Source organism: Halopseudomonas sp. SMJS2 (assembly GCF_029866945.1).
Taxonomy (GTDB): domain Bacteria; phylum Pseudomonadota; class Gammaproteobacteria; order Pseudomonadales; family Pseudomonadaceae; genus Halopseudomonas; species Halopseudomonas bauzanensis.
This window is the reverse complement of sequence record NZ_CP123446.1, coordinates 57672-115342: the sequence shown is the minus strand read 5'-3', so window position 1 is coordinate 115342 and position 57671 is coordinate 57672. Positions and strand designations below refer to the sequence as shown.

The following is a 57671-nucleotide window of genomic DNA, read 5'->3' as shown; positions in this document are numbered from 1 at the left end:
TCCATCATCTGGTGATGGTTGTCGAGGTCAAGGATGACATCGGGATCTTTGATCTGCTGGTAGCCCGCCATATGGCCTTCGAAGCTATTGCTTTCAGGGTCATATTTCTCGTAGCCGTAGGCACGAGCAATCATGGCGGCAGCCTGTTCCGCAGAAGCGTTTACTGGCCAGAATTCAGTGAGTCGATTGAACTGCTTTTTGTACATGGTTTATGCGTCCCAGATAGCGCTGGCTGGATAGGTTCTGGTGAAGCTCAAGTAGGCCTCGACGTGATAACGATTCGGCGCAACGGCACAGGCTAGATCCGAAAGAACATCGAAAGCTGCCTTGCGAGCAGCGGGCCACCAGGTAGGTGACTCGCACTCAAGCATGAGGCGCTTTCGGGCAGCTACATGTCCGGCCTTCGCCGCCCGGGCGAGCAGCTTCAATCCATAGTCTGCATCCGAATGATCCAATGAGCCCTCAAGATGTCTAGTGGCGAGCCGATAGAGTGCTACTGGAGGGGATGAGTCGTCCATGGCGCTCCGAATGAGCCAGAAGCTTGCTGACTCTGCATTTAGCTCCACTCCTTTCCCCCTTTCCAGGCAATAGGCGACTGTAAACATGGCCAATGCATCGCCGGCCAGGGCGAGTGTGAGAGCATTGCCAAAGGCAACACACTGAAGCTTTTTGTCTGTCGAATTCACCAATTGCAGTTCTTCTACTTTGCGGGAGGAATCACTGGCCATTGCGGTTTTTTCGGTTGTCATGTCATCCACGTTCTATGCCTTCTTTCTCGTGTGCCTTTCTGGCTTATTCTGTTGCTCATCCTTGGCAGTCCAGGCTCGATAGCACGGCAGATAGCGATGGATGTATAGGGACTCCACGTAGGGCTCCGCTTCAATCCGTGCCCGGCTGGATCGAGGCCGTTCAGATGCATGGGGTTCATAGGAGACGAGAGGTGTAATTCTCACGCTGGGGCATTGATGGTTATACACGTAGGGCACCGACGCCTGCGCGATGTAAGGCGAATCGTCACCGTCATGCACCCGCACCCGGACGTGCGGCTTCCCCTCTCGGTAGATGGCTACGGCTTCATGAGAATCTAAAATCCTTAGCATCTCAACCGAAAACGCGGTTTTTCTGTCAACAGAGTCCTCCGGTAGCTCCTCCGTGCGAGGTACATGCCCGTGGATATCGATCAACTGCTGTTCCAGCTTCCCGGCCAAATCCCAGGCTTTTACCCTTTTGATTGATGGTGTGGCGTCCCAATAGAAACGAATAGCTACCGGGTCTCTGAGAATAGGTGTTATACGCATGGTCTGCAGCGCGGAGATACCATTATGCCGGCGCCAAATGTTCACCCGCTGCTGCTGGCTCAAGGGCTTAATGACCTCATAGATCTGGGACCTAAGCAGGTTGGTACGAGCAATAGTGTCGATCCACTGAGGGAGTAGGCCTATCGCACCTGGAGCGCGGATAGTTTCTCGCATGCTTTGACCGATCCGCATCCAGAGACTGGTCAGTATCTCGATGACCAGCAATTCGGCCTCCTCGCGCTCAGGCGCGGAAATCTCAATGGGCGCTTTGGAGTCGACGAGCGGCGCGGACCGAAGCGGTATCTCCCATAACGCATCAATTCGGATTGAGCCAGACCGCGAGCGCATATCCGCTGCCAAATCCTTAAGCTCGGAGTCGAGTTGATCGATCAGCTCCAATGCATGGTGTGAGGGGCTTATGTGCACCATCGGTTTACCTTTCTGCCAGATAGGTCGGAGTGTGGGTCGTGTGTATACCTTAACGCCGGGAGTAGGTTTTCACAGCGCCGAAATTTCGAGGCGGGAGTTAATATGCGTGGCTCCCGTCTATTTATGAACCCTTGGGTTAGATTCTCCACTCCGGTCGTTATGGTCTAGTCATCGTCGACTAAGTTTTTCGCCCTGATCGGGTTGCCTAGGATTTCACATTCGTCAAACTGACCGCAATTAACCGGAGAATCACTGTGAGCTTGAAGGAAGCCTTTAATCGGTCGAAGCATTTAGGTGAGCTTGCTTCTGCCTGGATGAAGCACCTGCGCACGGGGGCCGAAGCTGCCGGCGCCGAGCTGCCGTACAAAATTACTGAGGGCGATGTCGCATCCCTCATTGCACCTGCTGCATTGCTGGCCAACATCATCCTCAAAGAGGGGATGCACCTCACTCACCCCCCCAAACGGGTACTGATCCTAGGGGGCGACCCCATTACACGCCTTGATCGCTCAATCTGGATGGGGTACGCCAACCAGTTCCTCGGCATACCCAAGTCCTTCGAGATCTTCCAGTTGCGCGACGAGGACCCTCGATCAAACTTGTACGAGACGGGTGTAGCCCTCGGACTTCAGCCATCAACAATCGTTGCGGCACAAGACCTGCTGCGCGGAGAAGGGCCGGAGATTGAGATCGCCCTGTGGATTCATCCGGTGGCTGAAACCCCAGAGCATGACGCCAGTGACGCTGATCTGGCAGCGATGCTTCATGCCCAGGGCATACCGGTCTATTCATGCCACTTCAATGAGCTGGACCTTCACGTCCAGAACTACGCATTGAACACATCGGGGATAAGCCTAGCACCACTGGGGCAGGTTCTTTCCAGCGGCTCAATGGCAGTTAACCGGTTTGGTATATCCAGCCAGAGCTTGGGAATCACGGGCGGATGGGGGGCGCTGTTAGCCAAGGCTGAGCCGGCAAAGCAGAAGATCCCAAGGGCTCATATTCAGGCAGTAGTAGCGGCGACCACTCTTCTACGATCACAGGGGTACGAGACATCGGGTTGGACCTTTGGCACCCGGATTAACGGCGTTGCCTTCAATCGCGTGTTGCCCATCGCCCTTCTTGGCAACATGGCGGTCGACGACCGATATGGTTATGTACTCAGCGAACATGAAAAACCCCGAATACTCAATGTCAGCGGGCATGCTTGGTCTGACCTGGTAGCTGAAATGCCCAAGTCCAATTTCAACCTGCTGTATTGGGCCTCGCGGCTAAAGCTTTGCTTCAACACATTCCTCCCCAAGGAGCCCAAGCGAAGAACTGAGGTTATTGACACGCTAACGTCGGCATACCAGCTGGGAGCGCTTGACGCCGGGATTGCATTGGCCCGGGGCTATGAGTCACTTAAAACAGAGAAAGGTACCAGTGATGCCATCGCAATCTACCAGGAGATAGGTGCTCAACATCCGATGAGCTCCTATGTGTTGGCGCATCATGAGATGGGGAACGGCAACTCCGGCGACGCGGAGGGCCTGATGAACGCCGCCGCAGAGTTCGGATATCCCCCGGCAGTTACCGATCTGGGGGTAATGGCGTTTCAAAGCGGGAAAACAGCACAGGGATTGGCATTGCTGAAGAAGGCGATGGCGCTGGGCGACTCTGAGGCGGCATTCAGCTGGGCGGAAATACAGATCCAACAAGGCGCGTACGTGGAAGCCCTCGAAGCGCTTAGGAAGGCATGGGCTACGGGACACGAGGAAGCACTCAAGGTAGCTCAGTGGCTTGCTACGGAGATGCTGCAGAAGGGCCTCGGAAAGCGCTCAGTGGTTAAACGGGAGTTAAAGGACATAGTGGCCTTCGTTGCAAAGCGTAAGCGCCTGGAAGAGCAGGCAGCGGCGAGTGCGTAGAGTACCAGCCGCCTGGCTTGTGTGCCTGATCGTAATGATCGGGCAAGGTGCAGCGTTTGGATCGCCCCAGCCGATTGTCAAGTTCGACATCGTTTACTACCCGGCTGAAGGCAAAACCATACCCGAGATCCATGATTCGATGTTCCGCAACTCCCCCATCCGCTCAGCACGAGGAACGTATGGGGGCCTCACCACGAACACCATCGCAGCCAACTACGATCTGATGCAGACATCGAAGGGGTGCGAGGTGCGCAACCCGGTCGTCAAGCTCAAGTCGATTGTGACGCTGCCTAAGCTCACCGAGGAGGTGCGGAGTGTGGGCACAGCTCGGGAGTGGGAGCGTTTCATCGGCGCATTGCGCGCTCACGAGCTGATGCATGCACGAAATGGGCATGCCATAGCAAAGACCGTGCTATCGCGGCTGTACAACTTCAAGTCAGGGCAATCGTGCGGGGCGATCAAGGCCAACCTTGATCACGCAATTTCGACCCTGATTAACAACATGAACGAGTTTGACCGCCATCTGGACCGCGATACCTCACACGGCGCGACCCAGGGCGCCATGCTCAATCTCCACATCAGGTAAGGACTTTAATGGGACGTTTTTTCAGGACCACTGTTGCAGCTCTCGCAATCATCTTCTGCAGCGGCGCCATAGGGGCCGACCTGACTGTTGGAACCTGGAATATCAAAAGGCTAGGACACGGCAACCAGACCAGCTTCAAGGCGCTGGCGCATGTAGCTAGGCACGCTGACCTGATTGCTGTGCAGGAGGTCATGAACGAGGGCGCAGTGGATCGTCTGGTGCTGGCGCTTGAGAACGCCACCGGTGATGACTGGAGCGCGATCAACTCCCACCTAATTGGTAACTCATACAAGGAAATGTACAGCTTCGTGTACAACGAGCGCACAGTGAGCTACGAAGATGGCGCTGTGGTCTATCTGGACCGTGGGAACAAGTTCATCCGCGAGCCATTCTCGGCGAGGTTCCGCTCAAGACAGACAGGCGATGTCATCGCAGTCGCTACGGTCCATATTCTGTACGGTAAGGGAGTGGGCGATCGTCTCCCGGAGATTATAGAACTTGATGCATATTGGAACTGGTTGGGAGAGGTCTATCCAGGCACCCCCCGGATGCTAATGGGTGACTTCAACCTCGATCCCCATCACCAGGCCTGGTCAACCCTACGCAAGTCGGCGCTGCCCCTGATCACCGAGGGCGCATCAACGCTCTCAAGTATCAACGGCCGCTATGCCAACCTCTATGACAACGTGTATGTCAGTAAAGAAACGGCACTTCCGATCAGGCGCTCTGTCATCGTTGACTTTCCAAAGCTGCTGGGGTGGGACCATGAAAAGAGCCGTGCCCACGTTTCCGACCACGCCCCGATATTCGTAACATTGGGTCAGCCTGCTGGCGCGACTAACTTGCCTGTCGTGACCGACCAGACCACTAAGAATGGGCAGCGCAAAAAGAGTAAAGAGGTTGCCGCCAGCGCTCCAAATAGGGTGGAGACAAGCGCCTCAGCAGCGTACAAAGGTGCTGTCCGGGGCAATCGCAATAGCTCGATCTTCCACCGCCCGGACTGCCCGAGCTATGCCTCGATCAGCCCCCACAATATCGTGTTATTCAATTCTGGGCAGGAAGCGATCGCTGGTGGGTATCGGCTGGCGGGAAACTGCCCCTAAAGCACACAGGGAAGGCGAGGTGACGGCGCGGAAGGCGGTGCCGGCACCCAGTACGGCTCACACAGTTAATATAAGAATCAATGCGGCCACGCCGATGCCTAGAAGCGTGACCAGGACGGATGGAACCCCATCGACTCGGACGTTGGATGCCACCGCATAGGCGTAGTAGGCCAGTGAAGCCCAGAATGCGCTCATGACTACCTTGAACATGGAAAGGTCATCATTATAGCTCAACCAGAAATAGACCAAGGCTCCGAGCACCGCCGTCGCCAATGCCGTCAAATGCTGCTCAGAGTTCAAATCTTCCAATGACAATGTGCTGACTATCATACCCGCCCCTTATCAGACAGACCTGTGCATCTAATAAACCAAACTCTCCCATTCCTCTTACTCATCATCTTGCCTCCCGGACCACAATGGAATGTCCCGCTACGGAAATAATCCCCAGGGCTGCCAGAGACGCTAATACCTTGCCCACGACCTCCCTGGAGCAGCTGACCAACCTGGACAATTCTTTGCGGGAGATCTTCACCAGCATGCCCTCAGGGTGCGTTGCCGCGTCGGTATGTGTCGCCAGCTCGATCAGTTCCTGATGAACCCTGTGGCTTATATCGTTGAAGGTTAATGAGGCTATACGCCCGGTGAAGGCCTGAAGCCTTTTGTCCATCTTGTAGCAGAGTTCCATGATCATCTCCGGGTGCCTGGAGCATAGTTTCATGGCTTTCTCGTGGCTGAGATAGCGAACAGTGGAATCAGTTTTGGCAGTCACTATGATCTCTTGCGAGGCGGTCGGGGTTGCTGAAAAGAGCCCTGATTCACCAAACACATCACCTCGATTCAGGTGGCCAAAATGGGTCACGCCCTTGGGCGCTGAATGCTGGCCGTAACTCAAGGTGCCTTTCTCGACAACATAAAGCGCCGCCCCATGGCAGCTGGGTGGTTTGATAGTCTGGCGTGCGTTGAGGTGGATGAGGGTAGCGTGCCCCACGAAGACGGATAGGGTTTCCAATGGATCATTCTGAATTGGAAGCTTCGGCATTCATTTTCCTCAAGTAACGATTTCAATCTCGCAGAGATTCTGTTGCCGCCAACAATACAAAAATTCTTTGGGCGGCTGTACCGAAGAGGGGTGCACAAACGGATATCCGGGCCCAGGGCATTTCTGCATGCCGGTTCGGTGGCGGGGGCATTTTGATCTGGGCATGATCTTTTGACACCCATCGCCATTGGACATGTCAAAGTGGACGCTACTGACCACAGCACGCCCGGCCCGCAAGCCGACGATACGAAAAAGCCTTACTTGCAGCGGGTATGCATAGACCTACTGAACTCAGGGCTGGACGCGCTAAAGGGGCTTCATGACAGCTCATGGAAGCGGGGGTTTGTAGCCGGCTCACATTTTAGCACAGGCCACCATGCAGCCTCAGCCGCAAGCCCGGCACCTTCAGTCTTGGTCATTGAAGACAAACGGCAACAGGTTCATGGCTCTCCAGCAGTCGACCTGTCTCTGCTGGAAGCTTCAAACCTGAACATTTCCGGCGAGCTAAAGCAGCAATTCCGGGCAGATGCTCTGAACGTTCTATCTGAGGATGAGCAGCCTACGGATGATCAATGGCGGGCTATCCTTTCTGTGCATCGAGCAACCTGTACCTCAGGTATAGCTGGAACCGGCAAAACCCATGTCATGGCCTTACGCTTGGTGCTGCTTCACGTCTATCTCAAAGTGTCACTGGATCGCATCACGCTTCTTTGCCTTACAAGGGACTGTAGGCTGGATGTCACGAGGATCGTGCGAGGCCTACTCGGCCGATGGGGTAGGGAATACAGCGAATGCCAGATACTTGAAGTCGTAAAGACACCCCAGGGTGCAGCCCTTGGCCAGCTTCGGTCTCTTCCAGACCTGCAGAGTGCTTTGCCCTTCGAGCTACTGGCCGAGCCATTGAGTAATGATGAGGACGGCCGACCGTTCGACAGTCGCCTTACCCGCAAGCAACTGTCGGTGCTCAACGACGCCTATTCAAACGCCTATCTTAGGAACCAAAACTTCGCAGCTGATATCAAGGCTGCATTCAAAGCCGGCGCCGTACTCAAACCTCTCTCGGTAGACGATCCTGTAGTGATGAAGGCGGCACCCATCGCATGGAAGCAAGCAGCGGCAGACCTCGATATCAGCGAGACTATGGAGAAGATGTGGACCGATGCTGGCGCCTGGCCGCTCAAGGGCATCAAAGCGGAGGTCACCGCTATAGAGGTTCGAGGGCACACCTTCTATGCCAACGGCTACTCACCAGCTCTCGATGCTTACGTGGTGCTCGGGTTCGACCGAGCAGCCGATCGCAACATCAAGCGAGACCCCAGGCTCAGTGTACCGCTTGCAAAGGAGTGTGCCGTCAAACGCACCATCCTTCAGGCATACGCGCCCAAACCGATTGTCTATCTTGAATCCTATGATGACGCCCAACAGCTGGTAGAGAGCATGGCCTTGCTGAACACCAAGGCCCCCATTTTCGATATCAGTCTCAAAAATCAGTCGCGGCCATTCTCGGTTGTTGAAATGCTGTATCAGCAGGGAAACCTGATCGAAACCCTTGGCGTCCCTGTAGCACAAGCCATTAGCAGCCTCAATTTTCTGCCTGGCGATTCAGAGATTCACTTCTACCGGGCACTGGCACATTTCTGGGTTGAGTTTGAAGCGTACCTTCTCGCGTCAGAACCGAAGATGGTGACCTCAAATCGGATGTTCAATTTGCTTGGCGCATACGGCGAGTCAAATATATCGCACCTGCCAGCAAGGACCATTAAGCGCATGGAGCACGTACTAGTCGACGAGGTGCAGGATCTGACCGTTCCCATAGGAGAGTGGGTCAAGTCTTGTCTGCAGGAAGCACGGCGGCGCCGGCATCAGACCCCAGAGCCGGGCGCAGAGTTGGGCAGCCTGTTTATAACCGGTGATGATTACCAGACAGCACACGGCACCCAGGGCGCCACTTCACGATACTTGCTGAATTTTGAGGCAGAGTTTCGCTGCAGCGCAAATTCCACACGACGTATTCTGGGTGAAAACTTCAGATCACAGCAAGGGATCATCGACGCGGCTCATTCTATGGTCCTCGGTCTGCCGGCAGTCAACGCCATGGCCCCATCAAGCAGACCGAGCAAGCAGACCGGCAGCAGAGCACCTATTCTGATCAGCTACTTGGAGCGCAAGCTGTTTGTAGCAACTCTGAGAGAACACTTCAGCGCCGGCGATGACATCCTGATTCTCGCCGCTAACCAAGACGACTTCAGGATGATTGAGCCGTTGATCAAACCAGTGATCGATGAGGATAAGCGCCTCAACCCTGAGCGCAGGCGCGTGCGTGTCAGGGCCTGTCAGCGAGCAAAAGGCCTAGAAGCCCAAACGGTTCTTATAGTGGGAGACTTCACTGCACGATTCGCGTCCTGGACCAGCAATCAGCTATTCACTATCGCAGCACCGGGGCCGGTGAACAGCCAAACCCCTTTCGATACGCTGCAGGAGAATGAGCTATTCCGGCTGGCGCATATCGGGATTACACGGGCCAAGGAAAACTGCCACTGGTTCGTCCGGCCGGCTGATAAAGGTGAGCCCCAATTGCTGCGCGCATCTTCGCGTATCGCAGCCGAGTCGAACTACATACGGGACTTGAGATAGTCCTGCTCAAGTATATCAGGCGGGGCGGGCGTTCTCGAAAAACAGAGCCGAGTCCCACTGATAGTGATTGGCTGGTCCAAACTGCCCAGATTGGAAACGGATGATTTTGCCATCGAGCTGGATCTCACCGTCCGAGGCCATTTTCTGTATTAACCTGATGGTATGGGCTACGGACAACCCGGCTAACTGAGATATCTCCGCGCGACCAGGCTTGATCGCAACTTGTGACTGCTCAAAGGCGCAACCAGCTCCCGCCGCGTACACATGCAGAGCGCTCCGGATGCGGCCAACACCGCGACCATTGCACCATTCGCTGTAGATGATCTGCGACAACTGATGCCACTTTGCAAGCTGCTCGAAGTATCCAACTGCGAAGCTCGGGTTTGAGCGCAGAACTCCGTCGAACTGTGATTGCGATATAGCAAGAAGGGTTGAGCCAGTGAGGCCTTGGAGCATAACGTCACCCTGATCCGGCTGATTACCGGGTGGCTGGATAGGCGCTGTGAGAACATCTCCCGGCCGCGCAATCCTCGCGGTGATGATACGGCCGTCGTGCGCTTTGATGATGATCTTGACCAGTCCATCCCCCACTAGGTAGACAAGCCGATCCTCAGCTGCAATAACCGCTATTCGCATCACTTCGCTTTTAGAAAGGAATAGGTGCTGCCCCAGGGGGAGTAGGGAGTGGAAGAGACTGATACCCCGCTGGTGAAATGTCATACATGCCCGCCTTCAGAATGAGCAAACATCCTAGCGCTTCACGGAGCCTGCAAAAACCGAATGGGGGTGCAAAAACGGGTGAATGACACGGGGATCTGAATGGCAAGCTGTCTATTACCCGTGGTGCCGGACAAACCGGTACACAAGCATTCCAGGAATCATCATGCCAGCACATATCCAGTTCAAACGTAACGAGAAAGGGCTAGTGGTGTTTAAGCAGGGCAGGAGAGTGGCGACAATTCAAAGGAGCACGCCTGCAGATGTTGGCCATCGAAGTGAAGATCCGTGGATGCTCGTGCATGTGTCAGGCCGCATTGATCGACATCCACGCCAGTATGACGCTCGCAATGACGCTATGAAGCTTTAGCCTGAAAGCTCATATCAGCGAATCCGAGCAGGTTAGAATTGCGATCACCCAATACATAGGGATACCGTTAAATGGCGACCGGCCCACAGGACCATAGAAAAGTTATCTCTCGCTAAGCATCCTTGAAGGCATCAAACGGCTTAGGTAGTCATGATACGCGCTCTGAGAGCACGGATACCTCAATGTATCCCAGCTAGATGAATCATATGAGCCACGAATGATCCAGGCAGCCCTTAAGCGTCGGTGGGCGCACAAAACGTACACAAAGCCATCAAAGATATGAAACGCTACGTTGCTCAGCTTGAAAAGCAGTCCCAGGTTTCCGTACAGCTTCGGCTTTCAAGCGCTGGCCGTTAGGTTACAGCTAGGTGAGGGGTATGACACGCGATAGCGGGAGGCAATCTAAAGCTTCTCAAACGCGGAGACCGTCATGTCACAGATCAAGACCCTGAACCAGTACTTCACCCCGTCATGGGCAGCAGCCGCGCTGGTACGCCAGCATTTCAGTGACCTGTCGGAAAATGATTATGTTGTTGAGCCCATGTGTGGGCCGGGACGCTTTCTTGAGCCTATCCCTCCCCACGTCCCTGCCATGGGCATAGAGATAGACCCAGATCAGGCAGAGCTGGCCAGGGCTCGTACCGGGCGAAATATCATGACCGCGGATTTTCGGGATGTATCGTTTTCTGAGCAACCAACCGTATTCCTTGGCAACCCTCCCTTCAAGACCAGGCTATTCGACGAGTTTCTTTCCATTGCAGAACAGGTAATGCCGAGGGAAGGACGCATAGGTATGATCCTCCCGGCGTTCTTTTTCCAAACGTCTGGCAGGGTAGTGAGATACAACGAAGCGTGGGGGATTGCCACAGAGCTGCTGCCCAGGGACTTGTTCCCAGGCCTTGAGAAACCTCTGATCTTTGCACTTTTCAGGAAGGATGCTGAGCGCAAGCTCATCGGTTTCAACCTCTATCACGAGCAGGCGTTCGTTAAAACCCTTCCCAAGGACGTTGGGGAGTCACTTCGTCACGGCCTTCGCACTTGGAAGGAGGTGGTATCGGATGCCATTGATGCTGCAGGCGGGGTCGCGACCCTCCAGCAGATATATGACTATGTCGCTGACCGCCGCCCCACGTCGAATCCCCACTGGAAGGAGCAGGTGCGGAAGATTTGTCAGGTTCGAGCGACCCGTGTGGATAGGGCTCAATACAGTATGGATTTTGCTGCTTGATCGGCACGCGGAAATCGCGCTAAAACCACAACCAGGGGGCATCTGACACGCAGCAAATGCCTTCAATCTGGTCCCATCTTCACAAGGGACCAAACGATCATGTTCGATTTCAATCTACCTGTCGCTGCCATACCAGCCGATTACCGCGAATTCCTTCCGACCATGACAACCCCGGCCGTCGACGAGCTACTGCAAGAGTACGCGCACGGGGAAGCTGAGATGCGTCGAATGCACGATTACCTGATGCAAGTTGAGAACCAAGGGACGCTTTCAAGCTTCGCGTATGGCGCCCAGGCTTACTACCAGTCGTCCTCGCGCAGTCAGCTTTGGGTTATGGACCTGATTGATATGTTTGATCTGAAAAGGGCTATGAACGCTAGGCAGGAGCACTTCTGGTTCCGGCTCTTTGACCTCTGTAGCTTGACCACAGTTTTGCCAACAGAGATATGGACAAAATGGCAGGAATCCTTCACAGCTTGGCGTACACGCCACGCGGACATAGTCATTCCTCAGTTTGATCACACATCTGTCTATTCCTGCCTATCGCTAATTGAGTCACATCGTGCGAACTTCCTTTCAATGCGAGTGGACGCGGTCTGGAAGGCGCTTTCTGGATGGCATAAAACGAACTGGGGCGGAGCCTTCCATGACCGCTTCATTATCGATTGGATGTTCAATGAGAGTGGGACCACAACCAGCAAGGATCGTAGCTTTATTGACCTGGTCAATGTCTGCTCAACCGTCATGACGGGCGCAGAAAACCCATTTTTCAATGCCTATGGTGAGCTTCGGCATGCGCGGGATCAACACGGCGAATGGCATGAACTGCTCGACGGTGCACTGAGGATCAAGGCGTTCAAGAGGGGCACCCTACATTGTGAAATCCATCCGGAGATATCAAACCGCCTCAATATCGCGCTCGCATATCTCCATCCCAATGCATTGCCGGACGAGGCTACTTTGAAGCGGCCGCGCCGGCGCAAAGGATTTGGCTCTGCTGAACTCCTCAATCTGGCTGTACCTCATCAGGTACGTGGCTATCTGGCTGAATGCTATGAGCAACAAGGCGCAAACGGCCTATGGCAGCTCAAGTCGAGCAGCATGATCAAGGAGGAGCGCATAGGAAATGCCGTCAGAATGATGATTGACAACGTGCTTGTGCAGATTGGCGGTGTGCGTTGTGAGGGGGCCCACTTATTTGATTACGCACCTATGGATGTCATCAAGAACATCGTACGTTTTGGCGAGGTCCCAGAGAAGATCAGCCATCAGTACTATTCGACACCCCAGGATTTGGCCATGGAGTTCGTTGCATGGTCGGGTGTCCATGATTCGGATATTTGCTACGAGACATCAGCCGGCACCGGAGGCATTGCCAAACACATGCCGCTTCAGACGAGCTGCGTCGAGGTCGACCGGCTTCGGTGCATGTCACTCGACAAGATGGGATTTGAGGTAAAGCAGGGTGACTTCCTGATGCTATCTCCGACGGATCTGGAGGGTGAGGCGGATGCCGTATTGATGAACCCACCGTTCGCAGGGAGAGCCTGGCAGGACCATTTCGAGCACGCTGCACATTTCGTACGAGAAGGCGGCTTGGTTGCTGCGATTCTTCCATCGGGTGCTCCAGGAAAGATGCCAATGCTATCGGATGTCGCTGTGGAGTACTCGGAGAACATGGATAGCCGGTTTCCTGATACCTCAATATCAGTGGTTTTCGCTAGGTGGCGTAAGCCATCAACAAGCATTAGGCCAACAACGCAGGTACAGAACGGCCTGTTTGATGCTGCCTGTGCAGGAAGTGACATTGAGTGACGGCCGCGCTTAGGAAGCGGATCGTTCCTGGGCCGGGGCACCGACGCTTTCAAGCGACCCATGAATCTTAGACTGAGCTGCAACCGCAGGATTCGCGTCATGGATGCCCCCCTTTTTTGATTGTCGTTCTGGTTTTATAACCCCCCTTTCGGTTGCATCTCGTAAATAACGACATAGGATCGAATCATAGCGGACTGGCATGGCGACCATTGCGGCGGCGGGCACATGCACCCGAAAGGGTAGGGTCTGATTCCAGCCGATCTGACCAAGGTTACAACATGAGAATTCTTGTATCTGCTTTAGCGCTGTGTGGCTCACTGATTGCTTCACCGGTATCAAGCCAAACCTGGGAGGAGGTCTATACGGAAGGCGGATCAAACGGGCAGTGGGCAGAGGTTGTTTGCCAGGAGGGGGCTGGATGGCGGAAATGTGAGAAATCTGAGCCTACCTGGTCCTGTAAGTATCAGGCGAATTATAACCAGGTTACCCAGGGCAAAGGTTCTTGCAGGGGTAGCCCAAGTTTTACAAATAAGAAGTACGTATTGAACGGAACGTACCCAAGTATGCACTACGATTCCGCTACCATTAAATCTGGTGCGATTGTTGGAACAATCTTACAAGAATGTAGAGGGATAAAGTTGCGGGTCGACATCATGCAGATCTGCGTATTGGAGTAGGTTTATCAGCGGCGCCATGCGGGGCCTGGTGGTGATGGAAATGAATCGGCTAGGCCACCTTGTTTTTCCTATTACTTCTAAAATAGGAAATTTAGAAGTAATGGGCTGGGATAATATTTTTGGCCAGGAGCGACAAATGAACAGTACTAATCATGCATCCATGGCAGAGATTACGGTTGTGCTCGCAAAGAACACTAATGAGGGCCGGATTAATCTGCGCTTACAGGTGCTCACTTGCGCACTTGTAGTGTGTCTGCTGGTTGTATTCGGCGAACTTGGCCGCCGAGTGTGGGATCTCCCGGGGATGGTGGCGGGTCTATTGTTCACCGTGTCGCTATGCGTGGCGATGACTGGTTCGGTCATGGCCATGTGTATGCAAATCATCATCAACAAACGCGAGAGCGATGGAACCGGGGTGCAACGCCTGCAAAAAGCTCAGAATCGTCTTGCCACGTTGATGTTGGGGCTGTCCGTCTGCTTTGCGTTTGCTAGCGTCGGTGCGGCTAAAACCCTGGGTTTCTTTCCTTCAGTTATTACAATCGAACTCCCATACCTCTATAACTATGCGCTCATGATGAGCTTTGCGGCGCTGCTTGTTTACCTAGCGCTGCTCTCCAGCACCGCCACGCTTATGGTGATGCGTTACGCATCGAAAGATGGACATACTCATGAGTGAAGACTTCCAGGTGTCTACATCTGGGAACAAGACTACCAACCATAGTAGCCCGCTCACGCGGGCTTTCTTTTACCGTCTTAGTTGGGCCCAGTTTCTTCGCCCCTATTCGGTTGCAGCAGGATTGTCAGAGGATATGCTCGATTTGGGACACACACCTGCACATCAATTTCATTGAGGCTGCACCACATGATCGCTTTAATCGTCGATGATTCGAAAACTGATACCTATGTTCTCGCCAACATACTCTCCAAGTTCTTCACCGAGGTGGTGTGCGTCGGCACCCCGGCCGAGCTGACAGCAACCCTCAAGACATGTCTGCCAGACATGATCTTCATGGACGTGTTCATTGGCTCAAACCACAACGGGATTCATATCATCGACGATCTACGTCAGCTCTCCAACGAGATTAGTATCGTGCCGATGGTCATCACAAGCTCAGCGGCCTCTCCTGAAACCGTAACCTTTGCGCTCGAGCATGGCGCTTCCGACTTCCTCAGCAAGCCAGTAACGGAAGAAAAGGTCGGTGAGATCATCCGTAAAAACCTGATCGGCTATGTCGCCATCCCCGAGCAAAAGGGAATCATCACTACCACTATGTTCTGAGACAGGGTCTCGCCCTCCCTCCCCCGCTAATCCATGTACAGCCGCGCCCGGTACCGTAGAATTCACCAACACTGTGTTGTGACGCTTTGTAGTGGCTTTGTGTCGTCGCGAGAAGATGAAATAGAACTCCAACAGCGACTGTGCCTCCCTACCCTTCTCGATCATCGTTTTTGAGGGCTGTTACACCTGATCCATTGCCGATTTGCGGTTATGCTGACTGCATAGACTGCCATCGGAGATTGAATGATGTCCCGGCCCAGAGCCAATGCCGCCCTCCCCCCACAGCCGCTCTTCGACACTTATGAGACCTTCATCGAATCGACCGTTGCTGAGTACGCTGCAGATCATCCAGAGATTGCCCGCTACATCCAATCATTTGAACCAGGCATTGCAGCGGGCGAGGATTACAAGCACGTTCGGGCGTTCCTCAATTCCTACAACAGCGTCAAAACCACCTTCAACGGCTACCGTACTCATGTAGAGAGGCTTCTGCTTTGGTCGTGGATCTTCGCCGGCAAATCAGTCCTAACGCTCAGGCGATCGGATATTGAATCATTCATGGCATTCTCTGCTGCCCCTCATCCAACGTGGGTCGCAAACAAGATATCGAAACGCTTTGTCGTTAGTGGCGGTACCCTGGCCGCGAACCCAGAATGGCGTCCCTTTACGGTCAAGGTTTCCAAGTCATCCCGTAAGCTAGGAAGCGAGGAAGGTTCGATGACTTCAAGTCTTCCCTATTCCATGTCTCAGGGAAGTGTCCGTCAGGTCTTTGCGGTTTGCTCATCATTTTACGATTTTCTCATTCATGAAGGCCTCAGTATGGAGGCCAACCCCTGCCGGGCGATCAAACAGAAAGGCAAGTTCATCAAGCGCAACATGAAGGTGGACTCCAGCAAGTCCCTCACGCGCCTGCAGTGGGATTATGTTGTGGATGTCGCTGAGAATATGGCTAACGAAGATCCGGATAAATACGAAAGATCACTGTTCATCCTGGTAACGCTGCAGTCGATGTACCTGAGAGTTTCGGATCTGGTAGGAAATGTACATTGGACCCCAACGATGGGGTCATTCGTAAAAAAGGGAGAATTTTGGTGGTACCAGGTCATTGGCAAGGGCAACGTCGAGGCCGAGATAACGGTCAAGCCTGACTACCTGCAATACCTTACTCGCTACCGCCGCTCACGAGGTTTAAGCGACCTTCCCAGCGCAAGGGAGCAATCGCCGCTGATCACTTCCCGGTGGGGCCGTGGGGGGCTTACAGACAGGCAGGTTCGGAATCTGATCCAAGAGGTTTTCGATAAGGCTGTGAAGCAGATGCAGGATGAAGGGAGGACAGAAGACGAACTGGTGAATCTGAGAGAGGCCTCGCTGCACTGGCTACGCCACACCGGCGCCACTTTCGATGCCCCTTTCCGCGATCCCAAGCACCTGCAGGCGGATCTGCGGCATAAAGCATTGGCGACCACCCAGAACGTCTACTACAACGCCATAGACGACGAAAGAGCTGCAGGGGTCGCGAACCTGAAAGTACGAGACTGAGGAGGCTGTACAGCCTCTCATTATTCAGAATAAAGGGAGAGTCTTCTGACGGGAGTCCCTTTGACTGCGCAGCAGCCCCAGAGCCCGTTCCGAGACGGTTAAGCGTTTTGAGCCAGCTTTCACGTGGCGCACAAGATCGCTACCAGGATATATGGTTACCTCAGCATCCACCGGCGCTGGCCGGCCAGGTGCCGAACGCTTTGGAAAGATAGGTGCGATGTCGAACTGATTAACAAAACCAGCATCTTCCATTTTACCCAGTTCCCGTTTGAGAGCGTTGATGCTCGCGCGTATTGTTTTGTGATCAAGGCCCGGGGTGCGGTTCCGTAACTCGGTCAACCTGATCGTCAGGGGATGTTCAGAAGAAATGTTCGGCGCGAGGAAATGCATCTGGCGCTGAAGATAGCTCGCAAAGGGTGCCAGATCCGCGCCCATATCGTATTGGAACTGTCTGTAGCCCACATTCCTAATGGCGTGGGTTACCAACGGGTGCAGTTGAATCTTCCAGTTGTCCTTTCCTGATATCGTTTCATCGTGGCTAGTAGTGCGTGTAAACGACGGAACAATGGGGTTTCGGTTAGAGGTTTCAGAGGTGCCCTCTTTTTTAATCGTCATCACAGATGACGACAATACCTCAAGTGCTTCCCGGATCTGGCCATGGCTATGTGTCCGGCCCATTGCCTTGAGGACCATAGCCATTTCGCGAATAGAGAACGTGATGAAGTAGGAAATTTCGCCGTTCACTTCTTCAGCCTGTGCTTGCTGGCAGGCTAGATAGATCAGGGCTTGCTCTACGACCTGCTCTCGGACCCCAGGAAATCGGCGTTTGGGCTTATTCGACTTTTTATTCGGGTAATAGGTGCCCGGGAACAGCGTAAGCTTGAATTTGCCGCCATAGATCTGAAATTCCTTTTGGTAATCGTTGGGGATTTCGTCAAGATAGTTCAGGTTGTCCGCAGTGTATTTCGGTATCAGCTCCCACAGGGTAATGACGTTACTGAGGCCGATCGCTTCAGCTTCCGAATTACAGAGAAAGGATTGGAACAGAGCAAGAGCTGCAGCTTCGCGCTGAGGCGGTGGGAAAACTGTAGGGGAAAACGAACCTTGCGGGCCCCAAAATACTACTTTTTCTTCTGTTTCCGGTGCCTCAGTATTTTCGTTTCGCATCTCATCACCAATTGGCCAGCAATCCCTGGAGCCGAAAGTAGTCTTCGTGCTTCATATCCGCAATAGGGCTGGGAGAACAGACCTCGATAATGCGGGAGATCAGACCCCTTGAATTACCTTCTATGGGTTGCGGGGTGCCACTTTAGCATCTCCACAGCTTGTGTGTTCCCGCGATTCTGGGTTGTCGGACGATCGATGCACCGTGTGCACTGAACCGGGAGATCAGACCTCGTTAATTACATCTCATATGGGAGGTTGAAGGCCGATAATAGCTGGAGGCCTTGTTTTAACTGGCTTTCGGCTTGCTTGTGCCTCCCCCTTTGTGGCAATGGAACGGGAGGATGAACGCAGATATCAGCATCCAGGGCGGGAGAGTAGACGCCGTTAATTGCCCAATACGCTGATTTGTTACGGCCAAGCCCGTACGTCATAGTCTGCACGAGGCAGGGAGATTGAGCCTCGATAATTGCCGATCCTTAACGGGAGATTTGAGGACCATATTACCCTCAGGCCCCGTAACTGCTAGGCTCCAGCCTGTTACATCAAATCCTGGACGCCTATAGTGCCGGGAGATTCAGCGTCGATAATTGCTTTCAGTGCGGCAAAACAGACCTTAAATTTTGCGATCCCAGGGTACATACGTCTCTCAGCTGGCACTCTGAGCGCCATGACAGAATAATCATCACCCGGGAGATAGAACCCCTGTAATTCCCATCAGCAGTGGGAGATTTGATAGCGATAATTGCTGTAGCCCGCGTTATTAGAGGGCTGGGGAGCTAGACGTCAGCGATGGTGGGGGGAGATTACTCATCGTTAATTCTGAATTCACTGGGAGATTGCCCCCCCATAATACCTCCTTTCCAGCTTTTGCCTTCTAAACTGGCCGTCACGCGAAGTGGATTTGAGCCGGGAGAACAGAGCCTCATAAATACGATTATGGGTTGGGAGAACAAAGGACCGTAATTACTGAAACCCGCATAATCCGTGTTGTTCAGAGGTGTCGACGATGTAGATACGCCCCTCGGAGTATTTCCGATCACCCGGGAGATTGAGGGCTCATAATTCCAGATGCCTGTTTTCAGCTGACAATGTGTTATCCGCTGGGTGATGGTTGACCGGGAGATTACACCTCAATAATCATTCGCGGGTTACGGGAGATTAGCCCCCCATAATGCTTCTGTTGGGATGGGAGTTTCGAGGCTCATAATTGCTCTAGACCCCGTGGTTAGTGGGGTTGAGATGTTGTCCTGCCACGACATGATTAGATTGATGGGAGAATGAAGGCTCATTATTAGGCGGATTGATGGGAGATAGGTGCGAGACCATTATCCATCGGTGCGGGAGAACAGGCTTGCTAATTGCTTGATAGCCAGGTTTTTAGGGGGTTCTAGGGGTTATTCCCATGGCGGTCCATCGCGAACAGGTAGATTCAAGAGCCGCTAATGGATTGGTGTGGGAGAATAGAGGGCCCTAATTAACATGGACCAGTTAATCGAAGCTGCGATCAATGGGGGGTTGCCGGCATGCCAGGCACACCGGTGGCTAGGTCTGTAGCACTGACGTGCGAGTAACCTATTAGTGATCAACCCGGGTTTAAAAAAAGGAATTAGGATCTAGGAAGGAAAAAAAGAACAAAAGGAGCTAAGTCTATGTCACTGTTTTATAAGCGGTTATTCTGCGTTTACTGGGGCTGATCTCCCGGATTATCGCTTCAGCTTCTCCCGCTTTTCAGTAGTCTTGTCTTTTATGCCTGATATTTAAGGGCCTTCATTCTCCCGCTCGGCGATCACTGGTGCCCCTGATCTGCGGGTCCGATGTTCAATTATGGGCCTCTAACCTCCCACGATTGACCAATTATCGCGCTTGATTCTCCCGCTATTGGGTTTGACCTTGTCCTTCTGCTGAGCATTATTTGAACAATTACGAATAGTGGGGCTGTATTCTCCCAGGTTAATTGACTCTAGTCTCCCGGGTTTTGCCTTGCTGGTCTTTTGTCCCTATCTGCCGGCCCAGGAAGCTTCGCGGCAAGTGCCTTATTTGCGTCGGAGAGCGCGCGCTTCAAGGCATCAGAATCTTCCCTTGATTTCTTTATTTCCTGTTCAAGGGATTCACAACGGGACTGTAGCTCAGTTCTGATTTCTTTGCATGCGGCTAGCTCAGTCTGTGCCTGAGTCAGCTTAGCCTCAGCGGAACCGTTGATCTTGTATGCCTCATTAATTTCACTTTCCAGGGTTTTGATCCGATCATTGAGTTGATCAATCGTTCTAAGGTTATCGGAAATTACCTTCCGCCCTGCGGCTACATCGGCTTCCAGGGACCCCATGTACCGATTTGCTTCAGTCAATTTTTCTGAGCTCTGAGTCAGAGCGGCCTGGTACTCGTTGCGCTCGCGCTGGGCCTGCTTAATGACATCCTCTTGGATGGCTTTCGCCTCCTTCATCTGTTCTCTCGTACGCGATTCAAAATGATCCTGCTGAGCTTTGGCCGCTCTGGCCATGGCCTCGGCTTTCTCGACAGCACTTTTCATCTCTGTAATGGTCGATTTTAATGACGCAACTTCGATATCCAACTGGTGCTTCGATTCGGCCAGTGCTGCAGATTTAATGGACTCGGAATCGAGCAATGACCTGACAACCTGCAAATCCTCATCGGCTTTGTTCCTCTCGCCTACAACTTTATCAAGGGTCTGAGTGACCTGATCCAGTTTTTCTTGAACGATGGAAAGAGCCTTCCCGCCCTCGGCCTTGGCTTGGGCAACCTTGCCCTCGTAAATTTGCTCTAATTCCTTCTCAACGGTTGCCAGGGCGTCTCTCAGGGAGCTGTTGACCAACCCGCCATTACCGAAGACGCCTTGCATGCGCGCAACGATCATTCTGCGGTGCTTTATGATTGTGGTCATGCTTCCGGTGCCGATGTACTCGAGCAGGGCTCGATCCGTAGGTTTCTCGCCGGCAGCCATCAGCGCCTGGTAGGCATTAAAAACCTCTGAGTAAGTCACGCCGCCCTTAGCCATGTTCTTCATCCTCAATGATGCGTTCCAAAATGGCGTCATCTTCACAGTGCTGGCACAGCTTCTGGTAATGGACTACTTTGTAGTCAGATCGCGTATTGATTAGTGGGTGACGGCCGCAGTCTGGACATATTGTTCCTGTGTAGTAGGCCGTAGCATAGCTCTGCACCAATGCTACGAGATCTCTGGCCTTCTGGGTCTCCCGAAACGGCAGCAAGCTTATAACTGATCCACAAAAGGTCCCATCGGGATTCAGCGCCCAGTACCGCTCCACGATCTCGATTTCTCCTGGATCGTCTGTCAGAAACTTCAGTTCGATTCCCATCTGCCCCGCCCCTCTTCGTGTCTGTCCGCTGCCGGCCGTACCCGTGCGTGTCGCGCATCAACCAGCTGCTGGATGCTTGTCAGTATGTATTTATGATAACGTGTTATGTTACGCATAACCGTAGTGTAACAGGGATACTGAATTTAGCATAATTGAACAAAAACACAGAATACCTAATAACTATTATGGGCCCTCATCAGGTTTTCACCTTGATCATCAGTAAAACGAAAACTGGATTCATGATTAAAATTCTCAAATTCCACACATAGCGATTGATACGGCGTACCCGGGTGAAGCCGCTTCAGGCAAATAAGCGGCAGTGGTCTGGATCTCGCCTTTCTGGTCGGCACCGAGCCGACGGCCATGGGATTTACACCCCTATTCTTTCTTGGCGCGCCTGAGGTTGCTTTATGCTTTAGGTTCGGCAGGACAGTGGACGGCCTACAAAGCGAAGGAGATGGGATGAACATTGGATTGAGATATGCGGATCGCCTTGTGGATCGTTGCGCTCCGGTACGGATTCTTGCCTTTAGCTACAAAAAGGATGGTGTGAAGTACATGCTCCCTGTGCTATGGGAGAAAGCGATGATGGTGGATAAGCCGATCGGCTTGGATCTTGAGATGCTTCGACTGCGCGCTTTCAACGACACACGTTTTGGCGGTTCGGATTTCGCTCCTTCAGAGAACTGCATCCATGTCGTCATCTGCCATGTGGAGAAGAAGGTTTGTTTTGGACCGCGAGGGCATATTGGCATGCGGCCGAAGGGCGTAGGCTTGGGGGGCTCGCTGATGTCATGGCTAATCCATGAAATGAAAGAGGGAGGTTTGGGTGACTACACTATTGAGCCTGGACAGCTTGGTGGGGTGGATGCAAAGACAGATGAGGATCGGCTCCGGCGCAATTCCTTTTACATGGGCTTGGGCTTCAGTCTGAGTAGTTGTTCCGCTACGACCGGCATTGATGTCGTAGGTGGGATGTTCACTGCGCCAAACATAGGTGCACTGATAGACTCCCCGCAGCGTTTGGCCAGGCTGGTTAGGTGGAGAGATTTCGAGGCGGAACAACGGAGAGCATTCAATCCGCCGACTGCAAACAAACATAATCTAAATTGTCGGAGGCCCGCGCAACTGGGTCCACTCCGACGCATAGCAGTCCGGCTACTCGGCATTCACTAACCCTAATAGGCAGAGTGTGGCGGCGGCGTGATAGGAACCCGCCACTACGAGCCGCCCTTCGTAAATCGTTTGACGTGCTACCGCTATTGACCTTGGAACGACGGTCAAATGAGCATTCCATTCCTGCAGTCATATTTACTAGGCTTCCATCTCTTGCTCGGTGAGTCCCACGTGCGGCAGTCAAATGGTCTTCTTGTAAGATCGTCGGTGCAGAATGCTTACAACCCCCATTTGTATAAATAGATGTGAACACAACGAATGGAGGTTCAAAAATGTATATTTCAATCCAGAAAACAGAACTGATCTTTGAAGGTCAGAGCATTACGGTATGGACTGAGCGCGATATAAGAGGGCAGGAAACCGGATGGATCATCGAGCACGGCGGTTGGATCTATGAAAAGATGAATGTGACGGGTTCGGTCTACGAGGCTACCAAGGCTGGAGTGGAGGCTGTCTTGCGAATTGCAGGCAAACCGGCAATAGGCATCAGATCGGAGGTCAGTTGCGAAATGTTATCCACCCAAGAGGTCGAGCGGGTTGTAGCTAAGGTCTTTGGTCGGTGTTCAATTGAGGAGTTCTAGAATGGGCATTTATCAATATATCAGAATAATCAATAGTAAATTTATACCCATTCTGATTTGTATGAATCGCAGGATTAGAAGTTAAAATGATAGTAGTATTGCGAGAGATACCGTCACTACTTACAATCGAGGGGTCTCGATGAGACTAGCTTGTCTGCGGTTGTCCCAATATGCAGCCAGGCCAGCAACGCTGAATAGGTCGAGCGAGATCGTATTCCGCACACATTATTATGTAAGAGGTTTTCATGTCTCAACAACTAGCAGCATATCGTGCACTACAGCGTGAAATCGCGGATCTTGCAGAGAAGCAGCACCGCATGGAACAGAATCAGGAGCTGGCGCGGGAAATAGAATTCGAACAAAAGCTAAAGGCGCTGGTTGCTGAGTCTGGTTTGAGCAAAGCGCAGGTCATTAGTATCCTGATCCCGGATGGCAAACAGACCCCGGCAGCTACAGGTACGCGCAAGCCGCGTAAGACCAAGACGTACAAAAACCCGCACACTGGCGAGGTAATTGAAACCAAGGGTGGCAACCATAAGGGTCTCAAGGTTTGGAAGGATAAACATGGCGCAGATGTTGTGAATTCCTGGGTGGTGTAAGTCAGGTAGAAGTAGAAGAACCGGCCGTTATCCTGATCTCAGGCGGTCGGTTTTTTTATACCTACAGATCCAGTATCGCAAAAGTTACATCCACTTCGGATGCACCAGTTCAGCCAGTTCTATACATTTTGCCTGCGACAATGGAAACAGATTACCCATAACCTCGATACGGTGTCGCCCGAATCAGGATAACCACGAGGAACGCCCCCTTGAGTGATAAAGCATTACCTATGGCCATAACAGGAGCCGTCGCCGTCATCGGACTTGGTATGGCAGCAGTGATTTTCTTGGTCCACCAGGTTACGACTGATGTTAAGCAGATGAGAGCAGATGTTGATCAGCTCAAGGCGAGCGTTGCCACACTACCCCCTATGCAGAAAGGTGCGGCCAACATGAATGCTCGGATTAACGAGCTGGATTCAGGAATGCTGGCCATGGCGAAGATGCTCAAGCTCGATGGGGCTGAGCTATCACGGCTCATGAATAATGAGCTGACCGGACAAGGCATGGCTCCAGCTTCCGTGGTCATGCAGGCGCCGGCTATTCAGATGAAGGCTCTCAGTACTCCTGCAGTGGTACCGGCTTCTCCTACGGATACCCCGGCGTGGGCAATTGCTGCAGAGAGCAGCAGCTCGGCTCAGCAGACTAGCAACGCGCAGCTCACCATCGAAGATGTGGACGGGCTTTTGGTGGAGCGCATCAGTGAAAACTGGAATATGCCACCGGGGAACATCGAAGATTTGCGAACCGAGCTTGAGTTACGTCTGGATCGGGACGGCGCAATGAAGACTGTCGAGGTCATCACATCGAGCGGTAACAGGATTTTCGACGATTCAGCGGTTACCGCGATCAAGCGCATCAAGGCAATTCCTGAGGTCGCATTATTAAGTGACGACCTTTACCGGGTCGGCTATCAGAACCGCAGCATCGTGTTCAACCCGGACTTGGGTGGCAAGTAGATCTGTGCACTACCGTTTTCCTTCCGGAGCTTCGGCTCCCCTTTTTTATCCAACCGCTTATGACACACCTTGCTCCCCGCAATGATGCTATCCCACACATAACGGAGGTAGCCCAATGACTCAGTGCTTCACCAATGCCAGTGCTTCAGCAGTAAAGGAAATGCTCAGTGCCCACCTCGGTTCCTTCCCCTCCCAGGATGTTGACATGGAACCATTTCCATGTCGGGCACTCCCCAAGAGCTGACTTTTACTATTAAGGTGCTTCCCAAAGGAGCAAAATCCAGTGAACAGGTTTTGCTTGAAAGCTATGCAGGTATGCATGGGCTGGATTTGACTAAATCCTCACAGATTCAAGGGGTCGGGACGTGTAAGCTGGTTGCGTATAAACCACGCAGCACTAAGCTTCCTTGGATCGTTGAAAACGAGAAAGGAAAGCGCTACAAACTGGAAACTGTCACTGTGTTGTCCTACTTCAAGGCTGTGTAAGGTAGACCTATTTGGGCCGGCGCGGTGGTCAGCCCTACCCCTTTTTGAACCGGAAGCGAAATGACTGGACCGACACACCGATCCCTGCAGTCTATAGCCGGGGTACAGAGCTCGAAAGGTTCATATCCCCAAGCTGTTGAGCAATCAAGCGGAGAGAAGGCTGCACGCTACATTGCGGCCGCGACTCCAGCGAACACAGCAGCTGCTTATGCCAGGGCCGTCGACCACTTTCGCATTGAATGGGGAGGTCTACTTCCGGCGTCGGAGTCTTCGATCGTCCGGTATCTTGCTCATTATTCTATGAAGCTTGCGGTCAGTACCCTCAAGCTGAGGCTGGCGGGTCTCGCGCACTGGCATAGAGAGCATGGATTCAGCGATCCAACCAAGGGCTCTGAAGTCCGAAAGGTGATGAAGGGGATTGCGAGAGAGCATCAAGGACCCCCGCGCCAGGCTACGCCGTTACCCTTTGATCATCTCCAAAAGATGGTTCTGACCTTGGAGAGCAATATCCTGGTAGCAAGGGATAAAGGCGACAGGCCAGCACTTCTGCGTCACCTTCGAAATCGCGCACTTCTTCTTCTGGGCTTTTGGCGAGGGTTTCGGAGTGATGAGCTCACCCGGGTCCGCGCGGAACATACCAAGGTATATCGAGGTGAGCGGTTAGAGATTTACCTCGGCCATTCCAAAACCGATGCCATCGCTGAAGGACAAACCTTTGATGCCCCCGCACTGAGAATCCTTTGTCCTGTTGAAGCATACCTGGACTGGATCAGCGAATCAGATATCCGGTCGGCCCGGTATTCAGGAAGATTGATCGTTGGGGCAACGTGGGAGCCCAGGGCATTTACACCAAAAGCCTCGGCCCCTTGCTCAATGCCATGGCCAAGGACTCGGGCCTTGAGATTCACCTGAGCACCCACTCAATGCGCCACGGCTTCGCAAAATGGGCTGTGGACATGGGGTGGGACATCCACGCGATCATGAAGCATGTTGGTTGGTCAAACCTAGCGAATGCGGCTAGATACGTGCCAGCGAAATTCAATTACGGGTCTTTGGCTATGGGCGGTTCGCTGACAAGTTCTGCATCATCTTCGTTGCCCATAGATATAGACAATGGTCGAATTTTAACAGTCGAGCCAGAGCAGTAAGACACAGACTGCATGCGTCTCGCTCAGACAGGAATGACTCGGATTGGCCCGTCCTCAGGCGGATTGTGGGGCTTTGAAGGACTCCCCTAAGTCATTTTGATACTCTGTTCCCGCCATCTGTATGTCTTATGACATTGTGAAACAATGCGTCGATTGAGTTCCGACAAAAAAAATTCTTGGCATGTCAATGATAGCTCGGTACTATCACTCCGATCCGCAAAGTCGGAATAATAAAGGTCTGGCAGATGCTTCGGGCACGGTCAGCCGCCCACAGGGGGAGGACGGACGATCTCATAATACCCAAGTCACTTTGAGCGTTTTCAAGGATGCGCAGAGCTGCGCTGGACGGGTTTGAGATTGGCGTCAGGGAACTCCCCCTAGTGAATCAGACAAGCTAGGTTTTTTGGGGGGGGGTTATGGGATCGGTACTCATTTCTGAGTCTGCGGCTGGTTCATTGACGAATAACAGTCAACCAGAGCGGGATCTTCAGATAAGAAATCTTGCACAGCGATTTACAGCTAAAGAAGTTGCTCGAGCATTCGTTATGCCGACCAACGCTATGAAGGCTTACGGCGAGCTGCATGCAATAACGTTTGCTTCCGCAGATGGTAGATCTCCTTCTGAAATGCGTCGTTGCCGCCGGGAAATATCCCACATCAGAGAGGAAACTCTTGCCAGCATGCTCCCCCCCATCCAGCCTTCCCCCGGACCCGATGGTATTCAGCTCTCCCCCCTTCAGGACCTACGGTCCAAAAAAGCATTGTGGGAAGGCTCCAACAGGTTTGTGAGCAGTCTCATCGAGATGGCTAAAACTCACACCCAGGCCGATGCACTGCGGAAAACCCACATTAGCCGGCGTCAGCTTTGTAAGCTCGCATACGATCACGATATTGTTTTTCAGGACCAGATTCAGCCCTTTGACGAAGCGGCCGCAAATAACGCGATCATTCAAAGGTCTGCCCAGCCTTACTCGCTGGATGGGATGCCGCGAATCTCGCTAGCCAGACTTAACCTTTTCATCCAGGGCACGCACAGTTAACTCCACGCAATAATATAGGGCGGTACTGCCGCCCTTGTCCTTCTGCATTTCAATCATGATCTTGGCAGCGTTTTGCTCGCTTACGCTGGCGTGCTGTACCCATCCCCCGATATTCAATAAACAGCTCGATCGGAGTGTTCGGTCTCACTAGGGAAATGTAGGACTTCTGGATAAGCCGACTCGGCTTGTTGGCATTTTTGGCCCCAAGGAGGATGGCCTTCAGATCGAAAGATACGATGTAGCCAATAAACTGTGTGCCGGACTCAAGGTACAGGGTGATTTCTACGTCATTGTTGAGGCAATAGTTAAGGAATCGGTTTTGCTCTCGCACCGATCTATCTATTTCTCCGTTCGGAGAGGGCTGTACACCACCCTTTTTCCCTTTTCCCTTCCTCGTCATGCATACCCTTCTGGCCGAACTTGCTATCGGCATCTAACTACTTGCTATCCATCAGTGACAAAATCTGCCCCCACGACGAATCCGGATACTCCAATGCAGGGCCCGCGAAGATCCCGCATACCTGACGGGCCAGGTGAAATTCAGAAAACGACGTCGCTACATCCTAGCGCTACCGGCGCATCTCCGTATCACAGTGCAAGATCTTGGACGGATGATGGCACAGCGCTATATGCCTGATCAATTATCTCGCTCAAATGCCGATTGTAGCAAAATCCTTTGTCAGTATTGGCACAGCATGCCCCGAGAGAGTGCACAGTTTTGCGACATCGGATGTGGTGGGTGTGCGAGGCACTGGACGAATGGCTATTCCCAGGGCTGAAGGTGATCGACAGTGATGATGATTCAGCCGGACATTATTACGCAGAAGCTGCCCGTTGCGCCGGTTCTGCTGAATCAGTCAGCGCAATCTCCTCAAGGTGACTACTCACTTGCAGGTAGGCCTGCAGCCAGAGTTCCTGATTGCCACCGCGAAGTGCGTCAAGCAGCGATAATTTTTCCTTCAGGTAGATCCGTGCAAACTCTGGATCAAGCTGATGGATCGTTTTCGTGTTAGAGATGACGTCGCACAGCTTGATGGTTTTGCAGACATCGCACTGGCGTGCAAGGTGTTCTCGATCAAGGCGCTTGCGTACAGCTCGCGTACCATCTTCGAGCTTGGAGATGTCGGTAACACCGTCCACTAGCCGCGCCACAGTCTCACCAAACAACAGTTCGATGGTCGCACTAGTTATTGAAGTGTCTTCACGCACGTCGTGCAGCCACGCGGCCGCTACAGCCGCTTCAGAGCCGCCATGCTGCTTGACCAGAGATGCCACCTCCTGAAGGTGTATCCAGTACGGTTCCCCGGTGTACTTGCGCACCTGGTTGTTCGCTCCATGGGCACCAATAGCGAATAGCATCGCACCTTCAGCAAAAGACATCAGGTCACTCCGGTAATACGGAAAGGAGTAACCATATTACCTTGAAATAGGTGTCATAAATGACAACCCTCCCCCGAGTGGTTATCTGGACGCCCGCCGTTATCTTCTGGTCAGTCAATGAAGAGTCGAGGCGTGAGATGGGTCAGATTTTCATGTGGGTGGTCATGCACAAGCTGCTGCTCCAGGCGATCGGGGTCATGGCTGTGGAGCGGTTTATCGCGGTCCGAGAATAAGGGACTTTACGAGGCACGCGCTGTTTTCCGATCAGTATATGCGATCAAGGTTGGCCTGGTGTTTCAGGACCGGTTACGGCCGGCTGCTGCAGCGTATCGGTTATCAGGCCAAGTTTGATAAGGCAACGTCGCCATGTGCAGCGCCATGAATAGGACATAGACCAGGATCTGGCATATTACAAACGCGCCGCCAAGCTTAATCACCCAGCTGCGCTGGCGGAGTTCGACGTCATGTACAGCCACTGGGTTGGGTGTGAGGCTAATCTCCTCAGGCCATTACAACGCTTCCCAGCTTTATCGTAGCGGTGCCGGTCTTGGGATTGAGGCTTTATAGCCAATTGATCGAATTATGGGCTTTGTCGAACATCATCGGCGCCGGCATCGATGACCACTGGAGACCAACTCGACCAGGTGCATGCCGGCGTACACTCCACCACGGCCTATACCATCATAGCAAGCCACTCCCCCCGCCGCCGCCCGTACTCCCGCCAGCTCGATACCTATTCTAGCCACCCCACGCCCACACGAATCCCTAACATAGGTGACAATCTATACCATCATAGGAGGGGGGTCTCGGCAATTCGCCATATGCCTGGACCGCCCTGCTCTGATTAACCCTCTTTTACTTTGCTCCCGGCTGGCAATATGTCTTTGTGCGGCGTAGGAAAAGAAGCGGGAAAAGAAAAATAAAAAATTAAGAAAAGATGTTGGTTAGGGGAGGGTTTGCAAGGGGTTCATGGTCCTAGATTACAGGTACCCCTACCTATGATGGTATAGGTGGTGGGCGTGGTATGGCAATGCGCGTGGGCAGCGTGTGAGTTTGCAGGGAAAATGTGGGGATGCGGGATGGCCACTCCTCCCCGCCTATGATGGTATACCAAGCTGCTGCCGGCTGGGTTGAGTGCGCGGCTACCAGGCTGATTCAGCACAAGCAGCATGATGCATTCGTCCTTAGGCTTTGCACTTCTGCCGGTTTGATCGGCGCCGGCTATCTAGCTAACTGACAGTCCGCCCAAGCCGAGGTTGCATCGGGAACCGGAGAAGCTTCACTTGTTCTCGTCATGCACCTCTATTCTTGCCCTCCTCCCCTGCGCGCACCAATCGGGCTCTGTGTGACTTGAAGCTGACTCTTCAGCATCAGCGACCATGCCTTCAGATAGTCTTACTGCCTCCTCACGGTCGGCTAATGGGCCTTTCCACGATTGTGAGCTTTGATCGCTTCGCATTAGTTGATGAATCGCCAAGCGGAGGACTTAACTGACTGGACTGTCAGGGTGATGTCGAATTCAGGTGGTACCGGCTCATCTACCGGTTCAGACAACGCAGCGGCCACGGCGAGAGTATCAGCAACCAAGCTATCAGAAGAATCCAGCTCCTCAGTCCCGGGGAAAACTCACCAGAACGTATGGAAACTACGCCTCGCACGTAGCTGCCAAAATCTGGAAGCACCTGGGCGCAGCGGGCAACTACAGCGTGGGTCGGGGCGGCTATCGGCTCAACTTCCGATACAGGATTGCTCGTCATGTGGTCTTCATTTCTTAGCCTTTTCGTATTCTTGTCGCAAGTCTTCCACGCCGTCCGAGGAAATGTGTTCGGCAAGCTCCTTCTCTATCATCTCTACGTAGCTAAGCTCATCGAAAAGTGAGCCACCGATTTCATCTACACCATGTTTCTCGGCCAGTGCCTTTACGCCATTCAAAAATGCCATGCGATTCTCAGCGTCAGCTGGTAGTGCGAACACCTTGGTCGTCATCTTGTTCATCTGTATTTTCCATGCCAATGGATATGTGTGATAGAGAGGATTGTATACGCGTTAAAATAGAGTCAGGAGAGCAATAGTCACTCCACTGATCTTCTAAGCCTTCATACATTTCTTCAGTAATGCTCATAGTACCCTATCGACTCAAACACGCAGACCGTTGTGAGTGTTGTCATTACATGCCACAAGGAACCAGCAATAAGTGTAACGAGTCGTGGTTCTGTCACAACTGAATCGCGTGCTTTAAGTTTACGGCCGTCGATCGTTTGCCTGCCTTGCCCATCATTCATGCGGGCCCGGTACGTGTTGGGGACCATTGGTTGAGGTAAAGTGATACACAGCGGGGCTGACACGGTGGCTCTCGGCTTACAGTACACATTCCCTCAACTCACTCAGAAAGGGTATGAATGGTATGAACTCAAACTGAAGTAAGAAGCCCTGAATAAGACAGCTCAGCCATTGCGGTGAGCAGGGGCGAAGACCCTGGTGCAAACTGAACAAGGGAAATCACATGTACAAACTTGAGCACGTTGCTCGGCGCACGAACCTAGCCAGCCATGCTCTGGGGGGGCTTACCTGCCTGATTATTTCACTAGCCGCTGCGCTTGCCATCTGGACTTATCCATACGCAGGTCCCGATCTGCGCACCGAATTTTATATGGTGCTAGTGCCGGGTGGTGCTCTAGGAGTGGTCTTTTCCCTGTGGGGGGTGTGTGATCTGAGAGCTGGGAAGAAAAGGACTTGGTAGACACTATTCCAAAAGTAAGGGGTAACCACATGGAAATTAAAGCGGATTCGACGTATCGATTTGTCAAGAGCGGCAACCTTGTTCGTACAGTCTCAGCCACCGACTATGGTGGTCGCGGCAACTGGATCGTCGTCAGGATCGACTCTGGCAAGGAAATGATTGTTCCTAGCAAGGCACTGATTGATTCGAACCATCCAGATTGGTCATAAATAGGAAAAAATATGGCAGGTAGCACAGAAATTCGCTGTCCTTATTGCGGCTACGCCCATGCCCTGGCCAGTCCCTCAAAGGGACTATTGTGCCCGCAGTGCAAAAATGGCACGAAGCCCGGCTGATCCAAGACAAAAGGACCTTTGCGATCGTACTATGCAAGTCTGGTGCGGCCAGCTATCAGGACACCAACCACAATCTTGACCCTCGGCCGGGGTTTTATTACCAGGTACTTACGGCCAGGGCCGGGGCTGTCGCTGGTGATTAAGCGGCACTCATACCTCCGCACGGCGTCAGGTTCGCGCTGGCGAATAGCGTGAAGGCGCTCAACTAGCGAAAGCTCATAGAGCGCCCTGGGGTGAGCCGCTACTGCCAACCTACCTACAAAGAGAATGTTCAGGAGCTGCAGATAGCCCTAGTCGGTGAGGAATGGTCTTCAGCTCGGTGCACTGTCATGAGATTTTCGATCCGGAACACTCCCAAGGCGGATTCGGATTATCTGGAGGCTTGTGACGAGGCTGTTGGCTGCGATCGCCGCAAGCAATTGTAAAGCTGAAGTGTCTGTCCCCTCCTCCGAACTCCTCTACTCAATACCCGCAGACTGGCGGAAGGTTCTCCGTTCGCGGTTACCGAGCCATACCGGGGCGCTTCGAAGTCATGTGTGAAAGGGCATCTACATGTTTGCGATTCAGCGTGCTCACGCTTTTTTCGACGGCAGCTTATCCGAATGCACAAATGCGCTAAGGTAAAAGGGATCATCTTGAACTGGAGAAAAGGCCACCCCCGCGCCTCTAGCTATCTCGCAGTGGAACTGCAGAAGGTAGAGGGTTGATTTGCACAACATGGCATGACCGCGATATAGCGTGTCGGCGTTGATCTGCAATCCATATTCCTTCAACAGATGGTTTTGCACTCTTTCGGTAATAGTGCCGGCATTGTCTGCAGCGTTGAAAACAGACCGCATGACCCTTTTTGCATTCTCATTGGCTGCCGCAGCCCTCTTGTTTTCTACCTCCTGTTTTATTCGTTCAACGGGTAGGTGCATCTCAACCATGGTAGCGCCCAAAAAGCTGAGCCAGCTTGCGAGATTGCCAGGATGCGTTCGAAACCTCGCCTTGCGCGCGCCCCACATGTCGAAGAACTTGCCCATTCTCTCAGTGTTCATCAGGTCATCTTCACAGATCAGCGGTATGGTATTGCGTAGGCTGGACCGGCTCCATGACCTCTGAAACACATTCTGGACATCGAGAAGCCGGTCAAGGGTGGACTCTTTCAAATCGAGCTTTTTGTGCTTGCGAGCCAGAACCTCGGTACCACTAGTCTCGCTAGCCGAAGCCTTCAAGAATTGGATGATCATCTCGTAGTCGCACATAAGGGCAAGCCTCAGCGCGATTGTTTTATCCAGGTCACCCTTTATCCGGGTGGGGTCATTCTTTGTCACCGGCAGCACACCGCAGACCGTCAGCCAGCAATAGGTCTTTACTGACGCTTCTGCGAACTCCATGACAAAGCATCGCATCACTAGGTCGCGTCTTACCAAAGCAGAGTAATCAGTAAACTCATTCTGAAGGCTATCGACGATCTCGCATGCATAGCTTCCATCGAAGCCAATCCATTTCTCGGTAGATACCAGCATCGTAGCCATCTGGACAGTCCTGATATGGCTATGGATCTGATCTATCGTTTGTTTGGGAAGGTCCAGTGGAGGAAAGTCCAGGGCGATGGCATTTCTGATTTCCTCGCCGGTGTTACTCAGTGCGATTGCCAAAAGGGCGAAAGCTGAGTGCTTAATAATCTCGGCCTCACGCCCCTGATATTTGCTCTCAGCCATCTCGGTCACTCGGGATATAATCGTGCCTAGCTGCTGGCGCTCTATATCGGTCATGCCCTGATAGACCACCAGTTCGTTGAATGCAATCTGGTCAACGAGATCTAACCCAGCTTTATGCGCCTTACTGATTCGAGGCATCTTAATTCCCCTCCTTCCTTGCCATCTTAGATGCAACAACTGCTGCCCCGGTGCTTGCGGTGGCGCCAACGGCCGTGCCGGTGACAGTAACAGCAGTTACGCCTGCCGCCATCCCTCCGCCACCGGCGGCGAGCGAACCGCCTCCCAGCGCAGCTAGTGAGGCCTTGGTCAGAGCAGCGCCAGCAAGTGTGCTTATAGAGGTGCCTGAGGCCGTAGCGCCCAGTAGCCCTGTTCCGCCAATAGTTGCGGCGATCGGACCAGCGAAGATGGTAGCAGCCCCACCGGTTGCAACGGTGGCCACGCATACGAAGGCAATTTTACCAGGATGCTTTTTCACTATGCCGACCGTTGAGCGGCCAATATCTCCTACGGAGTCAGCTGCGTCGGATGCAATGTCAATAAAGAAATCTTTGAATGAGTTTATGAATGTCATGTTTATGTAGCTCCAGAGTTTTCAGCATTAGTTTGGTTAACTTCAGCTTAGTATCGTGAGCCGAAGCACCCCTCGCCATGCGAAAAGTGGCGTACCGTTTCCTACACTAGGACACCGCCGCTGGCCCTAAGCCAGGCAAACGTTCAACCAGGTCGATTTTGCATGTCGCGTCACTGCTAAGGCGTGTAGGACCTTCGACCTCAGGCGTAACAACAACTTTTTGGTGGAATAGGGGGTGATCCGTTTCCCTTGGGTTGTTCCAGTCTCGCTGCATTAGACCCGGTAGCTTAACCATACCATCCACGATCTTAACCGTACGACAGGTCTGCTCCTGCAGTGCCCTCTCACACCGCGACCAAACCTTCTTTGTTCATTTCTGAGGCATAACGCACTGAGTGGATGCTCATTTTTGAACGGTTGAATGACAGCGATACACGTCAGTCCGACAGGCCAGGTCAATAAATTGCCGCACGCCATCGGTTTTTGACACCCGTTTGGGTCGCAGAAATTATTCGCCCACGTATATTGGCCTTATCGCCAACCAGGAGTTTCAGAATGGGCAATAGCAACGGTCGAGAGACGCGGATCAACTACCTGTTACGAATGCCCGGGACTGTTCGAGACGAGATCAGGATACTTGTAGGCACCACGCGTCTCAGCGAACACGGGCAATGCATTGCCTTGCTTGAGCAAAGCCTCAACGCTATTGACCGATTCGACTATACGATGCCGGCACCCGAAGAATCACACTCCCGGTTTACCCTACGCCTTCCTGTTGCGCTGCATGCAAATATCAAAGAGGCATCGCTGCGAACTGGCGTCAGCATGAATCGAATTATCAACGGATGCCTGTATGCCGGCGCTGCGGTAGAAAATAGCGCGCCTGATTTGAATTCGTATGCCGAATCAGCTTTGGCCTCGCACTTGCCAGAGGATATATTTTTGGACCTGAAAGGTGAGGCGCAAAGAGCGGAGGTTAGCTTGATGGAAATGGCTGCCAAGCGAATCCACCGGGGCTATGCAACATCTGCATAGCTCAGGCGGGCCAGGATGCAATCTGTATGACGAAGTGGACGATTATGAGTACGAGTATTGCAATGGTTTTGAAACGCTTTGCCGACTTTTCATAGTCACTAGAACGAGTAATGCTGTAACTCATCGCGGCAAAGCCAAAAATCATCAAAAAGTCCGCACTGGTGATTACCAGGGCGCTGGCGGTCGGGCCGGCAACATAGGCGATCAGTCCAGCAACCATTAGCGCGAGCAAGACACTGACAGCCCATTCCCCGCCGTTAAGCCTGTAGAACTGCAGACCCGAGAAGCGAAACCAGGCCGAACGGCCCTGGTCGCTTATCCCATTTGATGCAGCCTTCGCCTTCAAAGCAGCGAATCCTTTGTTCTTTTTCCTCACGTCACCTCCCCCAGCGTTGATGCTGTGCGCTTTCGGAACACAGGGATCAAATTCAAAACCTCTACTTCCCGCACGCCTTTTGATATTGCGTTGGGCTTTAAGCACACAGTCATACCGACCATGACTGCGCCAGCAGCGCCATCGAGCACTGAGTTGGCTGCAAAGTAGTACTCACGCCCATCGCTACCAGCGATAAAGCCGTACCCTTCTCCTGGGGTATGACTTTTAGTCGTTCCGGTTCGCATTGTGATATTCATCGTTGCAATCTCTAATTTCGCTTATGTGAAGATTCTAACGAAGCAGACCTGTATTCACACCCAAACCCGGTGTTTTTACGCGGCCTTTAGTTGAAATGTTTGGGGTTCGGGTTAAGGTGATTTCTCTGCAGCCCCCTATCAGGAGTAGTGTTTTGAGTGACGTGAAATCCAGCTTGCTCGTTCGTGAAGGTCAAACCCTAATTGTCCCTGAGCCAGGGTACGCGGACAGCTGGGTGACGTGTCTGATCCACTTCTCTCCCGACCTGAAAAATATCGCCAAGCCGCTGTTCTCAAAACTCGCAAACTGGGCGAGCTGGGAGTCCGGCCGCGCTCTGGCCAGCGGCAATGTTGATGGCCTGGTCGATCTCAAGTCTCTGGATACGCTTTCACGAATCCAGTTCATCGCAGCCCAACGAGCCATCATGGTCCATGAATTTGGTATTCATCCTCGATCCGCCAATACGATAGCTTGGAACAACCCGGTCGGTGGCCACGAGTTTCATCTTATGGATATGGAGCGCTCAGAGGTTTATCTCGGACCTGATCGGCCCAGTGTGAAACAGCTCAATGAAGAGATGGCCATCCTCGACAAGCTCAACCGCTCAATGCTCTGGGATACGCGAGAGTGCAGCGACAGGCTGCAAGAGTTTACGCGGCCTGAGGTATACGCCGCGCTGTTCCACCACCTCGGTTGGCAATTTACGCCTACGGACATGGCTGATCCAGTTATCGCAGAGGTGGTACCCGTCAACCTTATAGGACACCTGGCCGATCCAGAGGTTGGCAAGGTGGCGGTGTTCTGTGCTCCGTTTTCCTCAAACCCGAATCTTCGTCACGACGAGCTTGATGAAATTGCTACCCGCGCCATGATGATGCGCCAGGAAGCACTCGGAACGAAGGTTCTACTGATGCACAGCAAACCACTGGTCAGGGCGCTTAATCACCACGATACGGGTGAGGAAGTAACGGTATCCATTTTCGGCAAGATTTTCTTCGATGACTCACACACATGGCTAGCACTACCCTCCACGCCTATATCGTTTGCCGATTTGTTTGTTGATCTGGTTGCTGCACACAGCTCCGGCAGTGCAGATGTCCTGGATCATGATTTTGAAACCGCACTGCGATTTGAGCATGTACGCGGCAGATCGAACCCGTTGGTACCTGAGGCCAATGGTCGTCAGCCTGCCGTCGAATGGAGCGGTACTGGCTGGGATTCAATATCCTTCGAGCCCCTTGAACAGCCTGCGAGGTCTAATACTGCTTGATGGTGTTAAGGCATTGGTGGCCCAGGACCGTTTGTACAGTGTCCACAATCGCCGCTTGCGGCAAGCATCCGCGCCACCTTTGATCCCGGCCTGTCGGTAGAGTCGACTGATAGTTTGCTGTAGACCGTCACAGTTGCGATACGCCTCTGGCACAGCATCCAGAATGCGCTGGTTTCCGTGATCAGATCAGTTGGCCGGGCTAGTTGAAAAAGTGAGGTACTGTCCATCGAATGACAAGCTCAGCCTCTCCTGCCTGCATTCAAGGCTCATCATTACAGGGGTTGTGCTTAGAACAATCCCGCAAGGTTCCAGGTCTTGTTGGTCTTGCGAAACAATAATTAGCTTCTTCCGCATTGTTCAGCATATGGCTCAAGCGAAGCTACACCTTCCGCAACCGACGCACGATCCCACGAAGTATCGCCATCAATCGCAATAGCAGCGTAGTTATCGCAATCGGCAGCAGAGGGTTCAAGTGCCGTCCAGCCTTCTCTGGCGTTAGGATATGGATCGAACCTGGATTTTTACTACTGAACTATTGCAGCAGTGTCGTTTTGCCGGTTCCTGCCCTGCCGGTTAAATGCAATACGGAGATTTCCATCTGTTTTCCACTAACACCTGAGCAGTCAGCGCAAGTTGTAGCAATCAGGTTTGAAATCGGAGTTGATGCACAGCGCCTTGTGCTTAACGCTTCCTGTGCTCCATGACTTCACTTTGGCCTGATTCCCAATAGAGGCGGTAACAGCGCCTTTAACTTGGAAAACTCCCTCATCCGTGGAGACGGTTGTGGTTGTAGAGAACGTTGATTCGTTGAGCACGATAGAAATGACGCTGCCTGCCGTACCGATAATCGGATCACTAGCTGCGATTGGAGCCTTTACTGTTTGTGCCCAAGGGATGCCAACAAGCGCTAACAGTGTTAGCGCTGCAGCTAGAACGCGAAGCTTGGCTTTGCGAACAAAGGCGGTCCGCTCATCTGGCGTCCCCTCAAGAGCCAGAGCCCTTGGATTGGGGTGCAGGCCGTAGGTAAAGAGATTGCTTGATGCTTCCAGAATGAAATAACGATTACGCTCATCTTTGATCGATTCGTGCTCTAGGTTAGAGGTATGCATTGTGGATTCCTTTAACATTCGTAGCAGAACTGGAAATACTGGTCAGCCGGTAAAGGCATGCCCTCATACCCGGTGCCGGCCTTGCGCTTCGACCACTCGCATTGATTCGACGGAGAGTTTCGTTGTCGGATTGACCAGCAGCCGTCGCAGCCCGATGGGCTCACCCGTTTGTTCACAATATCCGTATTCGCCTTCTTTGATCCGCTCCAGGGCGGAATCAATTCGCTTAAGCTCCTCGCGGTCACGGTTCATCATTGCAAGGCTTATTGATCGGTGTTCCTCATTGGATGCAAGGTCGGTGAAATCTGCCTCGCGGATCGAGTCTTTCAAGGTGGAGTGGTAACTCTGGAGCCTGCTCGTTATCAACGCTTTGTTGTCCCCTAGGACGCGTTGAAAGTAAGCAAGCTGACCATCATCCATGTAGCTTTCTTCAGGCTGCAATAACAGTTCTTGATCGGTCACAGTGGCCTCTTTATGCCGGTACGGAAGCATTCAGGATAACGATGATCTATCGATGTACAACCACAAAGGGGGTCATTTTCAGACGTTGAATGGGCGCCAGTTGACGTTATGGTGTGACGACTAATGACATGGAGAAAAACATGGATTTCACCACTGTGGCACCCAATGCTGAACAGCTCGAAGAGGCCTATGGCGGCTGGAGCCATTCCTTGCTCGATATGATCTCCTTCCAGGTATCGCGCCAAACCGGGACAGAATCGGAGTATTACGTCCACCGTATTTACAGCAACGGGCTGCTTATGCCCGTGCCTTGTGATGTAGAGAACTGCTTTACTGAGGCCCAGATCCGTGAGATTTTCTACAAGGCATTGGGCCGGACGGTGGAAGCACAGCAGCTTGCATCTCGAGGGGCGATGATGCCTGAATGCTTGAAACGCTCGATGGATCTGGCGGAAGGCTTGACCAGGCCTATGGCTTTAATGTGAGGCGCAATCATGAATGAGTATGAATTAAGTCCTCGGGCCCAATCTGTAGCAGTTGGCCCACTGCGCATGAGCAAGCTCGTGCTCGCCATCAGCGGGGCGCTGTTGATGGTCATCGTGTGGGCAATTGGCTCGACCTTCCCACGAGCTACAGAAAGCAGTCCGCTCATTGAAAAGCTGATCAGCAACCAAAGTATCACTTTTGCCGGCGCTTTTCTCATTGGATGTTGGGTCATCAATATTATGAAGATGAACCCGTCGGCCGGGATAAACCCTGACACCAAGATGTGGGTCGTTGCGTTTTTAGCCGGCCACTTCGGCTCGCAGGTATTCCCCCTCCTATTCTAGCCGAAACTGCACGCTGTTTGAGTTGGAACCGCACGGCCAGTCGTTATAATTTCTCCCGTAGCGCTCAACCCACCCGATTTGAGGTACCTCATGAATAAAAAAGAACTGATTGATGCAATTTCCGCTGCGGCTGATGTCAGCAAGGACGCAGCCGGTCGCACCTTGGACGCGTTCATCTCAACCATCAGTGACGAGCTTAAGGCCGGCAACGATGTTTCTCTGGTTGGCTTTGGCACTTTTTCGGTTAAACAGCGCGCCGAGCGCACCGGCCGCAACCCCAAGACCGGCGAAGCAATCACCATCTCCGCGTCTACGGTGCCTGCTTTCAAGGCTGGCAAGGGATTGAAGGATGCAGTGAACGCCTGATTTAAGCAGAATTAAAAAGGCCTCGCATGACGCGAGGCCTTTTTCGTTTTTGAGTATCTATGCCCTCATACCCTGCAGATTCTGGAGCAATGGATAAGCGATTTGAACTTTTTTCACAGGATTAGTGAAATCGCCTCGATTTAGGGGCACTGCTGCGCACTATTAGGTTGCCTAATGGAGAAACAGCCAATGCAGCAGTTGATACATTCGCAGGAAGCAAAGGCCTTCCTCGATCACGACCTCAATGACACCAGTACCAAGCGACCTCTTATGCCTGTGTTTTTGGCGAAGGGTAGCAAGCTGATCATGTCCTCTGATGAACACGGCATGCAGAAGAGCGTGGCCACTCAGGTCATGCTACATGTCGAATCAGCCCACACTAAGATCTTGCGGATGCTGCGTCCGTTCATGTTCACGCAGATCGATGGTGTATTTGAGGGGTACAAAGGCGTTAGCGCATTAGCCCCGGATCGCGCCTACTCACGATACTTGGTCCCATCCGTTGAGCTGCTGGCCGACTTTGATCTTCTTGTGTGCTTATTGCGAAAGCATCCGGACAAAGTGAGCAATCCTTCTGCCGTACTTGACGAGGCGACACGGCTACTGGTCAAAGCGTACAGCCGAATCCACAGTACCGAGCGCCTGGTCACCAGCGGGAGGCTGCGAGCAAAGCATGCCTGAGTCCAACGCTTCTGCAGTTCCCTGCGATGCCGCCCTCCTCCGTGAAGAAGCAACGCTTGTCGATGTGCTCTTCCGGTCCCCCACCGGCCCATGGATGATCGGTCTATTTCGCCGGGAGGATGCTTCGGTATTTCATGCAACCGGAAACTTTGGCCATTCGATCTTGTTCGAGGACTTCATTCTTTATGGTGAGCGTAGCCCGGATGTGCCAGGGGGCGACTTCGATGTAAGCCAGTTCACCTCAATGCCACCCAGGTCGCTTACTTCATTGGCAGGCTACCTGTCGTCGCTCACAGGGGCTTCGCGTAGCTCTACGGTCAAATTGGTGCAGTATTTCGGCGAAAACAGCATAGACGTGCTCGAACGCTCTCCAGAACGTCTATTTGATGTTGATATCCCCGATAGTGACATTGAAAAGCTGCGCAAAGGGTGGAATGAACTTCGTTCGGACAAGCTGGCGCTCGCAAAGGTAGACATCGAGGGCATCTCGCCGAACAAGCTGAGCAAGCTGCAGCGCACCCTGGGCTACAACGTCGATCTCAACGCGCGCATCAAAGAAGACCCCTATCTGCTGTACGTCCAGTTCGACGACATGCTCTTCACTTCGGCGATCAACCTTGCCAGGCGCCTTGGCGTACCGAACGATTCTGTCTCGGCGGTCAAGGGAGCTGTCGTGGCCACACTCCGAAAGGAGGCATGGCTCGGGCACAGCTACGTGGAAGGCAAGCCACTGATCGAGGCCTGCATGCGGCTGCTCTCACTGACCCGTCAGGTGATTCAGCCGTTAATTGGCGATGGGGTGAAAGAGTTGGTCGACTGCGGTTTTGTCAAGGTGGCAGATAGCCGGGTTCAGTTAGCATCATTGCACAAAGCTGAACACGAGCTCATAAGCCTTGGCGTTGAATGGTCACAGTTCGACAACGAGGAGCTGGACGACATTGAGCCCAGCGAAGAGATGGGTCTCAAACTGATCAAGCCAATGAAGCTAAAGGCCACAGCCTCGAAGCCGTTGATCGCCGGCTTATGTTCTCTCCTGCAGGAGCGGTTTGCGCTAGTGCAGAGTGAAACGGTACAGGACCAGCTGACCATAACTACGGCTCTGGACTACATTCTCAGGGGCTTCGGCACAGACACCATATTCATGGCTTACACCTGCGAAATGGTCGACGAGGTGATCAAGCACTTGGGCGAAGACGCTGTAGTGTTCACCTACGCAGAGATGATTGGCCTTGATCCAGACACCGGCATACCGGGTCAAGGTGAAGCCAGCCCGGTTACGGCCGAAGTCATTGTGTTGATCGGCGCCGACTCAATCGGCATCGAGGAGATGACATGCATTATGCACGCCGCTCCGCAGACTGCACGCCTCTACATGTTCGGGTGCCCAAAGGACATGCCGTCCCTGACGGTAGGTCAGCCCTTCGCAGAAATGGTCAAGATCAAGGATATCAGGTGCTTTCAGGGATCATTTTGGCTCCCGCAGGATAGCGATCTACGCAATGTTCACCGTCAGGTTTGGGCTGGTACCCTAACCCCGGATTTAGACGTGTTTGATCCGACAGACTGGCTGTCATGGTTCAAGATTGAGCGAGACCACATCCCGGCCGTGCTTCCGGAGATGGTGGTGGGTCTGGCTAAAGCGAGCGATATAGATCCGCTGCACGACATCCAGATAGTTACCCCAGCTCAGAAGGCTCTCAGCCCCGCCGATGATGTTTACCAGTGGCTCAAGCCTCATCTTTCTGAGCGAATCCTGGGCGGGTATGAGACTGGGAGCTTCCAGGCACGAGAGTACGTTACGGGCTTACCGGTGGTAATCCGGCAGCCGATCACCAGTGCTAAGCACCCGGCCTTCTCTGTATTCACCCCGACGGAGGTCACGTTCAACCGTCTGGCGCTTGACTCCCGCAACCGGGGCGAAGTTGCAGTCGACCTGACCCAAAGGATTGATGTGTTCCCTGCGGCCGTCATGACGCCCAAGTTCGTCCGGGGCCGGATCTATGAGTACGTTGTTCTTGTGGCGCTAAAGGAACACCACAACCTGATCACCCAGGAGCTCATTAGCACACTGCTCAACAGCGCACGTAAATCGCTGGTCATCGTTGGGGAAATTGAAGACCTCGGCACTGGCCTCTCTGACCGTCCTGGCGTGCGTGCCCGCTCAAAACTTCCACAATGGATAACGATCGATGTCGATTAGATCAGCACGACTTGAGGCTCAGAAGGTAGAAATTGCCGATCTTAAGAAAAAGCAGAAAATAGCTATCAGCCTTGCACTTGTGGGCGCGGCCGTACCTTTTGCTCCTCTACCACTGTCTGTCATTTGCGCTGCAGCAGCTGCAGCATTTTGCCTTGGCGTCGAAAAGCGTATCGCGCAGTCCAGCAACGCACTGGTATGGGATACCAGCTATGTAGAGGATGAAATCCCAGACTGTGACTTCAGGCGCTCAACCTTCATGGGTAAAGCCATGCCGTGGACTGAATGGAAGGATCGCATCGATGTATTGAACAACCTCAACGGCACAGTAACAGCAGACGGGATTCGCCAGAGCCTCGTGGAGGCCTACCCCTCGATGATCCCGTTTATGCTCCAAGACGACATCATGACGCGGCACGTAGCGCTTCTTGCCGCGACAGGAACGGGTAAAACCGAGCTCCTGATTGCCATCATGCAGCAGCAGATCAAAAAGGGTGCAGGACTCATTCTGGTAGAAGCAAAGTCGGATTCTGATCTGTCTGGCGCTCTGTATTCGATGATGAAGAAAGCCAACCGCCTCGATGAATTCAGACTTATTAACTTCGAGTTCCCTGAAATCTCCCACACCTACAATCCGTTTTTCTCAGGCGGAGTTCGAGCCACGATTTCAACCGCTATGAAGCTGCAGGCCAACTCCAAAGAAGAGTTCTGGACAGACGTTGCGCGCTTCACCCTGACAGCAGCAATCCTGACGATGAAGCTGCAACCAGGCGCGCCCGCCTTTCACATCAAGGACATCATTGCCTGCCTGAGCGACTTCGATCTACTGCTTGGGTATATCAACAGAATTAACAAGGGGGACTCAACCGCGCACGCAGATGGCCGAGAGTGGCTGTTCAGCTATCTGCGCTACTGGAGGGATGACGAGCAGGAGGTATGGAACTACAAACTCTTCAAGACCCTCCTGCAGGGTCTGATTGCAAAGCTGAGTGCTTTTGCACACTCCGAATATTCGCGGATCGTTAACACGTACAGCCCCGATGTTGATTTGAAGGAGGCGATCCTCAATAACCAGGTGGTAGTGCTGTCCATGTCATCACTGGCGGACAAGGATGGCGTATCGCTGTTTGGCAAACTGTTTATCAGTGATCTTGCCCGGGCCATCGGCGAAATTCAGCTGGAGAAGTCAAAGCCGTTAATGATGTGCCCGGCCATCTTCGATGAGTACCCAAGTTTCATGGATGAGCAACAAGTCCAGCTCTTTCAGCTCGCCCGCTCAGCCAACGTACCTATCATCATCGCCTTCCAGGGCGTGGGATTTCTGGAAAACATCTCTCCGGCTTTCGTTGAGATGGTCCTCGGCAACTGCTGGACCCACGTCTACTGCGATATCAGGGACGCAAAAACACGTGAGTTCGCAGTCAAGCTTGCCGGCACCGTGGTCAGGCGCTTCATGCAGGAAACATCCGGGCTGAGCATGGGCCAGAGCTATGGATCGGAGGATTCCGGAGTGATGACACAGGACAGTGAGGGCGAAAGCTTTAGCTCCGGATACAAAGCCACCCGTGAGGAGCTTATTCAGCCCGAGGACTTCTCAACGCTCGACCAGGGTGATGCCATAGTCGTGGCCAAGAGCGGTACTTATCGCGTCCGGCTACCGATGGTACGCAACACCTTTGGCACGCCTCACTTCAAAGATATGACTCTTGTCCGGCGCCACCGGAGGGGCCGCTCTGGAGTGAATGCATGGGAAGCATTCAACAAGAAGAATGAGAAAATGATGAGCCGTTAATCGGCGCTAAACGATTCGCATGCGAATGAAAATACTCGGAGAAAGCAATGAACTGGATAGACCGTTTGCGCAACTGGGACTATAACCTCGGCGACATACTCACTTGGTTTATCAACATCGTTGAGTTTCATGTCCAACGCATAGGCTGGCCTGCCTACGTGGGGATTACTGTGGTGATACTGATTGTGGGATTGGCACTTCCGCCAACACGGCAGCTAACGAGCGGCATTATTACAGGCGTTTTCCGAACAATCCTGATGTACATCCAAATTGTGATGTCTCTCATAACGGTTCAGCTGTTCGGCTTTCTTGCACGCGTAGTTCTTTCGATGTTCCACCGCACCCGTCGCTGGGTTGCATCAATGTTTGCCTCCAGGTAGCTTCCAGACCTTCCACCCGGCTCCGGCCGGGTAATTTATTTTTAGAGGCCGCCGAAAAAAGGGCCGAAAAAGGGGCACTCCTTTCCACTATTAGGGAAAGGAGATTTTTATGCTCACTCATCCCAATCGTTATTTCTGTGGCTTTTGCTTGGCAACAGCGTCCTTTTTGACGCATGCAGCAGACAGCTACGTCATTGATCAGCGCGACGAGCGCTACCAGATCGCAATCGAGCACATCTCGAACGCCTCAATGGCACTGGCTGCGGCCAAGTCAGAGCTGAATAAAGCTCAGGCCACCTATTCCTTCCCTGGGCTCGACATCAATCGGATGACTGCCTCCCTCGTGCCGGTGGAAGAAACCCTACGAGTTCTTCTCGTCCCCGAGCAAAAGCGCCTCAAGTATCAGACCGCGATACCCGACGGCGTCTTTTTCTTACCTACCCCTGTTGGAGATTGACCCCCATGAACGCATCACTTGATTTCCCCCAAGTCAGGCAAGAGGAGCTTCGCAAATTCTTTGCCTACAGCATCATGTTATTGAGCGTGATGTTTTTACTGCTCGCCCCAGAGTTCGCTCACGCCCAGTTCAATGGTGACTTCGGCCCGAACCGGGAGATGGTACTAAACACCGATGCCTCCCTGATGGGCTGGTGGAAGGCTGCAGCTAGCTGGGGTATGTGGCTTGCTGTCGCGGCATTCCTTTTCTCGATTCTGTTCGCCGGTGGCAAGTGGTGGTACATCCCGATCATTTTCTTCGTCGTGTGCTTGTTCGGTGAACCAGCAATTACGCAGATTCGTACCTGGTCCGGTATGACAACGAATACCGCAACACCCTGAGGTATTGCACATGCGCTTAAGAGTCACGGAAGAGCACGACACCTACGTGTACGCCACTTCGCCAGTCAGCTTCGGCGGGCTGGCGAAAGAGGACCTGCTGTTTTGGATGGTACCGATGGCGGTTACACAGAATATCGCTGGCGGGGCGCTTTTGCCGTTCTCAGTTGGCTGCTTCTGCCTGTGGCTCTATAAGCGCCTCACAGCCCACCAACCAGCGGGATATTTAATCCTCAAGCTATCCGTGGTTATGGGCGATCTTGAGAACTCTGAGTTTGCATCCAACTACCCCGCCGTTAAAAACTTGGCAGGCGCTTTGAATCGTCTGGGAGCAACGGTTTGGCTCGATAAAGGGCTCATTCCCTCACACTCTTACTGCAATACTTACGAGCCATAAGCCATGTCAAAGAAATATGAGCCACAACTGAAGTACTTCAACCTGCTCGGCGGCGCTGAACTGCGGCAGAGCCGGCTGATGGTTGCATTCATAGTTGTGATCGTCGTGCTCGTCGTGGTTGTTTTCAATCTGGTCCGAATGAACAACTCGCTTCAGGTTGCCAACGTCGCGCTTCAGAAAGAACGCGTCATGTACGGATACCCGAATGGGGCAGGAATGTTCGTGTCAGCCAAACAGATACCGGACCACCACCTTACTGCGTTTACAACAACATTCTTGGACAACTACTACAACTTCACACCGGAATCGTCATTTGCCAATGCTGATGAAGCGTTGCGCCTCATGTCCTCCCGGCTTCGCGCTCTACAAGAGGCAAATCTGAAGGTCGTCGCACGGCAGTCTGCCGAGCAGCAGATTACTCAGGTTTTTGCCCGCACCAGCGATTTCACGATTGAACTGGACCCAAGCCTTGGCTACACCGTTTCTTTCACAGGGAAGCGGCACCGGTCAACACTCAACGCCATTTTCAGAACCAACGTATACAGCATAAAGATGCTCATCAAGCCGGTTCGTCCAAGCGCGCATTTTGAATGGGCGGTCGTTGTTGACGACATCCAGATTCAGGAGATTGACGGTTGAAAAAGACTCTAATGGCTGCGCTGGTTGCCGCAGCTTTATCACCTCATGCTTTAGCTAACGACGAATGCAACCGTTCGCCACGCTCAATCGTTTACAACAACACGCCGGTTGATGTCTTCATTTCTGATGACACCCAGCGTGCAGAAGTTTCATTCCCTGAGCCCTACCTCGAAGGCATCTATGTCGAGGTCACAGAGGGTATGAATTTCTACCGCACTCCCATCTCAAACAAGCTTGCCTTCATGGCGACGGACCCCCTTTACACGGGCCTAGTCACCGTGGATGGCCCAAGCAAGAATAGCTACATCATCCGCCTGATTACACGTTCTGGCTGCGCTGATAGCCAAGTGACAATTGAGAACCCACCTCTTGCGGACCGTTCAGATCGCCAGACCAATAACAAAGGTCAGGTTAAAGGGCTGATGAATTACCTTTATGAAGGGACGCTACCGTCAGGGTACCGCCAGGCTGACTTTTCGCGGATGTCTCGCAGCGAACGCGTAGTTTTCCGCCAAGGCTCATTGGAGTTCGTACTTCAAAGCCAGGTCGAAGGAGCCCGTTACATAGGCACCACTTACGAGGTGATCAACAGCGGCCGCACAGCAACGAAGGTGGCTATCGACCAGATCGACTACAGCAACGCTGCTGTTAGGAAATCGCTAGGTACAGCTCGGCAGGTATCCATGCTGCCTTCGTCACGGATACTCGGCCCCTCCCCTGAGTTCGTGACAGAGATCTATGGTGAAACACATCGTGGCTTGCTGTTCGTTGTCTCGGAGAAATCACGATGACCGAGGAAGCTTCAAAGAAATTCCCAAAGTCAAAGATGTTTTTGGGTGTGGCTGCAGTAGGCGCGATTTTCGTCATTTACAACGGATTTCAAGGGCAGGACAGCGCTGTGATCCCTTCAACTGCTACGACTCCAGCGGCTCTGGAGCACGGCTCTGATCCGGTGAACTCGATCGGCGTACAGGATCGAGATGCTGCCCTGACACAGTTCGCTAAGAAGATCGAATCGCTTGAGAACAAGCTCACCATCTCTAAAACCGAGAAGGCCAATGAATCCAAGTCTCTGGCTCGGCAGCTGCGAGAGCAGGAGCAGCGAACTAACACTGAGATCCGCGCCTTGAGTGAAGAGCTTGCCAGGATACGACAGGAACGGGTGGATGGCGCCTACTCCAGCGTAAATGCAGCTGACACTGGGACTGGTAGCAGCCTTCCAGATCTGCCTGCAATGCCTAGTCCAGATGGTGGATTGAATTTCGATGACTTGAGTTTCGACTTTCCCGCCCCTCCATCTCAGCAGAGCATGCAGGCAAACCCTTACGGCCCCAATTACTTCATTCTCAGGCCGGATGAGCCTGCCGCAGCAGTGGGCACCATCAATAGCGGGGGATCACTTTCTGCAACTGAGGCCCAGATGTTCGAAGCAATGGGCGAAGCTCCCCCTCAGCAGCAACAGTACGGCGCCACCCGTGTAGCGCAATATGGGATTACCAGTGGTGAAGCTGCAGCTGCGCCTGTAGAAGTCAAACCTGAAACACTCACAGTGCCTGCTTTCTCGTTTGTAGAAGTAACTACGCTTCACGGCGTTGCTTGTCCTGTTGGTGCCAACTCGCCGGGAGCCTCCAGCGCGTCCAACATACCGGCCCGTCCGGTTGTGATCCCGGTACGAGGTGTGTTTCGCGGTCCGAATGGAGCTATGCACGACTTGGGCAACGTCCATCTGATGGGCTTGTGTTCAGGAATAAGAACATCCAGCGGCTCTCATGGCCGCGCCACTGTCCGGGTTGAGCAGATGTCTTACTGGGACGCCGCTGGTGGGGCGCGCATGGCAGGTACGACCGGATACATTGTAGATACCCGTGATAACGAACAGGGTGTTTACGGGCGGTTGGACAAGGCTTCTGGCCGGACACTGGCTCTTCAGTCCATGGCTGCTGCAGCTGCTGCATTCTCCTCAACCTTGAGCCAGGCTGAATTCTCAAACCAGACCAGCGTTACTCCAGACGGCACCACCTCGAACAACTCTGTCCTCACAGGAAACGCTACTCAGGCCGGTGTACAGCAGGGTGTTGCAGCCCTCTTCACCAAGATAGGCCAGCGGTTTGAACAAGAGGCTAACGCCGCCATAGACACGGTAGTAGTTGAGCCCGGCATCAAGCTCCGCTTCGTTACTGACCAGCCCATCACCGTGGAACTTCCTGCCGATCCCTTCGAGGTTGATCCTGCTCGCTACGACATCTTGATATGAGAGAAATCCTTCGCATGCGAATACTTATCCCCGTGTTGACCATTCTCCTGACGGCCTGTGCCTCCCAGTCTCCTTTCAAGAATCAGGCAAGCATGGACGAGGTTTATAACGCAGTTCATGGCAGCGCCCAGCGTGACACCGTTGCTCTTTTGCGTGAAGGCTTACGAGCACGCCCAGAGCTTGGCTCAAGTGAGCCATATTTCCCCATTCGGATGCCCGACGTCGTAGCTCCGGTATGGAACGTACCGTATGCAGACAAGGCAACAGGAATCAAACGCGGGGGTCACTGGGATTACATAGTCGTCGAGGAGGCGCAATGGGCAGACTGATCTTATTGGTGCTCCCCTTGATGATGGCCGCTGATATTTACGCTCAGAGCCTCCCTCAGACCCATCAGGACGCCATTCGCGAACACCACACCAAGCAAATCATGGGTAGCGGTAAGAACATTACTGTTCTGCAGCCCGATGTCTTGCTGTACCGCTCGATCTTTGAGCGAAAGAACACGGTTCAGCAGCGCCAGCTCATTGATCCTGACCCAGTTCCATGGGCGCAGGTTTTCAAGAATGTCGATCTGAGTTTCGGACACATCTTGACCTTGGCGGCGCTGGCCAGTGGGTATGACGCCCACTTCGACGGCAATATTGATCCAACCCAGATCGTTCAACTCAACACCCAGGCAAATTCGATGGTAGATCTTGCGGAGTACCTATCGCGGGTCACCGGTACCCAAATTACCGTGTATCCCGAAAGCCGGGTGATAGTGGCGTCAGCAAGGACAACCCCATGACAGCGCCACAGCCTCATCTTTTCGATAGCGAACTCAAAGGTCTAGGACGCCGTGGGTACCAAGGTGGCATGCCTCTTGAGTTGCTGTCAGATGCATTCCTTTTCGAGTCAGAAGGCAACTACTTTCATACAGTGGACGGCCGCTTTGCAAAAATATGGCGGCTCACAGGACACGACATCTCATTGTTGAACAACGACCATCTCTATGGAATTACAAGCGCGCTGGGAGATGTACTTAACAAGTTCCCCAGTGGCTCTTCTGGCCAGGTCATTCGACATACTCACCGCGACATCCGTGGGATCTTGCAGCAGTACGCCGGCAGCGTCGATGAGAATGCCGGTGAATTCGCTCAGGCGATAGCCGACTCAATCATATCTCGCCAGATTACTGCGTCTGTGGCGAAGAACGGCTTCTTTGCGAAGCTATCCCCAGCCATGATGAAAACTCTCCAGGACGAGGCGCTTCAGGATCTGGACGAGGACGTTCGCGAGAACGTCAGTAAGGCCATCACCCGGGAGATTCGTGAAGGACGCTTTCCGTTCGTAACGGATATCTATCTTGTCATGTTCTGGGAGCCATCTTACCTTTTTGGCAAGTTCTTTGACTCTGCATCCAAAGCAGCTCTCGCCTCGGTAGGCCTTGTCGACCCGAACAAACTGGCGCGCGAGGCCTATACGAAACAGTCAAAAGAGTTTGGTCGGGTTTGCCACGATGTGGCTCAGGCCCTCGCCTCCTACAATTTCTTGCCAGAGGAAATTACTGGGCAGGGCTACGTGAACTGGATGTACCAGCTCATGAACCCAGTACGCAGCTTCGAGATTGAACCTCCGAAATTCAAGCCAGAGCTCCCGATCTACGAATGCCTGAAGCATCCCGACGAAATCCCAAGATCAGAGGCCTTAAACCGGGTGGGTACCTACGCGTGGGTGCAAACCGAGGGTTCTGGGTGGACGATTCACGATAGCGGTCATGAATACTACATGCGCTCTGTCTCAGTACTCGGCAAGCCGCTAAAATCTTTCCCGGGCATGATCCAGATGGCGATGACCGGCATTGAGTGCGAGTCCCTTGTGACAATCAATTGGCATGTTCCTGGGCCATTGGTGACCAATACCCGCCTCCTTATGCGCGGCAGGCTTCTTGCCGGTAAAGAATCAATGAAGATCGGTGACGAGAAGACCCGTCAGACTCAGCGGGAGGATCTTGCCTCGGTAAAGAACATGGTCTCGTCAGAGAACGTTAATAACCGTGAACAGTTTTTTGATACGTCAATTCACGTCACTCTTATGGGCTTCGACGAGGAGCAACTGAACGATCAGTGCCTTCAGCTTGAAAGTTTGCTCTGGCGCCTTGGTCACCGCGAGGAGCTGCGTGGGGATGCGGTCGTACGCAATTCGTTGCCCCTGAACTACCGGCCGAGCAGCATGAGACTACTTCGCAGGGATACCCCCCACCTCACCGGAAGCCTGTCACACATTTGCCCAGTGTTCCTGGAGTACCAGGGCGTTGCTGATCCTGCAATTTTGATGAACAACAGAGCTGGCCAACCGATATTCGTGGACCTCTGGGGTAGCTCGGTCAATACCGCCCACTCTCTCATATGCGGTACCACCGGCTCGGGTAAATCATTCACCTTCAACAATCTTTTGATGGGCCTGAGGGTTAAGTACCGGCCAAAGGTTTGGATTATCGACAAGGGCGATTCATACGAATCGTTGTGTCTGGTGTTGGATGGTAATTACGTCCGGCTGGCAACTGAGCCTTTTGAGGACCCGGTAAGCAAACGCACCATCAATCCGATCTGCATCAATCCGTTCTTCATCCACAAGGATGAGAATGGGAACAACGAAATGCCTGCCGTCGATGACATATTTTTCATCACCCGCATGCTCATGATGATGGCCAATTCCGGAGATGGATCAACAAAAGTTCGGCAGGTAACCAGCGCCGTTTCGGTCGCGCTCACCTATCGAGCTCTGGAGTCTTTCTTCACCTCATGGGTTGAGTCAAACCCGAAGGACGAGCCGACTTTCAGTGACTTCATACCGACTCTGGAAGCCTACTCATTTGAAGGCATCAGCGGCTTATCTATCAGCCAGCCCCTGAGCCTTTATTTCGGGACTGGCCCGTTTGCTGCTCTGTTCGATGGAAAGCTGCAGGTCGACTGGGACAATGACTTCACAGTACTCGAAACCCAGCGCATGGCGAACAGCCCGGCCCTTGGTGTAGTGACCCTGGCCCTGTTCCGTCAGATCGACATGTACTGCAAGTTCAAGCTTGATCGAGCTCGAAAGAAAATCGTAGCGGTGGACGAAGCTTGGGCCACTCTTTCAGACCCAACTGCTGCTGCAGCACTGGCATCTTTCTATCGGGAGCTCCGCCGTTATAACGCTGGGTGTCTGCTGATCAGTCAAACGGTCAAGGACTTTGTAAACCTGGTGAAAGCAGACTCTGGTGGAGGCGATGGGCAAGACGGGATTCTCGAAAATACGAGCCACTACTTCTTTCTGTCGTGCTCAGAGTCTGATTATCAGCTCGCCAAAAAGGAGCTGGCATTTACAGATGAAGAGATTGATTTGTGGCGCTCCCTGGCTTCGCTTCCACCGATCTATTCAGAGGTTTTCTATCGAATACGAACCTCTCAGAGCATCTATTACTCAGGGGTATTCCGACTTTTTGCCAGCGCTGTCTCTTTGTGGATCGCTTCTTCACACCCTGACGACTATTACATGCGAGAGTCCAGAACCGAGCAAATTGTTAAGGAGTCAGGGCTTGGTTTCGCTGAAGCACGCCAGAAGGCCATTGTTGAACTTGCCAAAAATTATCCCTACGGAGCGCGATTCAATGTTGCACCTTAAATACACACTCAGCATTACTATCGTTCTCGCGTCTGCTTTCCTTTCGGCTTGCAGCACCACACATGAGCCCCGGGCAACCATTCTCGATGATGAGCGCCGCGCTGCTGAGAAGGCCTATTACAAACCGAGAACCGAAATCGAGCGCAGGGCTTACGAAGAAGGGGTGCGCGAGGTTCTGATCGATATGAAAGGGAAAATGCGGGCCAGAGATAGATTCACGTGGGACGCACCGATTGTTGAATGTGGCGTTCAGATCCCCGCTAGGGTCATGAACGGCATGCTTATACCAAGTAATGAGCAATGTGTGCAAATCGCGCCGGGACGATGGACAGAGGAAGCACCTACTTACCTACCAATCCTTGGAGGCAACGGCAATGAGTGAAGAGAAAAAGCCAACCGCGATTGGCGAACTGATCAGCAAAATGACTTCCGGAATCGACAAGGTCAAGGCCGGCAACAAGCCACCTAAACCCGAATCAACAACAGAAGATGAAATCGTCGTTGCCGAACCGGTGAATGAACACGATTCTGAATACGATATGAGCAGTAAGCAGCAGGACAAGGTGGTGCCTGGCTTCGAGAACGACGACGATCCGCTTATTGGCGAATATGACAAGGCTCCGCCTGCTCGGCCGACGCTGAAAGAGTCCATTGCCAAAATGACCATGAAGCAAAAGGGAGCAGCTGCAGCAATAGTGATTGTCGCTGTCTTCGCCTTGAAGAATCATTTTTCTGGCGCACCTTCGTCCCCGGGTGAAACTGCCGGCATGACCGAAACCCCCGCTTATATTGAAGATGAACTGGAGTTACCTAGTCCTACCCTTTCAGAGGCGGAGCAGCCGTTACCGGGGTTTGAAATAGACGACCCAATTTTTAGTGGGATGTCTGCGGCTGAAGGTGAGCCCATGGCTGTTCAGGAAACGGATGCTCCATTCCCTTCCTTTGATGCGAATATGCCGTTGCCACTAACCGATAGCGATCTGCCAACTGATAGCCCATTTGCAGCAGGCCCCTCTCCAGCGACGACCGTCGAAGCAACTTTTAACGCTGCAGCCGGCGCACAAGAAAGTAGTTTTGATAATACCTCCAGTTTTGACACCGCATTCGGTGGCACAGACAAACCAAATCCGGATAGTAGTAATAGTGATTTGGAACCAGGTGTGAACAAAGAGCTTGCTGCAGCCCAAGAAGCGCTTGAGAAGAACAACGCCCGGGTTGCTGAGCTTGAGCAAAAGCTAAAGGAAGCGAACAAAAAGCTGAAGTTGGAGCAAGCCCGGCCTCGCGGCACAGCAGTAGCTGCAGCACCGAGACCTAAGGCACCGGCGCCAAGGCCAACGGCAACCAAGCAATCGCCAGTAGCAAATGCTCCCGCACCGAGGCCGAGCCTGTGTGTAGCTGCAGTGGCTCAAGCGGCTCGAAATTGTTCAACCTGCGTAGCGCACGCCTTCCTTACCCACAAAGGTCAGGAAACAATGCTTGGACACGGAGACTTCATTGAAGGCTACCGAGTCTCAATCAGCGGCGACCGGCTAGACCTCCAAACCACGAACGGCGAAGTGGTGCATAAATATTGGAGTTCACCGGATGGGTGCAGTCGAACGTAGCGAGAATTTGTCCGAGGTTGGGGTCTCTGAAAAGGATGAGACCCTGCTTCACCGCATTTACCGAGAGGTAAACCGGTGTCACTACTCAGGTAAAATCAACATTCCGGTTCGCTGGGAGATACCCAGCGCAAGCGAAGCCCCTGAGCCTCCCCGCAAGCTTTCAACGCTCACACCTCAAGAAATGAAGCGCATTGTGATGGCCGTCAAAGCCTACGAATGCCAAGACTTCGAGGGAGCGAAAAAGTTGATCAAGCCATTTACAGGCAGAGGCGTAACCGACGCCGATCAACTCTACATCCGCATCTTGATGGCCGCTAATGATCCATCTTGGTCTGATGTGGCCCGACAGATAAACACGGTTAGCGCCGACACCCTTTTCGTGCCGGCAGCTAGCACCGAGGTGGTTGACCGAGTGGAAGTCATTTACGTCCACCCTGCCCTATCGAAATCAGCCGGCTACAACGCGCCCCGCTACGTTCTCAGGTATGTGCTTTTTCATGAGTTCCTGCACAAGTTTCTCAACACAGCACCAGACGATCCACATCCTGCTCTATTCAGAACGATGGAAAAAGCAGTGCCTGAGCGGGCTAAGGCGATCGCGTGGTTGCAGGCGCATCAGTTTTCAACGGTTGAGGACCATCAGCCTTGAAGCTTTCTATCGTTGCTGGTCTGCTGACTTGCCTGCTCACGACAACCACCGCATCTGCCTCAGTGTATGACCCCTTGATAGATACGGCCGCTAAGCGCCATGGCGTTGATCGGATCGTACTGCGCGCCATTGCGCAACAGGAATCCGGTAAGAACCCATGGTCATTTAATGCCGATGGCGAGGGCTTCAAATTCCAAAGCCGAGAGAACGCCATAACAGCTCTATACGCAATCAACTCCGCGCCCTGGATGGTCAAAGTGTTGCCGCACCGGGGAGACGGTGCAGTTCATCGACGATTCTTCAGAGACAGTGCAAGCGCTCAGCAGTATCTGAATGGGTATCTCGCCGTTCATGGCCTGAATGGCAAACGGGTGATAACACAAAGAACGGATGCGAAAAAGGATCTCGATTTCGGCCAAGCGCGCGTACGTCGCTTGTGGCTCCTCAACACTGACATCGGCATCGGGCAGATCTCATACCGGTTTCACGGACAAAACCGGGTCTCTGTTCAGCACTGGTTTAACCCCGCAATAAACCTCGATTACGCAGCCAGCTTGATAGCAGAACACAAGCGGTCAACCGGGTCTGACTTGGAAGCAGCAGGCCTCTATCACTCAAAAACACCCAGTCTAAGAGCTGCTTATATGAAGCGCTTCATGCCCATCTATAGAAAGGAGGTGGCTCGTGCGCAACAAAGCCTTACAGCTTCTCACTAGCCTATTGCTGGCGTCCTGCCCGGTACTCGCTGATGACAATGACGCCCTGACCACGGATCAACGTGTGGGTGAAGGCCTCATGCTGATGCTTAAAGGTGACAAACAGGCTGCCTGGCCAATCTTGATGGCTGAAGCCAAAAAGGGAAACGCCACCGCGATGTTTCATCTTGGTAATCTCATGCTCAAGTCACCAGAAGATCCGGATCACATTCACAAAGCACAGAAATTCTTTACTGCAGCAGCTGCTCGAGGACACAAAGGTTCCGAAGCACTACTCAAGCAGGTAACTGCAGCTCTCAATACGGCCTCATCAAGCAAGCCAACCATTGCAGGGATGTCGGGACTGCCTACAACTGAACAAATCGCCGAGGCGAAACGACGCATATCTGCACATACAGCTCAGGCCGTGCGGTTCACAGGGTTCGTATTGGATGAGCCGAAATTGAAGATTTCTGCTTTTGCGGAGAACAATGCGGACTCGATCAGCAGACTCAGCTCAATCATAGATTCAGCCAAAGCCCAGTTTTCCGAGGCGATCGGCGTTGACTTCTACATCATCGTCGACCCCCAGAGCTGGAACTCATCACAAACGCAGATCATCAGGTCGAGCGCAATGCCTCAAGAGGGCTTCATGCCGGATCTGGGAGGCCAAATGGCAGCTCAGCTGGGTGTGAAGCGTGCGCCGGCGATAGTACTTCAGTCTCAAAATGAAAGGCCTCGGGTCGTCTCGGACCCATCATCTCTGATAACCGAAATTTCACGACTGCTATAGGTAGCCCCCAATGAAGACCCGAACCAAAGTCATCACCGCATTTATAGCAGGCGCCACTGTAATGAACGTCCCTGCAGTTCTGTCAAACGCTCCCGGTGGTGAACAGTTATTCGCTAAAGCTCTGGCCACCGCGCTAGAAGCCGTAAACGAAGCTGAGCGTAAGCGTGAGCTAGACACCCTGAACAAGCTACCGAACATACTCGACTGCCAAAACATGCAGTGGATGCAAAACTGCACCGAGATCAATAACCAAGCCAAGCTGAATCCAACTGCCCCGCTCCGGATAACAAATCCTAAGGGCGTCGAGTTTAATTTTGCACCAGGAACACCGAGCGCAGTTATCAAGCTCCAGCTGGAGCAAACGCCGGAAGCAGCTGAAGAAATGGTGAGCTACATGGATACCTCTTGGGGCGAGTACAAAAAGTCCGCGGGCCTATACCAACAGGCAATGTGGCGCCGTGGCCCGCTCGAAAATATTCTCGGCCTGCAGCGGGCCAAGGAGCTTGAGGACCAAGCCAAACAGTTTGATTCCACCCAGCTATCGGTATCGGTTTTCGTGCATAGCCAGTGCGGCGCCTGTGATGTTCAGCTCACCGCTTACTCCCAGCTTCAAAAACGATATCCCAAGCTCGCTGTTCGAGTGTTCCAGGTTGATCAAGATCAGGCTGCTTTCAAGAGGAAAGTCACTGATCGTGGGCTAGCTGGTCGCGTAATGAGCTTGAATGAGGCTGCGCAGATTCATAGGACAGGCATCGCAGCGCTACCGGTAACGTGGATTGACAACAAGAGGCAATCGAAGCGTGCTGACCTTCAGGGTGCTCACACAATTGCGCAACTTGAGCAGCATTTGCAGGCTATGTCCCTCATCAACACTGCATCCAAATAAGGCAGACCATGACACGTTTTCAAACTCCAATTGCTCTGGCCATTACGCTTGCGGGTGGCATTTACGCGACACCTGCCCTTGCAGTAAACGGCCTTCCAGGTAACGCAGCTGCTGACAAGATAGAGGTAGCTGATCCATACGCGGACAACCAGGACGATTCTCCCTGGAATCGCATGATGCAGCCAGTGAACACAATGGCTGGAATAAGCCTCAACGGCCGCGCCTCGGGATTTGGGCTCGACGGAGGGCTTTCAAATGACCTCTTTACGCCGTTCAGGAACAACCAAAGCAATATGGTGAGCGGATATGGTTCCACTGAGGTCGGCTTCGGTTGTGACGGCCTAAACCTAGGTGGGGTAATGAATGGACAATTGCGGCAGTACGGAACCATGGTTGAGGAGCTGATTCAGCAGGCTCCAGCAATGGCCATCATGTTTCTCGCATATAGCCAACCAACCGTTAAGGCAGTAATCGATGAGCTTAACGGTGTTTCCATGTTCGGAATTGACATGTCGAACGCTACCTGCAGCGGCGTTCGTCAAATGGCTAATATGTCTTTGGCAGAGAAGCGGCAGTCAATGGCGGAAGCCCAATGTACTGCCGAGGCCGGGTTCAAAGATCCCAAATGCATGACTGGCGAAGGTATAACGGGGAACCTGACCAGGATCATGCAGG

58 protein-coding genes (2 of these 58 cut by a window edge) are annotated in these 57671 nt (G+C 52.9%); 41 read left to right on the top strand and 17 right to left on the bottom strand.

From position 1 onward, the window contains the following. The 3 genes in view from QAO71_RS17530 to QAO71_RS17520 are tightly spaced (at most 12 nt apart) and all read right to left on the bottom strand, a layout consistent with a single transcriptional unit that may run on beyond the window. Positions 1-206, bottom strand: partial view of a hypothetical protein gene (locus tag QAO71_RS17530; protein WP_280165718.1) — the 5' end (the start) only. The gene continues 922 nt to the left of window position 1, outside the view; 206 of the gene's 1128 nt are visible here — the first part of the coding sequence; the start codon lies at positions 204-206; its stop codon lies off the left edge, out of view. 3 nt (positions 207-209) lie between these two features. Then, positions 210-749, bottom strand: coding sequence for a hypothetical protein (locus tag QAO71_RS17525; protein ID WP_280165717.1), 540 nt, complete (start codon positions 747-749; stop codon positions 210-212). 12 nt (positions 750-761) lie between these two features. Further along, a complete protein-coding gene (locus tag QAO71_RS17520; RefSeq protein WP_280165716.1) occupies positions 762-1727 on the bottom strand; it encodes a DNA replication terminus site-binding protein in 966 nt (321 codons plus the stop codon). A gap of 254 nt (positions 1728-1981) precedes the next feature. Between QAO71_RS17520 and QAO71_RS17515 the strand changes: the two genes are divergently transcribed. The 3 genes from QAO71_RS17515 to QAO71_RS17505 are packed head-to-tail and all read left to right on the top strand — an operon-like array spanning position 1982 to position 5323. Continuing rightward, positions 1982-3634 carry a hypothetical protein gene (locus QAO71_RS17515; RefSeq protein ID WP_280165715.1) on the top strand — a complete coding sequence of 551 codons (1653 nt, stop codon included), beginning with the start codon at positions 1982-1984 and terminating at the stop codon, positions 3632-3634. Positions 3635-3668: 34 nt separating this feature from the next. After that, positions 3669-4220 carry a DUF922 domain-containing protein gene (locus QAO71_RS17510; protein ID WP_280165714.1) on the top strand — a complete coding sequence of 184 codons (552 nt, stop codon included), beginning with the start codon at positions 3669-3671 and terminating at the stop codon, positions 4218-4220. Positions 4221-4228: 8 nt separating this feature from the next. Then, the gene (locus tag QAO71_RS17505; RefSeq protein ID WP_280165713.1) at positions 4229-5323 is read left to right on the top strand and encodes an Ada metal-binding domain-containing protein; all 1095 of its coding nucleotides are present in this window, start codon (positions 4229-4231) and stop codon (positions 5321-5323) included. A 57-nt stretch (positions 5324-5380) separates the two neighbouring features. Here QAO71_RS17505 and QAO71_RS17500 read toward each other — a convergent pair whose 3' ends face one another. Next, positions 5381-5653: a hypothetical protein gene (locus tag QAO71_RS17500; protein WP_280165712.1), complete on the bottom strand. Its 273-nt coding sequence runs from the start codon at positions 5651-5653 to the stop codon at positions 5381-5383. Positions 5654-5717: 64 nt separating this feature from the next. After that, positions 5718-6362, bottom strand: coding sequence for a cyclic nucleotide-binding domain-containing protein (locus tag QAO71_RS17495; RefSeq protein WP_280165711.1), 645 nt, complete (start codon positions 6360-6362; stop codon positions 5718-5720). 411 nt (positions 6363-6773) lie between these two features. Between QAO71_RS17495 and QAO71_RS17490 the strand changes: the two genes are divergently transcribed. Then, complete coding sequence (locus QAO71_RS17490; protein ID WP_280165710.1) at positions 6774-8996, top strand: hypothetical protein; 2223 nt, start codon at positions 6774-6776, stop codon at positions 8994-8996. 15 nt (positions 8997-9011) lie between these two features. Here the strand turns inward: QAO71_RS17490 and QAO71_RS17485 are convergent, their stop codons facing one another. Next, on the bottom strand, positions 9012-9716 hold the full coding sequence (locus tag QAO71_RS17485; RefSeq protein ID WP_280165943.1) for a Crp/Fnr family transcriptional regulator: 705 nt from the start codon (positions 9714-9716) through the stop codon (positions 9012-9014). Positions 9717-10513: 797 nt separating this feature from the next. On the opposite strand from QAO71_RS17485, the gene QAO71_RS17480 reads away from it, so the two are divergent. The 5 genes from QAO71_RS17480 (at position 10514) to QAO71_RS17460 (ending at position 16621) form a co-directional block, all read left to right on the top strand. Next, positions 10514-11311: a class I SAM-dependent methyltransferase gene (locus QAO71_RS17480; protein WP_280165942.1), complete on the top strand. Its 798-nt coding sequence runs from the start codon at positions 10514-10516 to the stop codon at positions 11309-11311. A 99-nt stretch (positions 11312-11410) separates the two neighbouring features. Next, positions 11411-13126, top strand: a complete 1716-nt coding sequence (locus tag QAO71_RS17475; protein WP_280165941.1) for a DUF4942 domain-containing protein — start codon at positions 11411-11413, stop codon at positions 13124-13126. Between the two features lie 813 nt (positions 13127-13939). After that, entirely contained in the window at positions 13940-14479 is a 540-nt protein-coding gene (locus QAO71_RS17470) for a hypothetical protein (protein ID WP_280165940.1), read from the top strand. Positions 14480-14665: 186 nt separating this feature from the next. Next, positions 14666-15082 (top strand): response regulator, encoded by a 417-nt coding sequence (locus QAO71_RS17465; RefSeq protein WP_280165939.1) that lies wholly within the window; start codon positions 14666-14668, stop codon positions 15080-15082. Between the two features lie 243 nt (positions 15083-15325). Then, on the top strand, positions 15326-16621 hold the full coding sequence (locus tag QAO71_RS17460; protein ID WP_280165938.1) for a site-specific integrase: 1296 nt from the start codon (positions 15326-15328) through the stop codon (positions 16619-16621). A 24-nt stretch (positions 16622-16645) separates the two neighbouring features. Here QAO71_RS17460 and QAO71_RS17455 read toward each other — a convergent pair whose 3' ends face one another. The 3 genes from QAO71_RS17455 to QAO71_RS17445 all read right to left on the bottom strand — a co-directional run bounded on the left by QAO71_RS17455 (position 16646) and on the right by QAO71_RS17445 (position 21123). Continuing rightward, a complete protein-coding gene (locus tag QAO71_RS17455; protein WP_280165937.1) occupies positions 16646-17788 on the bottom strand; it encodes a hypothetical protein in 1143 nt (380 codons plus the stop codon). A 1960-nt stretch (positions 17789-19748) separates the two neighbouring features. Further along, positions 19749-20801: a DNA-binding protein gene (locus tag QAO71_RS17450; protein WP_280165936.1), complete on the bottom strand. Its 1053-nt coding sequence runs from the start codon at positions 20799-20801 to the stop codon at positions 19749-19751. Further along, positions 20794-21123, bottom strand: coding sequence for a hypothetical protein (locus tag QAO71_RS17445; RefSeq protein WP_280165935.1), 330 nt, complete (start codon positions 21121-21123; stop codon positions 20794-20796). The genes QAO71_RS17450 and QAO71_RS17445 overlap by 8 nt, the downstream gene beginning before the upstream one ends. A 462-nt stretch (positions 21124-21585) precedes the next feature. Between QAO71_RS17445 and QAO71_RS17440 the strand changes: the two genes are divergently transcribed. From QAO71_RS17440 to QAO71_RS17415, 6 genes are all read left to right on the top strand, one after another. Next, the gene (locus tag QAO71_RS17440) at positions 21586-22299 is read left to right on the top strand and encodes a hypothetical protein (RefSeq protein ID WP_280165934.1); all 714 of its coding nucleotides are present in this window, start codon (positions 21586-21588) and stop codon (positions 22297-22299) included. Positions 22300-22571: 272 nt separating this feature from the next. Then, positions 22572-22880 (top strand): hypothetical protein, encoded by a 309-nt coding sequence (locus QAO71_RS17435; protein ID WP_280165933.1) that lies wholly within the window; start codon positions 22572-22574, stop codon positions 22878-22880. Positions 22881-23125: 245 nt separating this feature from the next. Beyond that, complete coding sequence (locus QAO71_RS17430; RefSeq protein WP_280165932.1) at positions 23126-23479, top strand: histone-like nucleoid-structuring protein, MvaT/MvaU family; 354 nt, start codon at positions 23126-23128, stop codon at positions 23477-23479. A 209-nt stretch (positions 23480-23688) separates the two neighbouring features. Further along, positions 23689-24438: an energy transducer TonB gene (locus tag QAO71_RS17425; RefSeq protein ID WP_280165931.1), complete on the top strand. Its 750-nt coding sequence runs from the start codon at positions 23689-23691 to the stop codon at positions 24436-24438. A gap of 219 nt (positions 24439-24657) precedes the next feature. Next, positions 24658-24924 carry a hypothetical protein gene (locus QAO71_RS17420; RefSeq protein ID WP_280165930.1) on the top strand — a complete coding sequence of 89 codons (267 nt, stop codon included), beginning with the start codon at positions 24658-24660 and terminating at the stop codon, positions 24922-24924. Between the two features lie 1564 nt (positions 24925-26488). Next, on the top strand, positions 26489-27112 hold the full coding sequence (locus tag QAO71_RS17415; protein ID WP_280165929.1) for a hypothetical protein: 624 nt from the start codon (positions 26489-26491) through the stop codon (positions 27110-27112). Positions 27113-27928: 816 nt separating this feature from the next. Here QAO71_RS17415 and QAO71_RS17410 read toward each other — a convergent pair. Beyond that, complete coding sequence (locus QAO71_RS17410; RefSeq protein ID WP_280165928.1) at positions 27929-28492, bottom strand: HD domain-containing protein; 564 nt, start codon at positions 28490-28492, stop codon at positions 27929-27931. 59 nt (positions 28493-28551) lie between these two features. On the opposite strand from QAO71_RS17410, the gene QAO71_RS17405 reads away from it, so the two are divergent. Continuing rightward, positions 28552-28725, top strand: a complete 174-nt coding sequence (locus QAO71_RS17405; RefSeq protein ID WP_280165927.1) for a hypothetical protein — start codon at positions 28552-28554, stop codon at positions 28723-28725. A 1531-nt stretch (positions 28726-30256) separates the two neighbouring features. Here QAO71_RS17405 and QAO71_RS17400 read toward each other — a convergent pair. Further along, positions 30257-30487, bottom strand: a complete 231-nt coding sequence (locus QAO71_RS17400; RefSeq protein ID WP_280165926.1) for a hypothetical protein — start codon at positions 30485-30487, stop codon at positions 30257-30259. A gap of 774 nt (positions 30488-31261) precedes the next feature. On the opposite strand from QAO71_RS17400, the gene QAO71_RS17395 reads away from it, so the two are divergent. After that, positions 31262-31441 carry a hypothetical protein gene (locus QAO71_RS17395; RefSeq protein ID WP_280165925.1) on the top strand — a complete coding sequence of 60 codons (180 nt, stop codon included), beginning with the start codon at positions 31262-31264 and terminating at the stop codon, positions 31439-31441. 698 nt (positions 31442-32139) lie between these two features. Here the strand turns inward: QAO71_RS17395 and QAO71_RS17390 are convergent. Next, entirely contained in the window at positions 32140-33411 is a 1272-nt protein-coding gene (locus tag QAO71_RS17390; RefSeq protein WP_280165924.1) for a hypothetical protein, read from the bottom strand. 1 nt (position 33412) lies between these two features. Beyond that, positions 33413-33844 (bottom strand): hypothetical protein, encoded by a 432-nt coding sequence (locus QAO71_RS17385; protein ID WP_280165923.1) that lies wholly within the window; start codon positions 33842-33844, stop codon positions 33413-33415. Between the two features lie 555 nt (positions 33845-34399). On the opposite strand from QAO71_RS17385, the gene QAO71_RS17380 reads away from it, so the two are divergent. Then, the gene (locus tag QAO71_RS17380; RefSeq protein ID WP_280165922.1) at positions 34400-34879 is read left to right on the top strand and encodes a hypothetical protein; all 480 of its coding nucleotides are present in this window, start codon (positions 34400-34402) and stop codon (positions 34877-34879) included. 1 nt (position 34880) lies between these two features. Here the strand turns inward: QAO71_RS17380 and QAO71_RS17375 are convergent, their stop codons facing one another. Together QAO71_RS17375 and QAO71_RS17370 are read right to left on the bottom strand one after the other, a co-directional pair. Next, positions 34881-35255 carry a hypothetical protein gene (locus tag QAO71_RS17375; RefSeq protein ID WP_280165921.1) on the bottom strand — a complete coding sequence of 125 codons (375 nt, stop codon included), beginning with the start codon at positions 35253-35255 and terminating at the stop codon, positions 34881-34883. Continuing rightward, a complete protein-coding gene (locus QAO71_RS17370) occupies positions 35252-35512 on the bottom strand; it encodes a hypothetical protein (RefSeq protein ID WP_280165920.1) in 261 nt (86 codons plus the stop codon). Before QAO71_RS17370 ends, QAO71_RS17375 begins: the two co-directional genes overlap by 4 nt. A 152-nt stretch (positions 35513-35664) precedes the next feature. Between QAO71_RS17370 and QAO71_RS17365 the strand changes: the two genes are divergently transcribed. Then, complete coding sequence (locus tag QAO71_RS17365; protein WP_280165919.1) at positions 35665-36780, top strand: hypothetical protein; 1116 nt, start codon at positions 35665-35667, stop codon at positions 36778-36780. 623 nt (positions 36781-37403) lie between these two features. On the opposite strand, the gene QAO71_RS17360 is transcribed toward QAO71_RS17365, so the two are convergent. Together QAO71_RS17360 and QAO71_RS17355 are read right to left on the bottom strand one after the other, a co-directional pair. Next, positions 37404-37889: a hypothetical protein gene (locus tag QAO71_RS17360; protein ID WP_280165918.1), complete on the bottom strand. Its 486-nt coding sequence runs from the start codon at positions 37887-37889 to the stop codon at positions 37404-37406. Positions 37890-37952: 63 nt separating this feature from the next. Further along, positions 37953-38351 (bottom strand): TraR/DksA family transcriptional regulator, encoded by a 399-nt coding sequence (locus QAO71_RS17355; RefSeq protein WP_280165917.1) that lies wholly within the window; start codon positions 38349-38351, stop codon positions 37953-37955. Positions 38352-38491: 140 nt separating this feature from the next. Between QAO71_RS17355 and QAO71_RS17350 the strand changes: the two genes are divergently transcribed. The 22 genes from QAO71_RS17350 to QAO71_RS17245 all read left to right on the top strand — a co-directional run. Further along, complete coding sequence (locus QAO71_RS17350) at positions 38492-38836, top strand: hypothetical protein (protein WP_280165916.1); 345 nt, start codon at positions 38492-38494, stop codon at positions 38834-38836. 9 nt (positions 38837-38845) lie between these two features. After that, positions 38846-39181 (top strand): hypothetical protein, encoded by a 336-nt coding sequence (locus QAO71_RS17345; protein ID WP_280165915.1) that lies wholly within the window; start codon positions 38846-38848, stop codon positions 39179-39181. A gap of 90 nt (positions 39182-39271) precedes the next feature. Beyond that, complete coding sequence (locus QAO71_RS17340) at positions 39272-39547, top strand: HU family DNA-binding protein (RefSeq protein ID WP_280165914.1); 276 nt, start codon at positions 39272-39274, stop codon at positions 39545-39547. 189 nt (positions 39548-39736) lie between these two features. Further along, a complete protein-coding gene (locus QAO71_RS17335) occupies positions 39737-40228 on the top strand; it encodes a hypothetical protein (protein ID WP_280165913.1) in 492 nt (163 codons plus the stop codon). Then, complete coding sequence (locus QAO71_RS17330) at positions 40221-42428, top strand: ATP-dependent RecD-like DNA helicase (RefSeq protein ID WP_280165912.1); 2208 nt, start codon at positions 40221-40223, stop codon at positions 42426-42428. Before QAO71_RS17335 ends, QAO71_RS17330 begins: the two co-directional genes overlap by 8 nt. Continuing rightward, positions 42418-44217, top strand: a complete 1800-nt coding sequence (locus QAO71_RS17325) for a DUF87 domain-containing protein (protein WP_280165911.1) — start codon at positions 42418-42420, stop codon at positions 44215-44217. The genes QAO71_RS17330 and QAO71_RS17325 overlap by 11 nt, the downstream gene beginning before the upstream one ends. A gap of 47 nt (positions 44218-44264) precedes the next feature. Further along, the gene (locus QAO71_RS17320) at positions 44265-44597 is read left to right on the top strand and encodes a hypothetical protein (protein WP_280165910.1); all 333 of its coding nucleotides are present in this window, start codon (positions 44265-44267) and stop codon (positions 44595-44597) included. Positions 44598-44706: 109 nt separating this feature from the next. Further along, a complete protein-coding gene (locus QAO71_RS17315) occupies positions 44707-45054 on the top strand; it encodes a hypothetical protein (protein WP_280165909.1) in 348 nt (115 codons plus the stop codon). Between the two features lie 5 nt (positions 45055-45059). Next, on the top strand, positions 45060-45434 hold the full coding sequence (locus QAO71_RS17310) for a hypothetical protein (protein WP_280165908.1): 375 nt from the start codon (positions 45060-45062) through the stop codon (positions 45432-45434). Positions 45435-45444: 10 nt separating this feature from the next. Beyond that, positions 45445-45828, top strand: coding sequence for a hypothetical protein (locus QAO71_RS17305; RefSeq protein ID WP_280165907.1), 384 nt, complete (start codon positions 45445-45447; stop codon positions 45826-45828). 3 nt (positions 45829-45831) lie between these two features. Further along, positions 45832-46467: a TraE/TraK family type IV conjugative transfer system protein gene (locus tag QAO71_RS17300; RefSeq protein ID WP_280165906.1), complete on the top strand. Its 636-nt coding sequence runs from the start codon at positions 45832-45834 to the stop codon at positions 46465-46467. Beyond that, positions 46464-47258 carry a hypothetical protein gene (locus QAO71_RS17295; protein WP_280165905.1) on the top strand — a complete coding sequence of 265 codons (795 nt, stop codon included), beginning with the start codon at positions 46464-46466 and terminating at the stop codon, positions 47256-47258. Before QAO71_RS17300 ends, QAO71_RS17295 begins: the two co-directional genes overlap by 4 nt. After that, the gene (locus QAO71_RS17290; protein ID WP_280165904.1) at positions 47255-48721 is read left to right on the top strand and encodes a conjugal transfer protein TraB; all 1467 of its coding nucleotides are present in this window, start codon (positions 47255-47257) and stop codon (positions 48719-48721) included. The genes QAO71_RS17295 and QAO71_RS17290 overlap by 4 nt, the downstream gene beginning before the upstream one ends. Positions 48722-49037: 316 nt before the next feature. Further along, the gene (locus QAO71_RS17285; RefSeq protein ID WP_280165903.1) at positions 49038-49511 is read left to right on the top strand and encodes a hypothetical protein; all 474 of its coding nucleotides are present in this window, start codon (positions 49038-49040) and stop codon (positions 49509-49511) included. Next, the gene (locus tag QAO71_RS17280; RefSeq protein ID WP_280165902.1) at positions 49508-52369 is read left to right on the top strand and encodes an FtsK/SpoIIIE domain-containing protein; all 2862 of its coding nucleotides are present in this window, start codon (positions 49508-49510) and stop codon (positions 52367-52369) included. Before QAO71_RS17285 ends, QAO71_RS17280 begins: the two co-directional genes overlap by 4 nt. Next, positions 52356-52751, top strand: coding sequence for a hypothetical protein (locus tag QAO71_RS17275; RefSeq protein WP_280165901.1), 396 nt, complete (start codon positions 52356-52358; stop codon positions 52749-52751). The genes QAO71_RS17280 and QAO71_RS17275 overlap by 14 nt, the downstream gene beginning before the upstream one ends. Further along, positions 52744-53973 carry a hypothetical protein gene (locus tag QAO71_RS17270; RefSeq protein WP_280165900.1) on the top strand — a complete coding sequence of 410 codons (1230 nt, stop codon included), beginning with the start codon at positions 52744-52746 and terminating at the stop codon, positions 53971-53973. The genes QAO71_RS17275 and QAO71_RS17270 overlap by 8 nt, the downstream gene beginning before the upstream one ends. After that, positions 53954-54622 carry a hypothetical protein gene (locus QAO71_RS17265; protein WP_280165899.1) on the top strand — a complete coding sequence of 223 codons (669 nt, stop codon included), beginning with the start codon at positions 53954-53956 and terminating at the stop codon, positions 54620-54622. The genes QAO71_RS17270 and QAO71_RS17265 overlap by 20 nt, the downstream gene beginning before the upstream one ends. Then, on the top strand, positions 54619-55338 hold the full coding sequence (locus tag QAO71_RS17260) for a transglycosylase SLT domain-containing protein (RefSeq protein WP_280165898.1): 720 nt from the start codon (positions 54619-54621) through the stop codon (positions 55336-55338). The genes QAO71_RS17265 and QAO71_RS17260 overlap by 4 nt, the downstream gene beginning before the upstream one ends. Next, positions 55307-56110, top strand: coding sequence for a sel1 repeat family protein (locus tag QAO71_RS17255; RefSeq protein ID WP_280165897.1), 804 nt, complete (start codon positions 55307-55309; stop codon positions 56108-56110). The genes QAO71_RS17260 and QAO71_RS17255 overlap by 32 nt, the downstream gene beginning before the upstream one ends. 10 nt (positions 56111-56120) lie before the next feature. After that, complete coding sequence (locus QAO71_RS17250) at positions 56121-56996, top strand: hypothetical protein (protein WP_280165896.1); 876 nt, start codon at positions 56121-56123, stop codon at positions 56994-56996. Between the two features lie 8 nt (positions 56997-57004). After that, positions 57005-57671: the start of a hypothetical protein gene (locus tag QAO71_RS17245; protein WP_280165895.1), read on the top strand. The gene runs 779 nt beyond the window's last position; the window shows 667 of its 1446 coding nt (coding positions 1-667); the start codon lies at positions 57005-57007; its stop codon lies off the right edge, out of view.

What these genes read in the sequence shown, in the direction of transcription:
- QAO71_RS17290 (WP_280165904.1), top strand. Translation starts at nt 47,255, where the DNA reads ATGACCGAGGAAGCTTCAAAGAAATTCCCAAAGTCAAAGATGTTTTTG.
- QAO71_RS17275 (WP_280165901.1), top strand. Translation starts at nt 52,356, where the DNA reads ATGTTGCACCTTAAATACACACTCAGCATTACTATCGTTCTCGCGTCT.
- QAO71_RS17380 (WP_280165922.1), top strand. Translation starts at nt 34,400, where the DNA reads ATGGGCAATAGCAACGGTCGAGAGACGCGGATCAACTACCTGTTACGA.
- QAO71_RS17370 (WP_280165920.1), bottom strand. Translation starts at nt 35,512, where the DNA reads ATGAATATCACAATGCGAACCGGAACGACTAAAAGTCATACCCCAGGA.
- QAO71_RS17300 (WP_280165906.1), top strand. Translation starts at nt 45,832, where the DNA reads ATGTCAAAGAAATATGAGCCACAACTGAAGTACTTCAACCTGCTCGGC.
- QAO71_RS17400 (WP_280165926.1), bottom strand. Translation starts at nt 30,487, where the DNA reads ATGAACAAGATGACGACCAAGGTGTTCGCACTACCAGCTGACGCTGAG.
- QAO71_RS17350 (WP_280165916.1), top strand. Translation starts at nt 38,492, where the DNA reads ATGGATTTCACCACTGTGGCACCCAATGCTGAACAGCTCGAAGAGGCC.
- QAO71_RS17430 (WP_280165932.1), top strand. Translation starts at nt 23,126, where the DNA reads ATGTCTCAACAACTAGCAGCATATCGTGCACTACAGCGTGAAATCGCG.
- QAO71_RS17455 (WP_280165937.1), bottom strand. Translation starts at nt 17,788, where the DNA reads ATGCGAAACGAAAATACTGAGGCACCGGAAACAGAAGAAAAAGTAGTA.
- QAO71_RS17335 (WP_280165913.1), top strand. Translation starts at nt 39,737, where the DNA reads ATGCAGCAGTTGATACATTCGCAGGAAGCAAAGGCCTTCCTCGATCAC.
- QAO71_RS17460 (WP_280165938.1), top strand. Translation starts at nt 15,326, where the DNA reads ATGATGTCCCGGCCCAGAGCCAATGCCGCCCTCCCCCCACAGCCGCTC.
- QAO71_RS17440 (WP_280165934.1), top strand. Translation starts at nt 21,586, where the DNA reads ATGAACATTGGATTGAGATATGCGGATCGCCTTGTGGATCGTTGCGCT.
- QAO71_RS17495 (WP_280165711.1), bottom strand. Translation starts at nt 6,362, where the DNA reads ATGCCGAAGCTTCCAATTCAGAATGATCCATTGGAAACCCTATCCGTC.
- QAO71_RS17415 (WP_280165929.1), top strand. Translation starts at nt 26,489, where the DNA reads ATGGGATCGGTACTCATTTCTGAGTCTGCGGCTGGTTCATTGACGAAT.
- QAO71_RS17340 (WP_280165914.1), top strand. Translation starts at nt 39,272, where the DNA reads ATGAATAAAAAAGAACTGATTGATGCAATTTCCGCTGCGGCTGATGTC.
- QAO71_RS17445 (WP_280165935.1), bottom strand. Translation starts at nt 21,123, where the DNA reads ATGGGAATCGAACTGAAGTTTCTGACAGACGATCCAGGAGAAATCGAG.
- QAO71_RS17280 (WP_280165902.1), top strand. Translation starts at nt 49,508, where the DNA reads ATGACAGCGCCACAGCCTCATCTTTTCGATAGCGAACTCAAAGGTCTA.
- QAO71_RS17345 (WP_280165915.1), top strand. Translation starts at nt 38,846, where the DNA reads ATGAATGAGTATGAATTAAGTCCTCGGGCCCAATCTGTAGCAGTTGGC.
- QAO71_RS17470 (WP_280165940.1), top strand. Translation starts at nt 13,940, where the DNA reads ATGAACAGTACTAATCATGCATCCATGGCAGAGATTACGGTTGTGCTC.
- QAO71_RS17250 (WP_280165896.1), top strand. Translation starts at nt 56,121, where the DNA reads ATGAAGACCCGAACCAAAGTCATCACCGCATTTATAGCAGGCGCCACT.
- QAO71_RS17320 (WP_280165910.1), top strand. Translation starts at nt 44,265, where the DNA reads ATGAACTGGATAGACCGTTTGCGCAACTGGGACTATAACCTCGGCGAC.
- QAO71_RS17450 (WP_280165936.1), bottom strand. Translation starts at nt 20,801, where the DNA reads ATGGCTAAGGGCGGCGTGACTTACTCAGAGGTTTTTAATGCCTACCAG.
- QAO71_RS17485 (WP_280165943.1), bottom strand. Translation starts at nt 9,716, where the DNA reads ATGACATTTCACCAGCGGGGTATCAGTCTCTTCCACTCCCTACTCCCC.
- QAO71_RS17465 (WP_280165939.1), top strand. Translation starts at nt 14,666, where the DNA reads ATGATCGCTTTAATCGTCGATGATTCGAAAACTGATACCTATGTTCTC.
- QAO71_RS17270 (WP_280165900.1), top strand. Translation starts at nt 52,744, where the DNA reads ATGAGTGAAGAGAAAAAGCCAACCGCGATTGGCGAACTGATCAGCAAA.
- QAO71_RS17360 (WP_280165918.1), bottom strand. Translation starts at nt 37,889, where the DNA reads ATGCATACCTCTAACCTAGAGCACGAATCGATCAAAGATGAGCGTAAT.
- QAO71_RS17410 (WP_280165928.1), bottom strand. Translation starts at nt 28,492, where the DNA reads ATGTCTTTTGCTGAAGGTGCGATGCTATTCGCTATTGGTGCCCATGGA.
- QAO71_RS17390 (WP_280165924.1), bottom strand. Translation starts at nt 33,411, where the DNA reads ATGCCTCGAATCAGTAAGGCGCATAAAGCTGGGTTAGATCTCGTTGAC.
- QAO71_RS17395 (WP_280165925.1), top strand. Translation starts at nt 31,262, where the DNA reads ATGGAAATTAAAGCGGATTCGACGTATCGATTTGTCAAGAGCGGCAAC.
- QAO71_RS17330 (WP_280165912.1), top strand. Translation starts at nt 40,221, where the DNA reads ATGCCTGAGTCCAACGCTTCTGCAGTTCCCTGCGATGCCGCCCTCCTC.
- QAO71_RS17285 (WP_280165903.1), top strand. Translation starts at nt 49,038, where the DNA reads ATGGGCAGACTGATCTTATTGGTGCTCCCCTTGATGATGGCCGCTGAT.
- QAO71_RS17505 (WP_280165713.1), top strand. Translation starts at nt 4,229, where the DNA reads ATGGGACGTTTTTTCAGGACCACTGTTGCAGCTCTCGCAATCATCTTC.
- QAO71_RS17310 (WP_280165908.1), top strand. Translation starts at nt 45,060, where the DNA reads ATGAACGCATCACTTGATTTCCCCCAAGTCAGGCAAGAGGAGCTTCGC.
- QAO71_RS17520 (WP_280165716.1), bottom strand. Translation starts at nt 1,727, where the DNA reads ATGGTGCACATAAGCCCCTCACACCATGCATTGGAGCTGATCGATCAA.
- QAO71_RS17525 (WP_280165717.1), bottom strand. Translation starts at nt 749, where the DNA reads ATGACAACCGAAAAAACCGCAATGGCCAGTGATTCCTCCCGCAAAGTA.
- QAO71_RS17475 (WP_280165941.1), top strand. Translation starts at nt 11,411, where the DNA reads ATGTTCGATTTCAATCTACCTGTCGCTGCCATACCAGCCGATTACCGC.
- QAO71_RS17325 (WP_280165911.1), top strand. Translation starts at nt 42,418, where the DNA reads ATGTCGATTAGATCAGCACGACTTGAGGCTCAGAAGGTAGAAATTGCC.
- QAO71_RS17510 (WP_280165714.1), top strand. Translation starts at nt 3,669, where the DNA reads ATGATCGGGCAAGGTGCAGCGTTTGGATCGCCCCAGCCGATTGTCAAG.
- QAO71_RS17500 (WP_280165712.1), bottom strand. Translation starts at nt 5,653, where the DNA reads ATGATAGTCAGCACATTGTCATTGGAAGATTTGAACTCTGAGCAGCAT.
- QAO71_RS17305 (WP_280165907.1), top strand. Translation starts at nt 45,445, where the DNA reads ATGCGCTTAAGAGTCACGGAAGAGCACGACACCTACGTGTACGCCACT.
- QAO71_RS17265 (WP_280165899.1), top strand. Translation starts at nt 53,954, where the DNA reads ATGGGTGCAGTCGAACGTAGCGAGAATTTGTCCGAGGTTGGGGTCTCT.
- QAO71_RS17315 (WP_280165909.1), top strand. Translation starts at nt 44,707, where the DNA reads ATGCTCACTCATCCCAATCGTTATTTCTGTGGCTTTTGCTTGGCAACA.
- QAO71_RS17480 (WP_280165942.1), top strand. Translation starts at nt 10,514, where the DNA reads ATGTCACAGATCAAGACCCTGAACCAGTACTTCACCCCGTCATGGGCA.
- QAO71_RS17405 (WP_280165927.1), top strand. Translation starts at nt 28,552, where the DNA reads ATGACAACCCTCCCCCGAGTGGTTATCTGGACGCCCGCCGTTATCTTC.
- QAO71_RS17385 (WP_280165923.1), bottom strand. Translation starts at nt 33,844, where the DNA reads ATGACATTCATAAACTCATTCAAAGATTTCTTTATTGACATTGCATCC.
- QAO71_RS17435 (WP_280165933.1), top strand. Translation starts at nt 22,572, where the DNA reads ATGTATATTTCAATCCAGAAAACAGAACTGATCTTTGAAGGTCAGAGC.
- QAO71_RS17420 (WP_280165930.1), top strand. Translation starts at nt 24,658, where the DNA reads ATGTCGGGCACTCCCCAAGAGCTGACTTTTACTATTAAGGTGCTTCCC.